The sequence below is a fragment of the Mycobacterium sp. ZZG genome, from assembly GCF_054786995.1.
Map to the genome: position 1 here is coordinate 1 of NZ_JBTBFV010000038.1, position 51,587 is coordinate 51,587.

The 51,587-nt window shown below is 67.4% G+C and carries 55 protein-coding genes and 4 tRNA genes; 23 read left to right on the forward strand and 36 right to left on the reverse strand.

Going from position 1 to position 51,587, the window contains the following annotated elements; translation table 11 throughout:
• Positions 1–147 precede the first annotated feature (147 nt).
• On the forward strand, positions 148–297 hold the full coding sequence (locus ACXMYJ_RS19515; RefSeq protein WP_260755342.1) for a hypothetical protein: 150 nt from the start codon (positions 148–150) through the stop codon (positions 295–297).
• 17 nt (positions 298–314) lie between these two features.
• Here ACXMYJ_RS19515 and ACXMYJ_RS19520 read toward each other — a convergent pair whose 3' ends face one another.
• A complete protein-coding gene (locus tag ACXMYJ_RS19520; RefSeq protein WP_460358569.1) occupies positions 315–1,877 on the reverse strand; it encodes a phytoene desaturase family protein in 1,563 nt (520 codons plus the stop codon).
• Between the two features lie 123 nt (positions 1,878–2,000).
• Positions 2,001–2,606: a TetR/AcrR family transcriptional regulator gene (locus ACXMYJ_RS19525; protein ID WP_460358571.1), complete on the reverse strand. Its 606-nt coding sequence runs from the start codon at positions 2,604–2,606 to the stop codon at positions 2,001–2,003.
• Positions 2,607–2,683: 77 nt separating this feature from the next.
• On the opposite strand from ACXMYJ_RS19525, the gene ACXMYJ_RS19530 reads away from it, so the two are divergent.
• On the forward strand, positions 2,684–3,478 hold the full coding sequence (locus ACXMYJ_RS19530) for an MBL fold metallo-hydrolase (RefSeq protein WP_260755345.1): 795 nt from the start codon (positions 2,684–2,686) through the stop codon (positions 3,476–3,478).
• A 25-nt stretch (positions 3,479–3,503) separates the two neighbouring features.
• Here the strand turns inward: ACXMYJ_RS19530 and ACXMYJ_RS19535 are convergent, their stop codons facing one another.
• The 5 genes from ACXMYJ_RS19535 to ACXMYJ_RS19555 form a co-directional block, all read right to left on the reverse strand.
• Positions 3,504–4,076: a TetR/AcrR family transcriptional regulator gene (locus tag ACXMYJ_RS19535; RefSeq protein WP_260755346.1), complete on the reverse strand. Its 573-nt coding sequence runs from the start codon at positions 4,074–4,076 to the stop codon at positions 3,504–3,506.
• Between the two features lies 1 nt (position 4,077).
• Positions 4,078–4,635: a chorismate mutase gene (locus ACXMYJ_RS19540; RefSeq protein ID WP_460358574.1), complete on the reverse strand. Its 558-nt coding sequence runs from the start codon at positions 4,633–4,635 to the stop codon at positions 4,078–4,080.
• 46 nt (positions 4,636–4,681) lie between these two features.
• Positions 4,682–4,758, reverse strand: a tRNA-Phe gene (locus ACXMYJ_RS19545).
• 40 nt (positions 4,759–4,798) lie between these two features.
• Positions 4,799–4,875, reverse strand: a tRNA-Asp gene (locus ACXMYJ_RS19550).
• A gap of 38 nt (positions 4,876–4,913) precedes the next feature.
• Positions 4,914–4,986 (reverse strand) — tRNA-Glu (locus ACXMYJ_RS19555).
• Positions 4,987–5,109: 123 nt separating this feature from the next.
• On the opposite strand from ACXMYJ_RS19555, the gene ACXMYJ_RS19560 reads away from it, so the two are divergent.
• Positions 5,110–5,182 (forward strand) — tRNA-Lys (locus tag ACXMYJ_RS19560).
• Positions 5,183–5,227: 45 nt separating this feature from the next.
• Here ACXMYJ_RS19560 and ACXMYJ_RS19565 read toward each other — a convergent pair.
• The 3 genes from ACXMYJ_RS19565 to ACXMYJ_RS19575 form a co-directional block, all read right to left on the reverse strand.
• Positions 5,228–5,929, reverse strand: a complete 702-nt coding sequence (locus ACXMYJ_RS19565; RefSeq protein ID WP_396884650.1) for a hypothetical protein — start codon at positions 5,927–5,929, stop codon at positions 5,228–5,230.
• A 123-nt stretch (positions 5,930–6,052) separates the two neighbouring features.
• The gene (locus ACXMYJ_RS19570) at positions 6,053–6,949 is read right to left on the reverse strand and encodes a serine/threonine-protein kinase (protein ID WP_260755349.1); all 897 of its coding nucleotides are present in this window, start codon (positions 6,947–6,949) and stop codon (positions 6,053–6,055) included.
• Between the two features lie 155 nt (positions 6,950–7,104).
• Positions 7,105–8,172, reverse strand: a complete 1,068-nt coding sequence (locus ACXMYJ_RS19575) for an oxygenase MpaB family protein (RefSeq protein ID WP_460358576.1) — start codon at positions 8,170–8,172, stop codon at positions 7,105–7,107.
• A gap of 77 nt (positions 8,173–8,249) precedes the next feature.
• Here ACXMYJ_RS19575 and ACXMYJ_RS19580 point away from each other — a divergent pair, with 77 nt between their 5' ends.
• The 5 genes from ACXMYJ_RS19580 to phoU all read left to right on the forward strand — a co-directional run bounded on the left by ACXMYJ_RS19580 (position 8,250) and on the right by phoU (position 14,118).
• Positions 8,250–8,831 (forward strand): TetR/AcrR family transcriptional regulator, encoded by a 582-nt coding sequence (locus ACXMYJ_RS19580; protein ID WP_260755351.1) that lies wholly within the window; start codon positions 8,250–8,252, stop codon positions 8,829–8,831.
• 106 nt (positions 8,832–8,937) lie between these two features.
• Positions 8,938–9,945, forward strand: a complete 1,008-nt coding sequence (locus ACXMYJ_RS19585; protein ID WP_260755352.1) for an acyl-ACP desaturase — start codon at positions 8,938–8,940, stop codon at positions 9,943–9,945.
• A 32-nt stretch (positions 9,946–9,977) separates the two neighbouring features.
• Positions 9,978–11,144 (forward strand): tRNA dihydrouridine synthase DusB, encoded by a 1,167-nt coding sequence (gene dusB / locus ACXMYJ_RS19590; protein WP_396885328.1) that lies wholly within the window; start codon positions 9,978–9,980, stop codon positions 11,142–11,144.
• Between the two features lie 221 nt (positions 11,145–11,365).
• Entirely contained in the window at positions 11,366–13,363 is a 1,998-nt protein-coding gene (locus ACXMYJ_RS19595) for an LCP family protein (RefSeq protein ID WP_460358579.1), read from the forward strand.
• An 86-nt stretch (positions 13,364–13,449) separates the two neighbouring features.
• Positions 13,450–14,118, forward strand: a complete 669-nt coding sequence (phoU, locus tag ACXMYJ_RS19600; protein WP_260755355.1) for a phosphate signaling complex protein PhoU — start codon at positions 13,450–13,452, stop codon at positions 14,116–14,118.
• 92 nt (positions 14,119–14,210) lie between these two features.
• On the opposite strand, the gene pstB is transcribed toward phoU, so the two are convergent.
• The 6 genes from pstB to ACXMYJ_RS19630 all read right to left on the reverse strand — a co-directional run bounded on the left by pstB (position 14,211) and on the right by ACXMYJ_RS19630 (position 20,014).
• Positions 14,211–14,987, reverse strand: a complete 777-nt coding sequence (gene pstB / locus ACXMYJ_RS19605) for a phosphate ABC transporter ATP-binding protein PstB (RefSeq protein ID WP_260755356.1) — start codon at positions 14,985–14,987, stop codon at positions 14,211–14,213.
• A 23-nt stretch (positions 14,988–15,010) separates the two neighbouring features.
• Complete coding sequence (gene pstA, locus ACXMYJ_RS19610; RefSeq protein WP_260755357.1) at positions 15,011–15,928, reverse strand: phosphate ABC transporter permease PstA; 918 nt, start codon at positions 15,926–15,928, stop codon at positions 15,011–15,013.
• Entirely contained in the window at positions 15,925–16,983 is a 1,059-nt protein-coding gene (gene pstC, locus ACXMYJ_RS19615) for a phosphate ABC transporter permease subunit PstC (RefSeq protein WP_260755358.1), read from the reverse strand. The genes pstA and pstC overlap by 4 nt, the downstream gene beginning before the upstream one ends.
• Before the next feature lie 48 nt (positions 16,984–17,031).
• On the reverse strand, positions 17,032–18,171 hold the full coding sequence (gene pstS, locus ACXMYJ_RS19620; protein WP_260755359.1) for a phosphate ABC transporter substrate-binding protein PstS: 1,140 nt from the start codon (positions 18,169–18,171) through the stop codon (positions 17,032–17,034).
• A gap of 128 nt (positions 18,172–18,299) precedes the next feature.
• Positions 18,300–19,181, reverse strand: coding sequence for a mycothiol synthase (gene mshD / locus ACXMYJ_RS19625; RefSeq protein WP_460358583.1), 882 nt, complete (start codon positions 19,179–19,181; stop codon positions 18,300–18,302).
• Positions 19,182–19,216: 35 nt separating this feature from the next.
• Positions 19,217–20,014 carry a winged helix-turn-helix transcriptional regulator gene (locus tag ACXMYJ_RS19630; RefSeq protein WP_460358585.1) on the reverse strand — a complete coding sequence of 266 codons (798 nt, stop codon included), beginning with the start codon at positions 20,012–20,014 and terminating at the stop codon, positions 19,217–19,219.
• 180 nt (positions 20,015–20,194) lie between these two features.
• On the opposite strand from ACXMYJ_RS19630, the gene lmeA reads away from it, so the two are divergent.
• The 8 genes from lmeA (at position 20,195) to ACXMYJ_RS19670 (ending at position 24,634) form a co-directional block, all read left to right on the forward strand.
• Positions 20,195–20,989, forward strand: coding sequence for a mannan chain length control protein LmeA (gene lmeA / locus ACXMYJ_RS19635; RefSeq protein ID WP_260755361.1), 795 nt, complete (start codon positions 20,195–20,197; stop codon positions 20,987–20,989).
• Complete coding sequence (locus ACXMYJ_RS19640) at positions 20,986–21,417, forward strand: thioredoxin family protein (protein ID WP_260755362.1); 432 nt, start codon at positions 20,986–20,988, stop codon at positions 21,415–21,417. Before lmeA ends, ACXMYJ_RS19640 begins: the two co-directional genes overlap by 4 nt.
• Before the next feature lie 29 nt (positions 21,418–21,446).
• The gene (locus ACXMYJ_RS19645) at positions 21,447–21,539 is read left to right on the forward strand and encodes an Ms5788A family Cys-rich leader peptide (protein WP_396884651.1); all 93 of its coding nucleotides are present in this window, start codon (positions 21,447–21,449) and stop codon (positions 21,537–21,539) included.
• A gap of 91 nt (positions 21,540–21,630) precedes the next feature.
• Complete coding sequence (locus ACXMYJ_RS19650) at positions 21,631–22,110, forward strand: DUF4395 domain-containing protein (protein WP_443187431.1); 480 nt, start codon at positions 21,631–21,633, stop codon at positions 22,108–22,110.
• A gap of 20 nt (positions 22,111–22,130) precedes the next feature.
• Positions 22,131–22,964, forward strand: a complete 834-nt coding sequence (locus tag ACXMYJ_RS19655) for a sulfurtransferase (RefSeq protein WP_260755364.1) — start codon at positions 22,131–22,133, stop codon at positions 22,962–22,964.
• Position 22,965: 1 nt separating this feature from the next.
• Positions 22,966–23,268, forward strand: a complete 303-nt coding sequence (locus ACXMYJ_RS19660; RefSeq protein ID WP_460358589.1) for a DUF1416 domain-containing protein — start codon at positions 22,966–22,968, stop codon at positions 23,266–23,268.
• Between the two features lie 235 nt (positions 23,269–23,503).
• The gene (locus tag ACXMYJ_RS19665; protein WP_460358591.1) at positions 23,504–23,824 is read left to right on the forward strand and encodes a DUF732 domain-containing protein; all 321 of its coding nucleotides are present in this window, start codon (positions 23,504–23,506) and stop codon (positions 23,822–23,824) included.
• Between the two features lie 180 nt (positions 23,825–24,004).
• The gene (locus ACXMYJ_RS19670; RefSeq protein WP_260755367.1) at positions 24,005–24,634 is read left to right on the forward strand and encodes a heme-binding beta-barrel domain-containing protein; all 630 of its coding nucleotides are present in this window, start codon (positions 24,005–24,007) and stop codon (positions 24,632–24,634) included.
• Positions 24,635–24,896: 262 nt separating this feature from the next.
• On the opposite strand, the gene ACXMYJ_RS19675 is transcribed toward ACXMYJ_RS19670, so the two are convergent.
• The gene (locus ACXMYJ_RS19675) at positions 24,897–25,757 is read right to left on the reverse strand and encodes an ABC transporter substrate-binding protein (RefSeq protein ID WP_460358593.1); all 861 of its coding nucleotides are present in this window, start codon (positions 25,755–25,757) and stop codon (positions 24,897–24,899) included.
• 273 nt (positions 25,758–26,030) lie between these two features.
• Positions 26,031–26,912: an aminodeoxychorismate lyase gene (locus ACXMYJ_RS19680; protein WP_260755370.1), complete on the reverse strand. Its 882-nt coding sequence runs from the start codon at positions 26,910–26,912 to the stop codon at positions 26,031–26,033.
• A gap of 51 nt (positions 26,913–26,963) precedes the next feature.
• Between ACXMYJ_RS19680 and ygfZ the strand changes: the two genes are divergently transcribed.
• Both ygfZ and ACXMYJ_RS19690 read left to right on the forward strand, forming a co-directional pair.
• Positions 26,964–28,064, forward strand: coding sequence for a CAF17-like 4Fe-4S cluster assembly/insertion protein YgfZ (gene ygfZ, locus ACXMYJ_RS19685; protein WP_460358595.1), 1,101 nt, complete (start codon positions 26,964–26,966; stop codon positions 28,062–28,064).
• Positions 28,065–28,290: 226 nt separating this feature from the next.
• Positions 28,291–28,476: a DUF3073 domain-containing protein gene (locus ACXMYJ_RS19690; protein ID WP_260755372.1), complete on the forward strand. Its 186-nt coding sequence runs from the start codon at positions 28,291–28,293 to the stop codon at positions 28,474–28,476.
• 27 nt (positions 28,477–28,503) lie between these two features.
• Here ACXMYJ_RS19690 and purM read toward each other — a convergent pair whose 3' ends face one another.
• Positions 28,504–29,577, reverse strand: a complete 1,074-nt coding sequence (gene purM, locus ACXMYJ_RS19695; protein WP_260755373.1) for a phosphoribosylformylglycinamidine cyclo-ligase — start codon at positions 29,575–29,577, stop codon at positions 28,504–28,506.
• 123 nt (positions 29,578–29,700) lie between these two features.
• On the opposite strand from purM, the gene ACXMYJ_RS19700 reads away from it, so the two are divergent.
• Positions 29,701–30,681, forward strand: a complete 981-nt coding sequence (locus ACXMYJ_RS19700; protein ID WP_260755374.1) for an NAD(P)H-binding protein — start codon at positions 29,701–29,703, stop codon at positions 30,679–30,681.
• Positions 30,682–30,736: 55 nt separating this feature from the next.
• Here the strand turns inward: ACXMYJ_RS19700 and purF are convergent, their stop codons facing one another.
• The 7 genes from purF to ACXMYJ_RS19735 all read right to left on the reverse strand — a co-directional run bounded on the left by purF (position 30,737) and on the right by ACXMYJ_RS19735 (position 39,179).
• Positions 30,737–32,272, reverse strand: a complete 1,536-nt coding sequence (gene purF, locus ACXMYJ_RS19705) for an amidophosphoribosyltransferase (protein ID WP_443187436.1) — start codon at positions 32,270–32,272, stop codon at positions 30,737–30,739.
• 123 nt (positions 32,273–32,395) lie between these two features.
• Positions 32,396–32,788: a sterol carrier family protein gene (locus ACXMYJ_RS19710; protein ID WP_460358599.1), complete on the reverse strand. Its 393-nt coding sequence runs from the start codon at positions 32,786–32,788 to the stop codon at positions 32,396–32,398.
• A gap of 58 nt (positions 32,789–32,846) precedes the next feature.
• Positions 32,847–33,470 carry an Rv0804 family intramembrane glutamic endopeptidase gene (locus ACXMYJ_RS19715; RefSeq protein ID WP_443187438.1) on the reverse strand — a complete coding sequence of 208 codons (624 nt, stop codon included), beginning with the start codon at positions 33,468–33,470 and terminating at the stop codon, positions 32,847–32,849.
• Complete coding sequence (locus ACXMYJ_RS19720) at positions 33,470–35,191, reverse strand: alpha/beta hydrolase (RefSeq protein ID WP_460358601.1); 1,722 nt, start codon at positions 35,189–35,191, stop codon at positions 33,470–33,472. The genes ACXMYJ_RS19715 and ACXMYJ_RS19720 overlap by 1 nt, the downstream gene beginning before the upstream one ends.
• Before the next feature lie 16 nt (positions 35,192–35,207).
• Positions 35,208–37,508: a phosphoribosylformylglycinamidine synthase subunit PurL gene (gene purL / locus ACXMYJ_RS19725; RefSeq protein ID WP_260757817.1), complete on the reverse strand. Its 2,301-nt coding sequence runs from the start codon at positions 37,506–37,508 to the stop codon at positions 35,208–35,210.
• A 52-nt stretch (positions 37,509–37,560) separates the two neighbouring features.
• Complete coding sequence (locus ACXMYJ_RS19730; RefSeq protein ID WP_260755378.1) at positions 37,561–37,902, reverse strand: VOC family protein; 342 nt, start codon at positions 37,900–37,902, stop codon at positions 37,561–37,563.
• A 14-nt stretch (positions 37,903–37,916) separates the two neighbouring features.
• Positions 37,917–39,179 carry a M18 family aminopeptidase gene (locus tag ACXMYJ_RS19735; RefSeq protein ID WP_260755379.1) on the reverse strand — a complete coding sequence of 421 codons (1,263 nt, stop codon included), beginning with the start codon at positions 39,177–39,179 and terminating at the stop codon, positions 37,917–37,919.
• Positions 39,180–39,229: 50 nt separating this feature from the next.
• Between ACXMYJ_RS19735 and ACXMYJ_RS19740 the strand changes: the two genes are divergently transcribed.
• Both ACXMYJ_RS19740 and ACXMYJ_RS19745 read left to right on the forward strand, forming a co-directional pair.
• Positions 39,230–40,255 carry a Dyp-type peroxidase gene (locus tag ACXMYJ_RS19740; RefSeq protein WP_260755380.1) on the forward strand — a complete coding sequence of 342 codons (1,026 nt, stop codon included), beginning with the start codon at positions 39,230–39,232 and terminating at the stop codon, positions 40,253–40,255.
• A complete protein-coding gene (locus ACXMYJ_RS19745) occupies positions 40,252–41,052 on the forward strand; it encodes a family 1 encapsulin nanocompartment shell protein (protein WP_260755381.1) in 801 nt (266 codons plus the stop codon). The genes ACXMYJ_RS19740 and ACXMYJ_RS19745 overlap by 4 nt, the downstream gene beginning before the upstream one ends.
• Before the next feature lie 126 nt (positions 41,053–41,178).
• Here the strand turns inward: ACXMYJ_RS19745 and purQ are convergent, their stop codons facing one another.
• From purQ to ACXMYJ_RS19760, 3 genes are read right to left on the reverse strand one after another with little or no spacing between them, the layout of a single operon-like run.
• Positions 41,179–41,853 (reverse strand): phosphoribosylformylglycinamidine synthase subunit PurQ, encoded by a 675-nt coding sequence (gene purQ / locus ACXMYJ_RS19750; protein ID WP_260755382.1) that lies wholly within the window; start codon positions 41,851–41,853, stop codon positions 41,179–41,181.
• The gene (gene purS, locus ACXMYJ_RS19755) at positions 41,850–42,092 is read right to left on the reverse strand and encodes a phosphoribosylformylglycinamidine synthase subunit PurS (RefSeq protein WP_260755383.1); all 243 of its coding nucleotides are present in this window, start codon (positions 42,090–42,092) and stop codon (positions 41,850–41,852) included. The genes purQ and purS overlap by 4 nt, the downstream gene beginning before the upstream one ends.
• A 35-nt stretch (positions 42,093–42,127) precedes the next feature.
• A complete protein-coding gene (locus ACXMYJ_RS19760; protein ID WP_396885331.1) occupies positions 42,128–42,799 on the reverse strand; it encodes an ATPase in 672 nt (223 codons plus the stop codon).
• Between the two features lie 38 nt (positions 42,800–42,837).
• Between ACXMYJ_RS19760 and ACXMYJ_RS19765 the strand changes: the two genes are divergently transcribed.
• Positions 42,838–43,491, forward strand: a complete 654-nt coding sequence (locus ACXMYJ_RS19765; RefSeq protein ID WP_260755385.1) for an MBL fold metallo-hydrolase — start codon at positions 42,838–42,840, stop codon at positions 43,489–43,491.
• Between the two features lie 81 nt (positions 43,492–43,572).
• On the opposite strand, the gene ACXMYJ_RS19770 is transcribed toward ACXMYJ_RS19765, so the two are convergent.
• The 6 genes from ACXMYJ_RS19770 to ACXMYJ_RS19795 all read right to left on the reverse strand — a co-directional run bounded on the left by ACXMYJ_RS19770 (position 43,573) and on the right by ACXMYJ_RS19795 (position 50,121).
• Positions 43,573–45,216 carry an FAD-binding dehydrogenase gene (locus tag ACXMYJ_RS19770; RefSeq protein ID WP_260755386.1) on the reverse strand — a complete coding sequence of 548 codons (1,644 nt, stop codon included), beginning with the start codon at positions 45,214–45,216 and terminating at the stop codon, positions 43,573–43,575.
• A gap of 27 nt (positions 45,217–45,243) precedes the next feature.
• Positions 45,244–45,948 carry a DUF2334 domain-containing protein gene (locus tag ACXMYJ_RS19775; RefSeq protein ID WP_260755387.1) on the reverse strand — a complete coding sequence of 235 codons (705 nt, stop codon included), beginning with the start codon at positions 45,946–45,948 and terminating at the stop codon, positions 45,244–45,246.
• 67 nt (positions 45,949–46,015) lie between these two features.
• A complete protein-coding gene (locus ACXMYJ_RS19780; RefSeq protein WP_260755388.1) occupies positions 46,016–46,513 on the reverse strand; it encodes a glutathione peroxidase in 498 nt (165 codons plus the stop codon).
• Positions 46,514–46,523: 10 nt separating this feature from the next.
• Positions 46,524–47,105, reverse strand: coding sequence for a TetR/AcrR family transcriptional regulator (locus ACXMYJ_RS19785; protein WP_460358606.1), 582 nt, complete (start codon positions 47,103–47,105; stop codon positions 46,524–46,526).
• On the reverse strand, positions 47,102–49,219 hold the full coding sequence (locus ACXMYJ_RS19790) for a S9 family peptidase (RefSeq protein ID WP_460358608.1): 2,118 nt from the start codon (positions 49,217–49,219) through the stop codon (positions 47,102–47,104). The genes ACXMYJ_RS19785 and ACXMYJ_RS19790 overlap by 4 nt, the downstream gene beginning before the upstream one ends.
• A complete protein-coding gene (locus tag ACXMYJ_RS19795; RefSeq protein WP_260755391.1) occupies positions 49,216–50,121 on the reverse strand; it encodes a phosphoribosylaminoimidazolesuccinocarboxamide synthase in 906 nt (301 codons plus the stop codon). The genes ACXMYJ_RS19790 and ACXMYJ_RS19795 overlap by 4 nt, the downstream gene beginning before the upstream one ends.
• 54 nt (positions 50,122–50,175) lie before the next feature.
• Between ACXMYJ_RS19795 and ACXMYJ_RS19800 the strand changes: the two genes are divergently transcribed.
• Entirely contained in the window at positions 50,176–50,808 is a 633-nt protein-coding gene (locus tag ACXMYJ_RS19800; protein WP_260755392.1) for a hypothetical protein, read from the forward strand.
• A 66-nt stretch (positions 50,809–50,874) separates the two neighbouring features.
• Here the strand turns inward: ACXMYJ_RS19800 and ACXMYJ_RS19805 are convergent, their stop codons facing one another.
• Positions 50,875–51,447, reverse strand: coding sequence for a DUF1707 SHOCT-like domain-containing protein (locus ACXMYJ_RS19805; RefSeq protein WP_260755393.1), 573 nt, complete (start codon positions 51,445–51,447; stop codon positions 50,875–50,877).
• Between the last annotated feature and the right edge of the window lie 140 nt (positions 51,448–51,587).

A 51,587-nucleotide genomic window follows, 5' to 3' on the forward strand; every position in this document is an offset into this window, starting at 1 on the left:
AGTTGCATCTACGAGATGCCCTTCGTAGTGGCTGAATTGGATCCTGAACAAATCTCATTCTCCCACCACGACAGGGCATTTCGCTGTTTCAACCCACCCAGGCCGCCACCTAATCGGTGTATCCAGGCTTAGGGGTAACCCAGCGCCGTGACGAAAGACAAGCCGAACACCGCCCAGACCGAAGCCGGTTCCGAGCAGGCCGACGATGATGTGATCAGCGATCCTTCGAAGGGCGACGAGGATCGCGTGGACTGGGCCGACGAGGGTGGCGCCACCGAGAGTGGTCCCGCGACCTGACATCACGTCGGACCGGATCAGTGCAGGTCGGCGATCACCTGCTGGGCGGCGTTGTAGCCTGGAATGAACGTGATTCCGGGACCGCCGTGGCACCCGGCACTGGCCAGGTACAGTCCCTCAACCGGAACAGGCTGGTCGACATAGCCTTTCGGGCCCGGACGGTTAGGCCCCATCTGCTCGGGGTGGATCAGCCCGTGGCAGTAGTCACCGCCGGGAGCATTGAACATCGTGCCCATGTGCCTGGGGGTGAACGTGGTGTGGCGCAGGATCAGACTCTCGAAATCCGGTGCCAGCCTGGTGATCTTGTCGATCACCCGCTTCCCCATCTCAGTTTTCATCTGTCCGTAGCTCGCGCGTTCCTCGGTCAGCGGAAACCACAGTGAGAACGCCGACACGGCGTGCTTGCCCGGCGGGGCCAGGCTCGGGTCGTTGGCAGACGGTATCTGCAAGGCGATGGCCGGATCGGCGGGCACCTCTCCCGCGCGGGCACCCTCCCACTGCTTGTGCAGTTCCTCCGGTGTCACGAAAATACCGATGGCGGACTGATATCCGGGTTCGTTCAGCATTGTGTAGGGCTCAGCGAACGTGGGCGCCGCATCGAGCGCGAAGTGCATCTGCAGATAGCTGCCGCGGTGGTCGATATGCGAGAAGCGGTCCCGCAGCTGCGAGGGAACCGCTGTCGGCGTGACCAGCGTGTTGACCGTGACGTCCGGAGCGAGGGCCGACACCACCGCCGGAGCGGCCACGGTCGACCCGTCCGTCAGCCTGACACCGGTGACCGCGCCTGCGTCGGCGGTGATTTCGGCGACCTTGGTGCGCAGCCGGAGTTCACCGCCCGCTGCGGCGAACATCTGCTGAAGATGGTCCGTGACCGCGCCCATGCCGCCGCGGAACTTCTTGATCAGTGTGGCGCTCTCGTCGGGGACGGCCAGCCCGAAGGCCAGTGCGGCCGCGCTCCCCGGCGTGGCGGGTCCGCGGTAGGTGGTGTTCACAGCGAGGAAGGCCAGCATTCCCCGCAGCGCACCGTGCTTCTCGCGGTCAGGCAGGTGCCGGTCGAGCACCTCGGTGACCGATCCGAACAACATGTCGCTGATCGCCTGCCGCTCGAATTCGCTGGTGGCGCAGGCGAACATCTCATCGAGTGATCTGGGCGGCCGCGCCGCGTCGAACCGCCCCAGCGCCCGGGTGGGCGCCTGGCACCACGCCATCAGCCCGGCCATGCCGTTGACCGCCTCGGCGCCGTGCACGTCGTTGAGGTGGGTCAGTAGTTTCACCGGATCGGTGTAGTAGACGAGCGGATCGTCGCCGACGCCGCGCAACTGCACCGACATCACGTCGAGGTCGACGGTAGGCAGGTCACCCAGTCCGAGCGCCTCGCTCACCACCGCCGAGGTCGGTACTTGCACAGAGCCTGCGATCTCGAACCGGAAGCCGTCGAAGAGTTCGACGGTCGAGGCCATGCCGCCCGCATAGAGCTTGGCCTCCACACACAGCGTGCGCAGACCCGCCTGCTGCAGCAGCGCCGCCGCGGTCAGCCCGTTATGTCCGGCACCGACGACGATCGCGTCGAAGTCCGCCATCGGCTGAGGCTGTCACGCCGGTCAATGTTTTGTCAATATTGACAAAACATGTCGGCCGCCGAAATCGCACTCCAAGCGCATGAACGCGACGATGCGCCGCGTGGAATGCGATTTCGGCGCTGATCAGACCCGGTCTCCGATACCGGAGCGCAGCAACTCAAGCGCCTGCCGGCACAGACGGTCCAATTCGGGGAGCGAGCGGTCCTCCCCCAGCATCCACACCTCCATGGCGCCGAAGACCGCCGCGGCGATGCACCGTGCGGTGACGGTGATGCGCATCCGCTCATCGCTGCCGGCACGCGCCGCGCAGGTCGAGATCATGTGCTCCTCCACGGCTTCGGCGAAGTCCGCCTCGACCTGCCGGATATGCCGGACGATGCGTCCGGCGTCGAGTTCCTGCGCACGCATCGCCGCAATCTTGGTGACCGCCCAGTCGTCATAGGGCGACGCCATGATCGCCGATTGCACCGATTCGAAGATCGATTCCTCGGGCGAGCGGGCGGCGAGCGCCGCCCGGAACCAGTGCAGGCCCGCGTCGTAGTCGGCGAACAGTAGGTCGTGCTTGGAGGCGAAGTGCCGGTAGAAGGTTCGCAGGGACACCCCGGCGTCGGCGGCGATTTGCTCGGCCGAGGTGTCCTCGACGCCCTGCGCCAGGAAGCGCACCACCGCCGCTTGCCGCAGCGCCTCCCGAGTGCGTTCGCTGCGCGCCGTTTGAGCAGGCCGGACCATGTGCGTAAGGTACCGCAGCGGCCACATCGCTTGACGGTGCTGCGCACGTACCTTTGACTTGTTACTCGGGGGTACATGTGAAAGTTCATCACCTCAATTGCGGGACACTTCATCCGCCGGGCGTCGGCATGATGGTGTGTCATGTGCTGCTGGTCGAGTCCGACGCGGGACTGGTGCTGGTGGATACGGGGTTCGGCACCCGCGACTGTGCCGACCCGGGCCGTTTCGGGCGCATCAGGCGCCACTTGATCCGACCCCGATTCGATCCCGACGAGACCGCGATCCGTCAGATCGAGAAGCTCGGCTTCCACCGCTCCGATGTCCGTCACATCGTGGTGACCCACTTCGACGCCGACCACATCGGCGGTTTGGCCGATTTTCCCGACGCCCAGGTGCATGTCACCTCCGAGGAGGCCTTCGCCGCGATGCGGTCGCGTTCGATCCAGAACCGGATCCGCTTCCGGCCTCCGCAGTGGGCGCACGGACCCCACATCGTCGAACACCATGTCGACGGTGAGGCATGGCGCGGTTTCGCGGCCGCCAAAGAACTCACCGAGATCGGGCCGGGTTTCGTGCTCGTCTCGCTGCCGGGCCACACGGAGGGGCACGCGTGTGTCGCCGTCGACGCCGGACACCGCTGGGTTCTGCACGGCGGCGACTCCTTCTATCACCCCGGCACCATCGCCGATGCGCTGCCGATGCCGAGGTTGACCGCACTGTTGGAAAAGCTCGTCGCGGCCGACCGTGAGAAGGTCAGGCAGAACCATGACCGGCTCGCCGAGCTGTATCGCGCGGGGCACCCCGACCTGATGATGTTGTGCTCGCATGACACCACGCTCTTCGAGGAGGCCAAGGCCACCGCGCTGGTCTGAGCGGGACGCCAAGAGGGCGGACGCCTCAGTGGCCGGGCGGGCTCAGCAGTGCGATCGACGCGTCGACCGCCTCGTCGGTGACGTCACCCATGCTTCCGCCCTCTTCGACGGTGATGGCCGTGAGCTCGCGCAGTCCTCCGAGCAGCATGATGATGCGGCGGCGCGACACGGGGCCGACGCCGGCGGCCCGGAACTCGTCGGTGGCGCCGAGCGCCCCGACCATGTCGATGAAGTGTTCCATCGCGTCCCGCTGCAGGCCCCGGGCGGCGGCGCCAAGGGAAGGCACGTCGCGGATCCAGCTCAGCATCAGCGCCGAGCGCGCTTCACCCGACGAGATCCACGCTTCGATCGCCTGCCGGACCTGCTTCTGCCAGGGTGCGCTGGGGTCGACGGCCTCGGAGATCTGCCTGATCTGCTCGGCGTTGGCGTCCGACAGCAGGGCGACGAAACACGCCTCTCTGCTGTCGAAATGCTCGTAGAAGGTGCGCCGCGAGGTCTTGGCCCGCCGCACGATGTCGGCCACCGTCGTCCTGGCATAGCCGTCCTCGGCGATCGAGGCCTCCAGGGCGTCGAGCAGCCGCTGCCGAAAGTCGGTCATGTCAGCGGCAGTAGCTGCGCGTCGCGTGATCCAACGCCTGCCGGTAGAGCGGATCGAGCCCGCGCTGTGTGGCGACCACCGTTTTGGCCTGGTCGAGTTCGGCCCGGCAGGCCGGCCCGTGCAGCTTGCCCCACTCGTCGGCCATCAGCGTCACCATCTCGCGGTTCAGCGCATCGATGATCCCGCGCGACGAGGCAAGATCCGGAGCATCGACGGGAGCCGCGGCCCGGTCGAACTTCCATTGCGCCAGCCTGGTGTACTCGATCGCCACGGTGGCGTCGATCTGGTCGCGGAAGACAGCCGACACGTACGCCGGATCCAGTTGCAGTGCCGCCGTTTCCGCCGACACCGCCTCGAGCACCTGCTGTTCGCGGACGGGATCCTCGATCAGCCCGCCGGTGTGGAACTTATTGGCCGCCACCGGTTCGGCAACCTGAAGACGGCGGGTGGCCGCGTCGACGAGATCGACCAGAGTGCTGTCCGGTTGGGCCGCGGCGAGCGGCGCGAACAACGACATCAGCATCGCCGCTGCGGCGACCAGAACGGAGAGGCGGATCATCGGGAACATCATCCATGGACGGAAGGCCCGAAGCCAAGCCGGGTTATGGTGGCCAGGGCCGGGATCGAACCGGCGACCTTCCGCTTTTCAGGCGGACGCTCGTACCAACTGAGCTACCTGGCCGGACGGCACCAGCCACTCTGTTGTGAGTGCCTCGCCGTGATGGCGACCCTGACGGGACTCGAACCCGCGACCTCCGCCGTGACAGGGCGGCGCGCTAACCAACTGCGCCACAGGGCCTTACTCTGTGCGACTCCCACTCACGTGGTCGCTGCGCGTACCCCCTACGGGATTCGAACCCGCGCTACCGCCTTGAAAGGGCGGCGTCCTAGGCCGCTAGACGAAGGGGGCCAGCCGAATCTCTCCGGGGTACTCACAACACTCGTTCGTTGGGAGCTTCGATAGCTTAGGGTACGGACACCCGAATCCTCAAATGAGCAGCGTGCAGTATTCTTTCCGGGGTTACACACTCACGCCCCTATAGCTCAGTTGGTAGAGCTACGGACTTTTAATCCGCAGGTCCCAGGTTCGAGCCCTGGTGGGGGCACAAAGCAGGAATCAAGTCTTCGCGCTGGCGGATCCGACGGCGGCGTCAGCGAAGGTAGACCTCGTCACCGTCGGGGTAACCCCCGCCGGTGGTGGTCACGTGCACGTGGTCGTAGTGGCCGTACCCGCCGGCCCGCGCGCCGCCCGGCGTGTAATACACGCCCCGCCAGATCGCGTCCTGGATGCCGAAGCGCTCCGCGTTCTCCAGGACGTAGGCGACAATCTGGTTGCCCAGCGCGATGCCGGCCTCGGACATCGGGTTCGGGATCATCACGTCCAGCGCCAGACCGTTGGGATGCCAGCGCAGCGCGTCCTGGCGGACACCGCCGATGTTGTTGATCTCCGGGAAGACCGCGCTGATGCTGCGGGCGGTCAGGATGGTGCGCACTTGCAGCCCGCGCTCGGGCGCCACCCCGGCGGGCAGGGTGCGACTGACCACCCGCCAGCGCGATGCGGACACCAACGATGCCTGCTCGGGGTCAGGGGCGGCTCCCCTGTCGATCAGCCGTTCGGGTGCCTGTCCGGTCGCGGGCGCGGCAACGACCTCCAGGCAGCACGGCGGAGACTGCTCGGTGACGGCGGCGGGCGCCGGGGACGCCACCCGCTGTTCCTCGGCGGGAAGAGGGACCGGTCCGGTGTCGCCCTTGACCGCGAAGAAAACCGCTGCCGGGGCGAGCGCGGACACCACGTACACCGAGGGGTTGCGCCGCTTCTTGGCGATGGAGTGCCGACCCACGCCCTGCAACATAACGAAAATTGCCGCAATGTACAGCATCGATCATGAAATCTGAACTCGACTCGCGGATTGTTACATGACCGGGATCAGCCGGTTAGCGGTCGTATATGCGCTGGTCAGCCAGCTATTTTCGGCTCACACCACGACGAGCAGCGCCGCGAGAACAAGAACGACGGTCAACGCCACCGCGGCGAGCACTCCGCCGGCGCGTTGCGGTGGCTCGTACGGGGGGTCCATGCTGGTCAACATCTGCTCAGCGGTGGAGAACCGCCATCGCGGATCGCGGGCGATCGCCCGCTCGATGGTCGTCGCCAATGCCGGGTCCACGTCAGGACGCAACGCGCTCAACGGGGTCAGGCGACCGACGGCGATCGCCTCGGCCAACGCCGCCAGGTTGTCCTGCGGGTAGGCACGTCGGCCTGTCAACGCCTCGTACGCGACCAAACCGAGTCCATAGAGGTCGTCGCTGGGTGTCGCCGGCCGGCCGGCGATGCGATCGGCCGGGAGGTAGGCCATCGTCCCGAAGACCCGGTTGGTCAGTGTCTGCGGGGTGTGCGCGCTCTTGGCCACCCCGAAGTCGGCGATCTTCACACCGCCCTGCTGGGTGAACAGGATGTTGGCCGGTTTGATGTCGCGGTGCAGTACTCCGCGGGTGTGCGCCGCGCTCAGCGCCGAGAGCACGTCGCGCATGATCGCGCGCACATGTTCGGCGGGCAGTGGCCCGTGTCGGGCCACGACATCGGCCAGGCTCTGACCCGGAAGCCGTTCCAGCACGATGTAATGCCTGCCGTCGTGGACTCCGGTGTCGTGCACGGCCACCACGTGCGGATGGTTCAGCGCGGCCGCGGCGCAGGCCTCGGTGGCGAACCGCTGCCGGGTGTCAGGCTGAGTGCTGACCGCCGGATGGAGCAATTTGACCGCGACCGGGCGTCCGAGCCGCTTGTCCCAGGCGTCCCGGACCTCGGCCATCCCGCCGCGACCCAGCACGCCTCGTAATTCGTAGCGACCGCCTATGAGTTCCGGCGCCTGCATGCCTTCAAAGCTAGCCCTTCTTCGGCGAGCGCAAACCTGACACGCAGGCACCGTGGCACCGCCGAGGCGACATGGCGTGGCCGTTCGCGAGAGCGCCACCACGGTAGCGCCGGCGGGCTCAGGGCTACCGTGGTGGCGCTCTCGCGAAACGCCGGTCAGACCGTCGGGCAGTAGAAGTGCGGGTCGTCCCGGTATGCGAGCGGCGGCAGGTTGCGTGCCGGGGTCTCCACCAGCGGGGAATCGGCAGGGAGCCGGCCGGTGGCCCGGTCCCACGCCGAACGCTTACGCGGATGCATCAGCCACCGCTTGGGCAGCACCTTGGTCGCGATGGTCACCACATCGCAGAACCGCCTGTGCAGGAACTCTTGGCGCGGCGACCAGGTGTAGCCCATCAGCTCGCGCACCGGCGGGTCGTACAGCGCGACGGTCATGAAGGTCAGGAAGCGTTGCAAGACCGCCAGATTCAACTTCCACAACGGATCCGGAACCCATTCCAGCGACGGGTGTTTGGGCATCGTGGACAGATCCATGACCTCGCGCGCGGCCCAGTTGTTCTCCAGCACGTCGGTGCACATGTGGTCCCAGTACTCTTCGAACTCCTCCCAGGTCTTGGGCACCACTCGCATGCTCATCCCGTACATCCGGTACCAGGTGATGTGCTCGTCGAACAGTTGGCGCTTGTCGGCCTCGCTGATCCCGCCGCCGAACTTCTCGGCGGCCAGCAGGGTGGACTTGAAGAACGTCGCGTGCGCCCAGTAGAAGACTTCCGGATTCAGCGCGCTGTAGCGGCGCCCCTGATCGTCGACGCCCTTGATCCCGATGTGGTAGTCGCGGACCTGGGCTCCGGTCCGGGGCGCACGGTCGCCGTCGAACACCACGCCGCCGATCGGATAGATCGACCGCAGCAGCCGTGGGATGCGTTCCATGAAGAAGATCGAGTGTTCCTTGACCGCCGCACCGAGCTGGGGATGCATGTTCTGCATCGACCCGGCCCAGGTGCCCTGGAACAGTCCAGTCCACTGCCCGAAGTACCTCCACGTCAGCGAGTCGGGACCCAGCGGCGCCGGCACGTCGTCATAGCCACCGGCGACAGGGCAGCCCGCCGCCACGACGTCGGCGTGCGGCACCGGTTCGCCGCCGACCGGACAGCCGGGCGCTGCGACCTCGGGCTCCGCCGCGGATCCGCTGGTGACGGGGCGTGCCGCAGACGTATCTTGAGTCACTGGTGCTCTTCCTGCCGGAGTGGTGCCGCACGACATTCTGACTACATGCGTTGTCAGTAGCGAAGCTTAGGAGGGCTGTGGCGTCGGGTCAACGACGCGGTAGGTGGTCGGGCGTTCCGCTGCAGGATCGCCAGGCGCTCCGACGCGACGAACTGGTCGCCGCCGGCATCGGGCTCCTCGGCAGCCCCGCCGGACCGCACCTGACCGTGCGCGCGGTGTGCAAGGCGGCCGGCCTGACCGAGCGCTACTTCTACGAGAGCTTCACCGACCGGGACGAGTACGTCGCAGCGGTGTACGACGACGTGTGCACCGCGGCCATGTCGGCGCTGATGAAGGCCGAGGGTATGCGCGATGCCGTCGAGCGGTTCGTGGCACTGATGATCGACGATCCCGCACGCGGCCGGGTACTCCTGCTCGCCCCCGAAGCGGAACCCGTCCTCGCGCGCTCGGGGGCGCGGTGGATGCCCAATTTCATCGAATTGTTGCAGCGCAACCTCACCCAGATCAGCGACCCCACCACCCAGGCGATGGTTGCCACGGGGCTGATCGGGGCACTCACTGCATTGTTCACGGCCTACCTGGACGGTCGACTGGAGGTAACCCGCGAGCAGTTCATCGACCACTGTGCTGAGCTACTGCTCAGCAGGGCCGTGACCTAAAAGTGGCCTCTACCTGGATGTGAGCGGCGGCGCGGCGGCTTGAATGTCACTGACTTACACAGATATATTGACTGCAACCATCAGGTACAGATAACTGGGAGGTGTCGTGTCGAAAGACCTGACCGACCTGCAACTGTTGACCGAACTCGAGCCCGTCGTGGAGCCCCTGGTCAACCGCCACATGCGGATGAAGAAGGACTGGAACCCGCACGACTTCATCCCGTGGTCCGACGGCAAGAACTATTACGCCCTCGGCGGCCAGGACTGGGATCCCGAGCAGTCGAAGCTCTCCGAGGTCGCTCGTGTCGCAATGCTGGTCAACCTCCTGACCGAGGACAACCTGCCCGCCTATCACCGCGAGATCGCGATGAACTTCACCATGGACGGCCCGTGGGGCTTCTGGGTGAACCGGTGGACCGCGGAGGAGAACCGGCACGGCATCGCGCTGCGTGACTACCTCGTCGTCACCCGCAACGTCGACCCCGTGGAACTGGAGATGCTGCGCCTGGAGCAGATGACCCGCGGCTTCAGCCCGGGCCAGAACCAGCAGGTGGAGGCAGACCTGTTCGCCGAGAGCCTGTTCGACTCCGTCATCTACGTGACGTTCCAGGAACTGGCCACCCGCGTGTCGCACCGCAACACCGGCAAGGCGTGCAACGACCCGATCGCCGACCAGCTGCTGCAGCGGGTCTCAGCCGACGAGAACCTGCACATGATCTTCTACCGCGACGTGTCCGAAGCGGGCTTCGAGATCGCACCCGATCAGGCGATGAAGTCGTTGCACAAGGTGCTACGCAACTTCAAGATGCCCGGGTACACCATCCCCGACTTCCGCCGCCGTGCGGTGACCATCGCCTCGGGCGGTGTGTACGACCCGCGAATTCACCTCGACGACATCGTGATGCCGGTGCTGAAGAAGTGGCGCATCTTCGAGCGCGAGGACTTCAACGGCGAGAGCGCACGGATGCGCGACGACCTCGGTCTGCTTGTCGAGGAGCTGCAGGACGCGGTCGACAAGTTCGAGGTCGCCAAGCAGCGCCGCGAAGAGCGGCTGGCCCAGATGGCCAAGAAGAAGGCGGCCAAAGATCAGCTGGTGGGATCATCAGCCTCGTAACGGACGCCCCCCGATCGGCCCGGTCCCCGGACATTTCCCCCAGTCGCTTCGCTCCTGCCCCCGGGGTGCGGATCGGGCCGTTCGACCTTCGCAGCCCCGTCGTCCTCGCACCGATGGCGGGGGTGACCAACGTCGCGTTCCGCACGTTGTGCCGGGAACTGGAGCTCGCCCGCGCCGGCACCGTGAGCGGGTTGTACGTCTGCGAGATGGTCACTGCGCGCGCCCTGGTGGAACGTCACCCGGTGACCATGCACATGACGACCTTCGCCCCGGAGGAGTCGCCGCGCTCGCTGCAGCTGTACACCGTCGATCCGGCCAACACCTACGCCGCGGCCAAGATGATCGTCGAGGAGAATCTCGCCGACCACATCGACATGAATTTCGGCTGCCCGGTGCCGAAGGTGACCCGACGGGGCGGCGGCGCCGCACTCCCGTACAAGCGCCGGCTGTTCGGCCAGATCGTGGCCGCCGCTGTCCGAGCCACGGAGGGCACCGACATTCCCGTCACCGTGAAGTTCCGAATCGGGATCGACGAGGACCATCACACGCACCTCGACGCCGGCCGGATCGCGGCTGAAGAGGGTGCGGCAGCCGTCGCCCTACATGCGCGCACCGCGGCTCAACGGTATTCGGGCAGCGCCGACTGGCAGCAGATCGCGGCACTGAAGGCGCACGTCACGACGATTCCGGTGCTGGGAAACGGTGATATCTTCGACGCTCGTGACGCGCTGGCGATGATGGACGCGACAGGCTGCGACGGGGTGGTGATCGGCCGCGGCTGCCTGGGTCGGCCGTGGTTGTTCGCCGAGCTGTCCGCCACGTTCACCGGCGCGGCACCAGCGACCCCGCCCACCCTCGGCGAGGTCGCGCAGATCATCCGTCGGCACGGCGAGCTGCTCGCAGCTCATTTCGGGGAGGACAAGGGAATGCGGGACATCCGCAAGCACGTCGCGTGGTACCTGCACGGTTTCCCCGCCGGAGCCGACCTTCGCAGGTCGCTTGCCCTTGTGAAGACGATTTCCGAGCTGGACGAGCTGCTCGATCAGCTCGATCCGGATGTCCCGTTCCCGCCGGCGGCCAACGGGCCACGGGGCCGTCAGGGGTCCGCCGCGTCGGTCACCCTGCCCGAGGGTTGGCTCAACGACCCGGACGACTGCACGGTGCCCGCAGGTGCCGATGTGATGCATTCGGGCGGCTGATCGACGGACCGAGACACTTCTGAAACAGTTCTGACACCCGGGTTCGGCTGGATGTCTCTCAGGATGTCTCAGTACGATGAGTGATCAAACTGCCTGTCTCCAGTGGCGGAGCCGGGCGTGGTGCTCTAGACAGTGAACAGGCACTCGGCAGTCTGCGGGCCGATGCGCAACGACGCGCACGGTCCCTACGACGCTGTGAACGCTGGAAGGCCGGTAGGACCATGAGCGACGGCGACACCGAGGATGCCGCTGCCACTCACGGCCGCCCCCGTTCTGGCGCCGACGGAACGGGCGAACGGTCCGATGGTGACTGGCTTACCCGATCCCGGCAGCCGAAGCCAGGCGCCGCGCCGTGGGAGCGCGCGATCGACACCCCGCCGGCCGCCGACGGCGCCGCCGCCGAACCCGGGCCGTCCGACGACACGTCCGCCCCGATCACCGTCGCAGACCTGATCGCCAAACTCCACGGGGACGGCGCGACCGCTCCCCCGCCCAGGCGCCGCCGAGCCCGACCGGCGCACGACGCCGAGCCCGAGCCCTACCCTGACACCGACGAGCTGGACACCGCGATCCTGCCGGCCGTGGACCTGACCCGCGCCGACCTTCCCAACCTGACCACTGCGCGGGCCCCGGCGCACGTGCCGGCGAAGCCGCGGCTGCGGCCGTCGCACCGGCTGACCGTTGCCGGCCGGGTCGCCGCCGCGCTGGTCGCGGTGCTCGCGCTGGTGTTGACCGGCGGCGCGTGGCAGTGGCAGTCGGCCAAGAACAATCTGCTCAACAGGGTTTCGGCGCTGGATCCGGATTCCCGCGACATCGTCGATCCCAACGCCCAGTTCGGTGACGAGAACTTCCTCATCGTCGGCACCGACAGCCGCATCGGCGAGAACAGCGACATGGGCGCGGGCACTACCGAGGATGCGGCCGGTGCCCGCTCCGACACGGTGATGCTGGTGAACATCCCGGCGAACCGGAAACGCGTTGTGGCCGTGTCGTTCCCGCGTGACCTCGAGATCGAACCGATGAAGTGCGAACCGTGGAATCCGGAGACGCGTGAGTACGGGCCGATCACGGACGAAGAGTCCCCGATGTACGGCATGGAGGAGGTCTACACCGAGTACAAGCTGAACTCGGCCTTCGCCGTCGGTGGCCCGAGGTGTCTGGTCAAGGTGATTCAGAAGCTGTCCGGCCTGCACGTGAACCGCTTCATGGCAGTCGACTTCGCCGGGTTCTCCAAGATGGTCGACGCGCTCGGCGGTGTCGAGGTGTGCAGCACCACGCCGATCGAGGACTACGAACTGGGCACCGTGCTGGCCAACGCCGGACGTCAGACCGTCGACGGCCACACCGCGCTGAACTATGTGCGCGCCCGCCAGGTGACCACTGAGACCAACGGCGACTACGGCCGCATCAAACGGCAGCAGCTGTTCCTGTCGTCGCTGCTGCGTTCGCTCATCTCCAAGGAGACGTTCTTCTCGTTGTCGAAGCTGAACAACGTGGTCAACATGTTCATCGGTGACAGCTACGTCGACAACCTCGACACCAAGGATCTGGTGGACCTCGGCCAGTCGGTGCAGGGCGTGACGGCCGGCCGGATCACGTTCGTGACGGTGCCGACGGTCGGCTACGCCGACGAATGGGGCAACGAGATCCCCCGCACCGACGACATGCGGGCGCTGTTCGACGCGATCATCAACGACGACCCGCTGCCTGAGGAGCGCAACGCCGACAACACCCCGGTGGCCGACGCTCCCGACACCCTCGCGAACTCCGCGACGCAGCCGGGTCAGCCCGACGGTGGCGAAGTCGTCGATACCATTGCCACCGAACCGCAGAGTGTCACCGTGCAGGTGTCCAACTCCACGAGTTCCGCCGGTCTCGGCGCCGACACGGCCGGCGCGCTGCAGGCCTACGGCTTCAACGTGACGACCCCTGACGACTATCCGGGACCCTTGGCCCGCACCACGGTGTTCTTCTCCCCCGGCAACGAGGAGGCGGCGGCCACCGTCGCGTCGGCGTTCGGCAACGCCACCGTGCAACGGGTCACCGGTATGGGCGATACGGTCCAGGTGGTGCTGGGCACCGACTTCGATGCGGTCACTGCCCCGTCGCCCAGCGGATCCGCGGTGCAGGTTCGGCTGATCCGCGGGACGAAATCGCCGGCCACCGCGCTGCCCGAGGATCTGACCGTCACCAACGCCGCGGACACCAGCTGCGAGTAGCCGACCCTGGTTTAGGCAGGTGGCATTCACCTTTCGTTCACCGTCGGCTCGTGACGACAGACAAACGACCCCGGTAGGGTTGACACATGCGTACCGCGTACCACGAGCAGTTGGAAGCCCTGTCCAGCAGGCTCGGCGACATGTGTGGGCTTGCCGGCGACGCGATGGAGCGCGCCACCCAGGCGCTCCTGCAGGCTGATCTCGCCCTGGCCGAACAGGTGATCACCGACCACGACCAGATCGCCGCGCTCAGCGCCCGCGCCGAAGAAGAAGCCTTCGTAATCCTCGCGCTGCAGGCCCCCGTTGCCGGCGATCTGCGGGCCATCGTCAGCTCCATCCAGATCGTGGCCGACGTCGACCGGATGGGGGCGCTGGCGTTGCATGTCGCAAAGATCGCCCGCCGTCGACACCCCCAGCACGCGCTGCCCGAAGAGGTCAACGGATACTTCGCCGAGATGGGCCGCGTTGCCGTCGAGCTGGGCCACAGCGCCCAGGAGGTGCTGCGCACCCGGGATCCGGAGAAGGCGGCCCGGATCCGCGAAGAGGACGACGCGATGGATGACCTGCACCGGCACCTGTTCACGGTCCTGATGGACCGCGAGTGGAAGCACGGTGTGGCCGCTGCGGTGGACGTGACCCTGCTGGGCCGGTTCTACGAACGGTTCGCCGACCACGCCGTCGAGGTGGCCCGTCGGGTGATCTTCCAGGTCACCGGTCACACGCCCGAAGAAGCGGAGATCTCCACTCCCCGCTGACGGCCCGCGGGCCACCGCCTGCGCACCAAGACAGAGAAATCGCCCCACCCGAAAGGGACTGGGGCGATTTCTTCGTGCGCGCGGCGAAACGGTCAGCCGAACCGCCCGGAGATGTAGTCCTCGGTGGCCTTCTGGGCGGGGTTGGAGAAGATCTTCCCGGTGTCGTCGATCTCGATCAGCCTGCCCGGCTTGCCGGTGGCTTCGAGATTGAAGAACGCGGTCTGGTCACTGACCCGCGCGGCCTGCTGCATGTTGTGCGTGACGATCACGATGGTGAAGTCCTGCTTCAACTCCGAGATCAGATCCTCGATCGCCAGCGTCGAGATCGGATCGAGTGCCGAACACGGCTCGTCCATCAACAGCACGTCGGGCTGCACCGCGATCGCGCGGGCGATGCACAGCCGCTGCTGCTGCCCGCCGGACAGCCCGCCGCCGGGCTTGTCGAGCCGGTCCTTGACCTCCGTCCACAGGTTGGCACCTTTGAGGGACCGCTCCGCCACCTCGTCGAGAGTCTTCTTGTTTCGGACCCCCTGCAGCTTCAGCCCGGCCACCACGTTGTCGCGAATCGACATGGTGGGAAAGGGGTTCGGCCGCTGGAACACCATGCCGATGGTCTTGCGGACACCGACCGGATCGACACCGGCGCCGTAGATGTCGTCACCGTCGAGCAGCACCGAACCCTCGACGCGAGCACCAGGGATAACCTCGTGCATGCGGTTGAGCGTGCGCAGCACGGTCGACTTGCCGCAGCCGGACGGGCCGATGAACGCGGTCACGCTGCGCGGCTCGACAGACAGCGAGACTCCTGCCACCGCGTGGAACGCGCCGTAATAGATGTTGACGTCCTTGAGATCCAAACGTTTGGCCATGTGGATCAGTCTCCTAAACCTGCTCAGACCTTTTTAGGGGCGAAGAACTTTGCGATGAATCGGGCACCGACATTGAGTACGGCAATCAGCACGACAAGGGTCAGGGCGGCGCCCCACAAACGATCGGTCGGTATCGGATTCGCTCCGGCGCCCGCCGACGTTTGGTCGTACATCATGCCCGGAAGCGAGCCCTGGAACCCGCCGAACATGTCGAAATTGATCGCCTGCGAGTACCCCACCAGGATGAGCAGCGGCGCGGTCTCTCCCATAACGCGTGCCAGGGCGAGTAGGACGCCGGTGACGATGCCGGACAGTGCGGTCGGAATCACGATGGCAGAGATGGTCTTCCACTTGGGAACACCGAGGGCGTAGCTTGCCTCTCGCAGATCCATCGGGACGATTCGCAGCATCTCCTCGGTGGATCGCACGATCACCGGAATCATCAGCAGGACCAAGGCAAGTGACACCGCGAAGCCCGACCGCTCGAAGCCCATCGTGGCCACCCACAGCGCATAGATGAACAGGGCGGCCACGATCGACGGGACACCGGTGAGGATGTCCACCATGAAGGTGGTGACCTTGCCCAGCCGGGTACCGCCGCCGTACTCGACCAGATAGATGCCAACGAACACGCCGACGGGGATCGAGATGATCGCACACACCAAGCCCTGCAGCAGGGTACCGACGATGGCGTGATAGGCGCCGCCGCCGGCGGCAAAAGCGGTCATCCCCGACTGCGAGTTGAACCACCATGTACTGGAGGTGACAACGCCGATGCCCTTGGCGAGCACGGTGTAGAGGACCCACACCAACGGCACGATCGCAATCACCACCGATGCGGTGACCAACACGGTGGCGAGATTGTTGGTGAACTTGCGACGCGTGCCGACACCTTGGAACGTCGTCGGCTTGACAGGCTGATCCAGCGCGGCCGATGTCATGAGGCGGACCGGTCCTTTCCGGCAACTGCGGCACGGGCCAGCGAGTTCACCACGAACGTCAGGATGAACAGCACCAGGCCCGCGGCGATGTAGGCGCCCGCCTTGTACTGGTCGTTGAATTCTGAAGCAGCCGAGGCGATCAGGCTGGCGAACGTATAGCCGCCGTCGAATAGCGACCAGCTGAACGCCGCCTGGGTACCGCGCAGGATGATCAGCAATGCGATGGTCTCGCCCAAGGCGCGGCCCAGACCGAGCATCGCGCCGCTGATGTACCCGGACATCCCGAACGGCAGCACGGTGGTGCGCACCACCTCCCACCGGGTCGCGCCCAGAGCCAGCGCAGCTTCGATCTGGCCGCGAGGGGTCTGGACGAACACCTCGCGGGTCACCGCGGTGATGATCGGCAGGATCATCACTGCCAGCACGATGCCGGCTGTGAAGATCGTGCCGCCGCCGGCCACCGATGCGCTACCCGTGGCGAACAGGAAGAGCCAACTGAGATTCTCGTTGAGCCACAACGCGAACGGCCGAAGCACAGGAGCGAGCACGTACAGGCCCCACACGCCGTAGATGATCGACGGCACCGCGGCGAGCAGATCCACCATGTAGGCCAGTGGCCCCACCACTCGCCGTGGCGCGTACTGCGTCAGATAGATGGCGATTCCCAGTGCGATGGGCATCGCCAGTACCAGCGCGAACACCGACACGAACACCGTCACCTGCAGCAGGTCGAGGATGCCAAAGCTCATCGCCGATGTGTCGGAGGTGTTCCAGGTGCCGCCGTAGAGGAAGAAATTCTCCTCGTTACGGGCGAGCGCCGGGATGGCCCGCCACAGCAGGAAGATGCCGATCGCGGCGATGATCGCCACGATGAGAGCACCCGAGCCCTCGGACAGCCCACGGAAGATGCGGTCCCCCAGCCGCTCTTTGGCATGCCGCGATGGGTCGGTCGAGATCGGCGTGGGCTCAGGGAAAGGAGTGGCCAAGGCCTCTCCCGACCCTGCGTCCAATGGGTTAGGCGTTGTCAATGCGGTTCCATCGAGCTTGTCGGTCATTCGGTCAAACCCATCCTCGCCGCTGCGTGGCGGTTGCGCTAATGAAACCTAGTCAGCCGGGCCGATGGCTTCGACCGCGGTCAACAACCGCTCCTTGAAGCGATCCGGAAGCGGCACGTAACCGGCTTCCGGCAGGCCCTGCTGACCCTGGTTCGCTGCGACGGTCATGAACGAGCGCACCGCGGCTGCAGTCTCGGCGTCGTAGCCCTGAGAGCAGACGATGTTGTAGGTGGCCAGCACCAGCGGGTAGGCGCCAGGCTCTGTGGTGCCGTAGAGCGACTGGAGATCGAGCACCAGGTTGTTGCCCTCGCCGGCGAACGTTGCGGCGTCGATGGCCTTGCCGGCTGTTTCGTTGGTCAGCTCCACCGGACCGCTGCCGTTGTCGATTTGGGCGTAGGGAATCCCGGCCTGATCGGCGAAACCCTTCTCGACGTAGCCGATGCCGCCCGGAGTGGCCTGCACCGCCTGCGCCACGCCGGCGGACTTCTGCGCGCCTTCACCGGCGCCGCCCTGGAACTCGCTGCCGTCACCCTTGGTCCACGTCTGGGGTGCCGCAGCGGCAAGGTACTTCTGGAAGTTGTCGGTGGTGCCCGAGGAGTCCGAGCGGTAGATCGGCGTGACCGCCTGGTCGGGCAGAGTCTTACCCTCGTTGAGGGCGGCGATCGCCGGGTCGTTCCAGTTGGTGATCTGACCCTGGAAGATGCGTGCCAGCACGTCGGCGTTCAGCACCAGGCCATCGACGCCTTCGATGTTGTAGGCCATCGCGACCGGACCGAAAACCAGCGGCAGGTTCCACACCTCGTTACCGCCACACCGCTGGGCAGCCTGCTGTGCCTGCTCGTCCTTGATCGGCGAATCAGTTCCACCGAAGTCCACGTTGCCCGCGACGAACTGCTCTCGACCCGCGCCGGAACCCGTCGGGTTGTAGGACAGATTCTTGCCCGAGCAAACCTGACCCCAGGCCTGGTTGAAGACCGCGATGGCGTTCTGCTGGGCGGTCGAGCCCTCGGCGGTGAGCGAGTTCTTCCCACCACACTCGGCGGATCCGGCAGCTGCTGTTCCGGTGTCGCCGGTGGTGCCCGAGGTGCCCGCATTGTTGTCGCTGCCGCACCCGGCGAGGGCCATCGCGGCAATCGCTGCGAACGAGACGGTCGTACCGAACGACTTGCCGATGATGTTGAGCTTCACTGATCCCACTTTCTTTCCACTGACCCGATCACTTGCCCAGACGGCTGCAAACTCATCGGCAACGTATGCGCCCGGGGTGGACGGATCAGGGATGGCGGGTTAACGAGAAGTGAACAGGTTCAGCGACTTCACAGGTCGGCATGCGCGGCGTTGGCGTAGGCCACATCCGAGTTGGCCACGTCGAAACCGAGCCGACGATAGGTCTTCACCGCGGCGGTGTTGTCCGCTTCGACGTAGAGCATGACGTCGGCCTGCCCCTCGTCGGACAGGAGACGCTCGGCGAGGTGGTGGAGTCCGATCAGTGTCAACGCGCCGCCGAGCCCCCGCCCCTGCGCGTCGGAGGCCACCCCGACCACATAAACCTCGCCCAGAGTCTCGGAATGCGTTTTGGTCCAATGGAATCCGAGCAACCGGCCGTCGGCCTCGTCGAACGCCAGGAAAAAACCGGTCGGGTCGAACCACGGCTCGTTGCGGCGTTCGGCGATGTCCGCCTCGGTCCAGCCCCCCTGCTCCGGGTGCCAGGAGAACGCCGAGTTGTTCACGCGCAGCACTTCGGCGTCGTCGCGCGGGCCACCGTAGGTGGCGAAACGCACACCATCGGCGGCAGCCGTCGGCGGAAGGTCGCGCAGAGAGCGACGCATCTGGAGAAGCTCCCGGACCGGCACCAGTTTCAGCGCCGCAGCGGTGGCCCGTGCCGGGGCGAGGTTGCCGTGGGCCCAGATGCGAGTCTCGGGTCCGCCGGCGGCCAGGGCGGTACGGATCAGCTCCGATCCGATTCCCCGGCGACGCGCCTCGGGCGCGACCACGAGCTCTGCCATCGGTGGGGCGGCGCCGTCGGCAGGTGCGAGGTTGAGGTAGCCGCGCATCCGGCCGTCCGCGGTGGCCACCAGGTGGCGGGTGCGCTGCTGGCCGAGTTCACGCAGCACCTGGTCACCGACGGGTGCCACGCCGTCGAGGACGGTCGCCTCGGAGATCAGGTCACGGACGTTCTGCTGGTCGGCACCAGACATCTCGTCCTGCCAGCCGACCGAAACCGGCGGCGATGTCACTGACTGCGCAGCGCGTCGCCGAGCGCCTCCGGTACCCCGTCCGGATCCAACGAGCCGACGTCGTGGTAGGCATCCTCGTCATCGAGCTCCTCGGCGAGGTCCGCGCCGGCGGCCGCCGGGCGGCCACGGGCCGGACGGACCGCCTTGTAGCCCACGTTGCGCACCGTGCCGATGAGCGACTCGTATTCGGGGCCGAGTTTCGCGCGTAGGCGTCGCACGTGGACGTCCACGGTGCGGGTGCCACCGAAGAAGTCGTAACCCCACACCTCCTGCAGCAGTTGCGCACGGGTGAAGACGCGGCCGGCGTGCTGAGCGAGGTACTTGAGTAGTTCGAACTCTTTATAGGTCAGATCGAGTGGACGCCCGCGCAGCCGCGCGGTGTAGGTGCCTTCGTCGATGACGAGCTCCCCGAGGCTGATCTTGCCGACGTTCTCCTGGTTGGCCATGCCGCCGCGGCGACCCACCAGAAGCCGCAGCCGAGCGTCGATCTCCGCGGGCCCGGTGCTGGGCAGCAGGATCTCGTCGAGGCCCCATTCGACGTTGACGGCGACCAGGCCGCCTTCGTTGACCACCGCCACCACCGGCACCGATGTTCCCGTGGTGCCCAGGAGGCGGCACAAACCGCGCGCGGCGGCCAGATCTGTGCGCGCGTCGACAATCGCCACGTCCGCGGTCCCGGCCTCGAGCAGGGACGACACCTCAGTGGGCGCGGTCCGCACATTATGGGCCAGCAGGGACAACGAGGGCAGAACCGATTCCGGGTGCGGGTCGACCGTCAGTAGCAAAAGATCCAACTGACCCCTCCAGCTGCTGTGGAGTTTTTTCTCCCGGACAACGATGTCGCGTGGTGACTTTCCAGATTCATGCCTGACACACGGCCGTTACCCGGCCGATAGACACCTAACGATAGCGTGCTACCTGCCCGTAAGCCGCGCTGAACCTCGCTTCGCGACGGCGTCGGCAACAATGTCGGGGTGCGCAAGCTCCTCACAGGTGTCCTCGCGACCCTCGTCACCGTTCTGGTCGGGGTGGTCGGCGCCGACTTCGGAGCCGCGATCTACGCCGAATATCGCCTGGCCAGAAGCGTCCGTGCCTCCGCCGACCTGAATTGGGACCCGTCGGTGGCGATCCTGGGTTTCCCGTTCATTCCGCAGGCGCAGCGCCGGCACTACGAGGAGGTGGAGATCAAGGCGAGTGGCGTTGATCACGGCGTGGTCGGCAAGGCCTCGCTGGAGGCAACCATGCACTCCGTCGGTCTCGACGACTCGTGGCTGGTGCAGCCCGGCGCCGCACTCACCGTCGGGAAACTCGAGAGCCGGATCATCATCGACTCCACCCATATGGGCCGCTATATGGGGATACCGGACCTGCTGATCGAGGCGCCCACCAGGGAGACCGAGGACTCCACCGGCGGTACCACGGAGTCGGGAATTTCGAGCAACCGCGGGGTGGTGTTCACCGGAACCCCCAGCAAGGCGGGTTTCGACGAGCGGGTCAGCATCGCGGTCGATCTGACGGTCGCCGGAGCGGACTCCACGACGTTGGTGGTAACCGCGACCGGCGTGCTCACCGAACCCGGCACCGCCGATCAGGCTGTTCCCGACGAACAGCTTCCCGCGGTGCTTGCCGCGTTCTCCACCTCACTGCCCGGCCAAAAGTTGCCGTTCGGAGTGGCACCCACGACGCAGGGCGCGCGCGGCTCCGACATCATCATCGAGGGCATCACCGAGGGAATCACCGTGAACCTCGACCAGTTCCGGCTGTCATGAGTTCGTCGTGGATCGCCGTCATCGCGGTGCTGATCGCCGCATTCGGGCTGGCCTTCGTGATCGGCAGGCTGTTGACTCTGCGGTCCGGATTGATCAAGGGCGCCGCGGAGTGGCCCGCTCTCCAGGAGAGCGACATCGAGGACCTGGGCCTGTCACGGACCGGTCCGACCGTCCTGCATTTCAGCGCGGTGTGGTGCGGTCCGTGCGCGGGGGTGCGGCGTGTGGTCGACCAGGTGTGCGCGGACCTGCCTCAGGTCACGCACGTGGAGATCGATCTGGACGCGAATCCAGAGGCGGGGCGCAAGCTTTCGGTGATGTCGCTGCCCACGACGTTCATCTTCGACGCGGAGGGTCGGCAGCGGTATCGCACCTCCGGCGTACCGACGGCCGCTGACCTGCGGTCGGCGCTTGAACCGCTGTTGGCCTGATCACCCCCTTGTTGGGTAAGCTGTCAGCCGTGTCCGCCCGCCTCGAGCTTTCGCTCACCAAGCGCCGCGCAGTCGATCTGTGCCGCATCGCGGGTTGTTGCTGTTGTTGTTGCAGCTGCTGAGTCGCCGCGCCTACTTTTTCCGCGCCGCACTCTGCGACCGGCCTGATCGGGCCCGCCGCACCCAGCCACACCAGACAACAGGAGCACATCTATGTCGAATGTCACACACGCAGGCGCGTCCGCGCCCGTCGCCGTGCGGGACGTCGTGGACGTCCGGGGGCCGCGATTCGCCGCCTGGGTCACCACGGCGGTCCTCGTCGCGGCGCTCCTCGCGTCGACCCAGAGTCTGGTCGCGGCAGCCCTGATCCTCGGTGTGCAAGCCGTCGTCTTCGGGATCGGCGCCACCCTGGGTCCGCGCCGGCACCCCTATGGCCGGGTCTTCGCTGCGCTGATCGCTCCGCGTCTGTCGCCGACCACGGAGCGTGAGCCGGTCGCACCGGTGAAGTTCGCGCAAGGGGTCGGGTTCGTCTTCGCGGTTGTGGGCACCGTAGGTTTCGCCGTCGGTCTCACACCGGTTGGCCTGGTGGCCACGGGCTTTGCGCTTGTGGCGGCACTTCTCAACGCAGCCTTCGGGATCTGTCTCGGCTGCCAGCTCTATCCGCTCTTCACACGCTTGACCCCCACCCGATAGCAATCGAAAGGATCCACCACATGGCACGCTCCGATGTCTTGGTCTCAGTCGACTGGGCCGAGAGCAATCTCGACGCGCCGAAGACCGTGTTCGTCGAGGTCGACGAGGACACCAGCGCCTACGACACCGGCCACATCCCGGGTGCCGTCCGGCTCGACTGGAAGACCGATCTGCAGGATCCGGTCAAGCGCGACTTCGTCGACACCGCGCAGTTCTCCAAGCTTCTCTCCGAACGCGGCATCGCCAACGACGACACCGTGATCCTCTACGGCGGCAACAACAACTGGTTCGCCGCGTATGCGTACTGGTACTTCAAGCTGTACGGGCACCAGGACGTCAAGCTGCTCGACGGCGGACGCAAGAAGTGGGAGCTCGACGCCCGGCCGCTGTCGAAGGACACCGTCGAGCGTCCGCAGACCAGCTACACCGCCAAGGACCCCGACAACAGCATCCGCGCGTTCCGCGACGAGGTGATCGCCGCGATCGGGTCCAAGAACCTGGTCGACGTGCGTTCCCCTGACGAGTTCTCCGGCAAGATCCTGGCCCCGGCACACTTGCCGCAGGAGCAGAGCCAGCGGGCCGGCCACATTCCGACGGCCATCAACGTGCCGTGGAGTAAGGCCGCCAATGAGGACGGCACCTTCAAGTCCGACGAGGAACTGGCCAAGCTGTACGCCGAGGCCGGTCTGGACGGCGAGAAGGAGACCATCGCCTACTGCCGCATCGGTGAGCGCTCGTCGCACACCTGGTTCGTGCTGCAGGAGCTGCTGGGACACAAGAACGTCAAGAACTACGACGGTAGTTGGACGGAATACGGCTCCCTGGTGGGTGCCCCGATCGAGTTGGGAAGTTGATATGTGCTCTGCGCCTAAGCAAGGACTGACGTTGCCGGCCGGCGTCGATCTGGAGAAGGAAACGGTCATCACCGGCCGGGTCGTCGACGGTTCGGGCCAGGCTGTCGGTGGCGCCTTCGTGCGCCTGCTGGACAGCTCGGACGAGTTCACCGCCGAGGTCGTCGCGTCGGCCACCGGTGATTTCCGGTTCTTCGCCGCCCCGGGTACCTGGACCCTGCGCGCGCTGTCGCCCGCGGGCAACGGCGATGCCAACATCGCGCCGTCCGGCGCGGGAATCCACGAGGTCGACGTCAAGGTCGCCTGACGGAGTCAGGCAATCCGGCCACGCCTGACGGAGTCAGGCAGACACCCCGGTGGGGCGCCCTGAGGTGCCCGACCGGGGTAGTCGCGCTTCGCGGCCCGGTGAGGCGGCATCGTGCGGATCGCGGCTGTGAAAACGCTGCAAGATTTGCTGTTGTCGGTGAAAATATGGTCATCCCTCGCGCCGACGGGCGCGGGTCCACCTCGCGGCTCGCCGCGGCTACCTCCTAGGACCGACAATGAAGATCACGATCACCTGTGCCGCCTCGGCGGCGCTCGCCGCAGTTGCTCTGATCGGTGCTCCTGCGGCCTTCGCCGATCCGGAGGGCGACTTCCTCACGGTGATCGGCAACGGCGGTATCACCTGGCCTTCGGACAAGACCCAGCAGGTGATCGAGACCGGTTACGCGGTCTGCCAGGACTGGGACAACGGCGCATCCTTCGAGCAGGAAGTCGCCGATCTGACCAGTGTCACCGACTGGTCCGACTACCAAGCCGGCTACTTCATCGGCGCCGCTACCGGTGCGTTCTGCCCTGAATACGAGTGGAAGGTCAGCTGACCCTCCGATCCGCACCGGCCGGCGAGAGATGATTTCTCCCGGCGGTTAAACTTTTCGGCGTGGTGCTCTTCTTCGAACTCCTTCTCGTCGCGGCCGTTGTGGTGATTACGTGGTTCGCGCTGTACGCGGTGTACCGCCTCGTCACCGACGAGTCGTGACACCGACCGGGCGGACGACGAAATGACTTCCGGCGACGAGGCTGTCGCCGCTGCCGCCGAACGGGCCAGGGTGACCGCCGCCCGCAACATCCCGGCGTTCGGTGATCTTCCGTTGCCCGCTGACACTGCCAACCTCCGGGAGGGTGCCGACCTCGACGATTCCCTGCTGGCCCTGCTGCCGTTGGTCGGGGTGTGGCGCGGTGAGGGGGAAGGTCGTGGTGCGCACGGCGACTACCGCTTCGGCCAGCAGATTGTGGTCTCTCACGACGGCGGCGACTACCTCAACTGGGAAGCTCGCTCGTGGCGATTGACCCAGGACGGTGAGTACGAGCGGCCAGGTCTGCGTGAGACCGGGTTCTGGCGCTTCGTCACCGATCCCGCCGATCCCGAGGAGTCGCAGGCCATCGAGCTGCTGCTGGCGCACTCGGCTGGCTACATCGAGTTGTTCTACGGCCGTCCGCTGAATCAGTCGTCCTGGGAGCTGGTCACCGACGCGCTGGCACGCAGCAAGTCCGGCATGCTCGTGGGCGGCGCCAAGCGCCTCTACGGGATCATCGAGGGCGGCGACCTGGCGTACGTGGAGGAGCGCGTCGACGCCGACGGCGGCCTGGTTCCCCATCTGTCCGCGCGGCTGTCGAGGTTTATCGGCTAGTGCGACGCGTCATGGCCGTTACGGTGATCACGGCCGCGGGTGCGGTGCTGGCCGCGTGCGCGGCGCCTGCGGATTCTCCTGCGCCGTCGACGCCGAGCTCCGCGGTGCCGAGCGTGGGTCATGGTTCGTTCGCGTACTGCCTGAGCCAGCACGGGGTGCCGGCCCCTCCAGGGCCGACGTCCGAACCGCCCCCCGGGATCGACCGAGCCACCTGGGAGGTGGCGATGGCGGAGTGCTCGCAACTAGCACCCGGTCCCGCCGGCTAGTTCAATACGGGCGCACGACCTGCCCCGGCCAGCCACCGATGATCCAGCCGGTCGAGTGTGCCGTCTTCGCGGAGTTCATCGACGGCCCATGACACGCACCGCGTCAGCGGACTGCCATGCGCAAGGACGACCCCGAATTGCTCGATGTCGTTGCCCGGGTTGTGCAGTTGACCGACGAGAACACCGCCCGGGAGTTCGTATGCCAACGCGAATCCCGTTGGTAGATCGACGACTAACGCGTCGATCTCCCCTTCCACCAGTGCCATCTTGGCCGCGGCGGTGGTGCGGTAGGCCTGCACCGCGACGGGGTGGCCCAACTCGGTCGCGGCGGTGTGGCCGGTGCTGCCGACCTCGGCGCCGAGCCGCAGCGGACGGAGGCCGTCGAGGGTGGTAACGCCCGCGGCCGGGGAACTGCGCACCGTCACGACCGCCTGGGTGACGTTGAAATACGGCGTCGAGAAATCCACCGCGGCCCGGCGCTGCTCGGTGATGGAGAACTGGGAGAGGTTCACGTCGAACGCCTTGGCGCCCGGCGCCAAGGCGGCGTTGAACGGGACCCGCACCCAGCGCACGTCGTCGGGGGTGTAGTGGAGTTTCCCGGCGATCGCGTAGGGGAGGGCGGCTTCGAAGCCCTCCCCGTTGGCCGGGTCGTCGCCCATGTACCAAGGCGGGTAGACGGGCTGGTCGGCGCCGAAGGTGAGGATCCCCGGATACAGGGTGGACAGCGCATCCTTGGTGCATTTGCGCGCGTCCAGAGTCGGTGCGGTGACGGCGACCGGAGGCGCACATGCCGGGACGGTAAGCGCGACGAGCGTCAGAGCCACCGTCCTGCGGCCGACGAAGGGGGCCCGGAACATAGCCGAATCATTGCAGATCTTGAATTTTCTGCAGGTACCGACATGGAGCGGCCCCCGAGCCGTTGTTCCTGGGTCGGACAAGACCTAGGGGCTCGGGGGCCGGGTGACTGCGGGGAATTCGCCAGCGCGCACAGGTGCGTGAAGCGCTTCCCGGCGCTGCTAGCTCGCAGCCACCTCACATGTCCATATGTCACTCAATTTGTCGGACCACCTCCTTCCCTGTGTACAGGCGACCGTACTCGGGGTTGGCGTGGGCGACAACCGATTTAGCGCTCAGCGATCGCTGAGTATGGCGGCGTCGACCAACGCCGATATCTGGTCGGCGAGCGGAGCCGCGGGCAGGAACTCACCGTCGAGGGTGTGCACCCGTGCCGCCAGCGTGATGCTGGAGACCAGCCAGACTCCTTGGGCGGCAACAAGATCAGCGGGGCGAAGGGCCTGGTAATCGCAGTCGTAGCCCTTGTTGCGGGCGACGTCGAACAGCGCCTGCTGGGTGGTGCCGCGCAGGATCGGATACCACGGGGGCGGGGTGAGCAGGCAGGTTTTGCCGTCCGGTGACGTCGTCGCGATGACGACAGTCGAACGTGGCCCCTCCAAGACGTGCCCGTCGGTGCTGACGAAGATCACGTCACCGGCCCCGTGCCGCTCAGCGTGCCGCAGCGCCGCCATGTTCACCGCATAGGACAGTGTCTTGGCGCCGGCCAGCAGCCACGGCATCTCGTCGATGCCCTCGGCCGGCAGGCTGCGTTGCAGTGTCATCGCCGCCACGCCGTCACGACGCACCTTGGCGACCCGCGCCGGCACCGGGCCGATCGTGGCGTAGGCCGTGGGGACGGATCCGTGTTCGCGGCCCCGGCTGTACACCAGCCGCAGCACTCCCTCCTCGGCGGTCCCTGCGAGCCAGGTCTCCACGGCGATGCCCACCGCGGTCCGCCATTGCGCGGCGTCGGGTTCGGGCAAGTCGAGCAGTCGCGCGGAGTGCGCCAGCCGGTTCAGGTGGGCGTCGAGCAGGCACGGGCCGCCCTCGCGCACCAGCAACGTCTCGAAGATGCCGTCGCCGCGCACCGCGGCGAGGTCGTCGGCGTGCAGCAGCGGAGCCTGCGCATCGTGCAGCTGCCCGTCGAGGGTGACGACGACGCCCGGATGGTCAGCCATGGCGCATCAGCGTAGCCGCGCTCCGCTACCGGTGACTCGTACAGTTGGGTCATGTCCGCCGTTCCCGCTCCCGACACAGGACCCGACGCCGGCGCCGTCTGGCACTACGGCGACCCGCTCGGCGAACAGCGCGCCGCCGCTGACGGCGCCATCGTGATCGACCGGTCGCATCGCGCGGTGATGACGCTCACCGGGTCCGAACGGAAGTCTTGGCTGCACACCATCTCCAGCCAGCACGTCGGTGAACTGCCCGACGGCGCGGTGACCGAGAACCTGAGCCTCGACGGGCAGGGGCGTGTGGAAGATCACTGGGTGCAGACTCAGCTCGCCGGGCGCACCGTGATCGACACCGAACCGTGGCGCGGCGAACCGTTGCGCGTCTTCCTGCACAAGATGATCTTCTGGGCCGACGTGGTCATCGAGCCGGCTGATCTCGGGGTGTTGTCGCTGATCGGCCCCGCTCTCACCGATCCCGCCGTGCTGGCGGTGCTCGGGCTGACGGAACTGCCCGCCGAGGCCACCGCGGTCGAGTTCCCGGGCGGCGGCTTCGTCCGGCGACTGCCGAGTGCGACGGTCGAGGTCGACGTCGTGGTGCCGCGTAGCGAGCTGCCCGCGTGGCGCGACAAGCTGGTCGCCGCCGGGATCCGTCCAGCCGGTGTGTGGGCCTACGAGGCTCATCGGGTGGCCGCCCGACGTCCGCGTCTCGGCGTCGACACAGATGAGCGCACGATCCCGCATGAAGTGGGCTGGATCGGGGGTCCCGGCGTCGGTGCCGTGCACCTCGACAAGGGCTGTTACCGGGGCCAAGAGACCGTGGCCCGGGTTCACAACCTGGGCAAACCGCCCCGGATGCTCGTCGTGCTCCATCTCGACGGCTCCGTCGACCGGCCCTCCACCGGAGACCCGCTGCTGGCCGGCGGCCGCGCCGTGGGCCGCCTGGGCACCGTGGTCGACCACGTCGACGAGGGTGTGATCGCGCTGGCCCTGCTCAAACGCGGCCTGCCGGCCGACACCCCGCTGACCACCGGAGGGGACGTCCAGGTCACGGCGACCATCGACCCGGACTCCGTGCCGTCCGGTGACGCGGTGGGTGCGGGTCGGCTGGCGGTGGAACGGTTGCGCGCCGGCGGACGCGAGGAGCCATCAAGGTGAAGCGGACGCGAGGAGCCGTCAAGGTGAAGCGGACGCGAGGAGCCATCAAGGTGAAGCGGACGCGAGGAGCCGTCAAGGCCTGACACGCGCGAATGACGGCGCTCACTCAGGGCCTGCCAGCGCCACGGCGTGAAGCACGGTAAGCTGACCGCAGGACAATAGACACACTCAGATCGGAGCCGCCTAGTAATTGGGCCGCTCCGTTATTGCGCGAGGGGGTTCCCCCATGGGCCGCGGCCGGGCAAAGGCAAAGCAGACCAAGGTTGCACGTGAACTGAAATACAGCTCACCCCAAACCGATTTCGAGCGGCTTCAGCGCGAGCTGTCGAACGCTCCCGACAACGACCGCCTCAACGGCAGCGACACGCTGTCCGATGACGGCTGGGCCGACGAGGACGACTGGCGACGCTGAGTCCGCCGGTCCCCTGTTCGGGGAGCGTCAGAACCTGGGGTGCTGGCCCACGAGCGTAGCTCGCGGCCCCTCCTTGCCGCCCTTCTTGATGGTTCCGAGGGTCCAGCAGTCCAGGTGACGAGCAGTCAGGACGGCCAGCGCGCGATCGGTGTCCTCCGGCGCGACGACAGCCACCATCCCGACGCCCATGTTGAAGGTTTTCTCCATTTCGGCCCGCTCGATGCGGCCGCGCTGGGCGATCATCCCGAACACCGGTGCCGGCGTCCAAGTACCCCGGTCGAGTTCGGCCATCAACCCGTGCGGGATGACACGCTCGAGGTTGCCGGCCAGTCCGCCGCCGGTGACGTGGCAGAACGTCCGCACCTGGGTCTCGGCGGCGAGCGCGAGGCAGTCCTTGGCGTAGATCCGGGTGGGTTCGAGCAGTTCCTCGCCGAGCGTGCGGCCGAACTCCTCGACGTGGCCGGCGAGGTTCATGTGATCGATCTCCAGGAGCACGTGCCGGGCCAACGAGTAGCCGTTGGAGTGCAGACCTGTGGAGGCCATCGCGATGACCACGTCGCCCGGCCTGACCCGGTCGGGCCCGAGGACGTCGTCGGCCTCGACGACGCCGATGCCGGTCGCGGAGATGTCGTAGTGATCGGGGGCCATCAGCCCGGGGTGCTCTGCGGTCTCGCCGCCGAGCAGCGCACATCCGGCGAGCACACAGCCGTCAGCGATGCCGGACACCAGCTCGGCGACCCGCTCGGGCACCGTTCGCCCGACGGCGATGTAGTCCTGCAGAAACAGTGGCTCCGCACCGCACACGACGAGATCGTCGACCACCATCGCGACGAGGTCGATGCCCACCGTGTCGTGCTTGTCCATCGCCTGGGCGACGGCCAGTTTGGTGCCGACTCCGTCGGTCGACGAGGCCAGCACCGGCTCACGGTAGCCGCCGCGTAGGGCGAACATTCCGGCGAAGCCGCCCAGGCCACCTCGCACCTCGGGCCTGGTGGCCTTCTTGGCGAGAGGCTTGAAGAGTTCGACGGCGCGGTCACCGGCTTCGATGTCCACACCTGCCGACGCATAGGAAATGCCGTGTTGTTCGGCGCGCTCGGTCATCGGATGCAAGGCTACCCGCGTGGACCCGGCAAATCGCTGCCAGTCTCGGTTGGAGGGGCTCCGTGGTGCCCGGAAAGTGTGATCTTGGGTTTGCCGCGGACCGGAAGCGGTCATCCCGGCGCCATGCCTGCTGAGCATGTCCGCTGCCTCGTCACGGGGGCGACCGGTTACATCGGTGGCCTTCTGATCCCGCGGCTCCTCGACCGCGGCCACACCGTGCGCGCCATGGCGCGCACGCCCGGGAAGCTGGATCGCGCCGAGTGGCGCGACCGTGCCGAGGTGGTACGCGGGGATCTGACCGACCCGGGCTCACTGGCCGAGGCGTTCGAGGACACCGACGTCGTCTACTACCTGGTGCACTCGATGGGAACGTCCAAGGACTTCGTTGCCGAGGAGGCCCAGTCGGCTCGTAACGTCGTGGACGCGGCGAAGAAGGCCGGGGTCCGGCGGGTGGTGTACCTGAGCGGGCTGCACCCCGAGGGCGTCGACCTGTCGCGACATCTGGCGTCTCGCACCGAGGTCGGTGACATCCTGATCGACTCTGGCGTCGAGACCGTGGTGCTGCAGGCAGGCATCGTGATCGGGTCGGGCTCGGCATCGTTTGAGATGATCCGCCATCTCACCGACCGGCTGCCGGTGATGACGACGCCGAAGTGGGTGCACAACAAGATCCAGCCCATCTCGATCGACGACGCCCTGTACTACCTGGTGGAAGCCGCGACCGCGGCGGTACCGAAGTCACGCACGTGGGACATCGGCGGGCCGGATGTGCTCGAGTACGGCGACGCCATGCAGGTGTATGCCGATATCGCAGGCCTGCACCCCCGACGGTTCGTGGTGCTGCCATGGCTGACGCCGACCCTGGCCAGCCGCTGGGTGGGGCTGGTGACTCCCATTCCGTCGGGCCTGGCACGGCCGCTGGTCGAATCGTTGGAGTGCGACGCGGTGATGCACGACCACGACATCGATTCGGTGATCCCGCCGCCGCCGGGAGGGCTGACCGGATACCGCGACGCGGTCGGGACCGCACTGGAACAGGACGGCACCGCCGCCAAGGGCGGCAGGCGGCACCTGTTGAGGTTCAGTCCCGCGGCGGGGCAGTAACGGTCAGGGACGCCACGACGCCGGAGGCGTCAAGGACGCCACGACGCCGGAGGCGTCAAGGACGCCGAAGCGCCGAGGCGTTGTCGTTGTCGGCCGACTGCAGCGGGATTCCGTTACGCGCGGCGGTGGCGAGCATGTGCTCGATGACGTTCTTACCGAGCGCGGTCTCGCCGGGCAGCTCGATCGGGTAGTTGCCGTCGAAGCACGCCGAACACAGCCGTGACGCGGGCTGCTCGGTGGCGGCGATCATGCCCTGCTGGGAGATGTAGGCCAGCGAGTCGGCCCCGATCGCGTGACGCACCGCTTCGAGCATCTCGTCTTCGTCGGCTTCGGCGTTGGAGGCGTTGGCGATCAGCTCTGCGGGGGTGGCGAAGTCGATGCCGTAGAAGCACGGCCATTTCACCGGCGGTGACGCGATCCGGACGTGCACCTCGAGCGCTCCGGCCTCGCGCAGCATCCGGATCAGCGCGCGCTGGGTATTGCCGCGCACTATCGAGTCGTCGACGACGATCAGCCGCTTGCCGCGAATCACTTCTTTGAGCGGGTTGAGCTTGAGCCGGATGCCGAGCTGCCGGATGGTCTGCGAAGGCTGGATGAAGGTGCGGCCCACGTAAGCGTTCTTCATCAGGCCCTGGCCGAACGGGATTCCGGATTCCTGGGCGTACCCGACCGCGGCCGGGGTGCCCGATTCAGGGACGCCGATCACCAGGTCGGCGTCGACCGGCTTCTCCCGGGCCAACCGACGGCCGATGTCGACGCGGGTGGCGTGCACCGAGCGGCCGCCGATCGTGCTGTCGGGACGGGCGAGGTAGACGTACTCGAACACACACCCTTTCGGGGAGGGCGGGGCGAACCGACTGGAGCGCACCCCGTCGGCGTCGATCGCGAGCAGTTCGCCGGGTTCGATGTCACGGACGAACGACGCGCCGACGATGTCGAGGGCTGCGGTCTCGGAGGCCACGACCCAGCCACGGTCGAGCCGGCCGAGAGACAAGGGCCGCACCCCGTACGGGTCGCGCGCGGCATAGAGGGTGTTCTCGTCCATGAAGGTCAGGCAGAACGCCCCGCGAACGGTCGGCAGAAGTTCCAGCGCGGCCTGTTCGAGGGAGGAGTCCGCCGCGCCGTGGGCGAGCAGCGCGCCCAGGATGTCGGAATCGGTGGTGGCGGTGGCGGCGCCGCGGTTGCTCATCAGCCCTTCGTCGCGGGCCCGGGCCGCCAGTTCGGCGGTGTTGACCAGGTTGCCGTTATGCCCGAGCGCGACCCCGGTGCCCGCCGCGGTGTTACGGAACACCGGCTGGGCGTTCTCCCATGTGGTGGAGCCGGTGGTGGAGTAGCGGCAGTGGCCGATCGCGACGTGACCTTGCATCGCTGCGAGCGTTTGCTCGTCGAAGACCTGGCTGACCAGCCCGAGGTCCTTGAACACCAGCACCTGCGAGCCGTCGGCGACCGCGATACCCGCGGCCTCCTGGCCTCTATGCTGCAGCGCATACAGGCCGTAGTAAGTGAGCTTTGCCACTTCCTCGCCGGGGGCCCAGACCCCGAATACTCCGCACTCTTCCTTCGGCTCGTTTTCAAGCGTCTCGGCGGTCACAATCAGGCTGCTCCCTGGGGGCTGGGGGTGACGTCGGCCAGTCTACGGGGCGCGCAGGCAAATCGCGGAATCCGGCGACGATGTGTACAGGGAACAACGGGGATTCGCGGTTCGGGCATTCCATCAGCCGGCAATCGTCACCAACGGCAGCGCCGCGGCGATCTCGGCGGCGCGCGATCCGGACATCTGCAGCGCGCCCGCCGCGGCGGCATCCTCCACCGACAGCAAGCCGGTCGCGAGCAGCAGCCACGTCCGTGCATCGGTCTCGACGACGTTGGGCGGATTGCCACGAGTGTGTGTCGGACCTGCGATGCACTGCACGGCGACGAACGGCGGAACCCGGACTTCGACGGCTGATCCGGGTGCGACAGCGGCCAGTGTCCGCGCGGTGGTGCGCACCGCGTCGGCGAGCTGGGCGCGGTCCGGGGCGGGCGAGTTCTCGTCGCGCAGCCATCCATGGACCGCGGCCACCGCGGCGCGGGTCGTCTCGGGATCGACGCTGCGTCGGGCGGCCATACCCAAGCGTCTCAAAGCCGTGCCGCCCGCGGACGGCCGCCTGCGTTCAGCCTCGTGGTCAGCTCCGCGTGGATCGCCGTTGGACGGCGAGCGCCGCGACAGCCCCGGCTTCGTTGACGGCCAGGTGCGCCAACATCGGGGCGACCACACTGCCGGACTTCGCGTAGAGCCACGAGAAGACCCATCCGGCGGCGCCGGTGACCAGCACCGTGCCGAGCAGCGGCTCCTTCGCGGCACGGGCGTCGGGGATATGGGACAGTCCGAAAACCACGGCGGCGAACACCTGTCCGCCGACCCTGCCGTAGGCCTGCTCAGCGGCCGCGCCCAACGCTGCCCGGAACGCGACCTCCTCGGACCACACCGTGCCGAACGGGATGCGCATCAGCAGCCAGGGCGCGGCCGGCGCGGGCAGTTCCCGACCGGCCATGCCCGCCCGCACCGCGGGCGACACCGTCGACGCCGCGACCGTCAGCGCCACCGGCACCGCGGCCGCACTCCCCCACCGTAAGCCCTCCCGCAGTGCGGGCGGCCGCAACCCCAGTGGGGCCTTGCCCAGCATGGCGACGGCTACCCCGAAGGCCGCCTGGGGCAAGGGATTCCAGCGCGGGGGGATCCGTGGCGCTACCGCGCTCCAGACGAGCAGGACCCCGGCGGCGGCCGCGGCGCGCACACCGCTCCGCACTAGGCGTCCCCGGTCTCGGACTCGGACTCCTTCAGCGCGGGCCGGATCCGGTCGGTGTCCGCCGAGGTCCAGCCGGGCGGCGGCGCGACGGCCGCCCAGCCGTCGAGGATGTAGTCCCCATAGTTGTGTCCGTGACCGGCCGGCGCCGAGGCGGCATTGGTCATGTCGGCGGCCACCTGCCAGAACGTGATGATCGGATACCACCGCATGGAGGCGGTGCGGTCCCGGCCCGGCGGTTCCGAGAGCCAGTCCGGACGGGTGAACAGCAACTCGTCCGACCACCAGACGACGGGGTCGGACGAGTGTTGCAGGAACAGCACGCGGGTGCCCTCCCACGGCGGCGCCGCATCGGCGGCGATCCGCGCGGCATCGTTGCCCTGTGAGAACCGCACCGTGCGCCCGTTGTCGTACCGCGGCTCCACTTCGGGTGTGCCGGGGTCGCGACGGACGGTGATGCCACGCCACAGCGGGCTGGCGTTGGGCGGACCGACCCACAGCACCGACGAGAATCCCATCCGCGAGATGTCGGGCAGCCAGCCGAACGCGCCCTGCCCTGCCATCGAGCCCAGGCTCTCGCCGTAGAGCAGCAGCCGGGGGCGCCGGTCGGGGGGCAGTTCGGCCCAACGCTGCTGGACGGCGTCGATCATCAGCCGTCCCGCGTGCATCGACTTCTGCTGATCGCCGACGAAAGAGATCCAGCTGGGCAGATAGGAATACTGGGATCCGACGATCGCGGTGTTGCCGTTGTACATCATCTCCAGCGACTCCGCCGCGATCGGATTGATCCAGCCCGTCCCGGTCGTCGGCGCGAGGACGAGTACCTCACGGTCGAACGCTCCCGTGCGTTCGAGTTCGCTGAGCAGCACGGCCATCCGCGCTTCATCGGTGTCGGCGGTCTGCAGACCGACGTAGACCCGCACCGGTTCCCGCGCCGGCCTGCCGTTGATGCGGGACAGCTCGTCGGCGTCCGCTCCGCCGCCGACGAAACTGCGGCCTTGGTAACCAAGGGTGTCCCATGCGGCGAAAGATCCGGGGCTACCGGACCTTTCGGGGCGTTCCGGCTGAGTCACCCCGTCGGCGGTGGTGGAGTTCTGCGGCTGGAAGATCCGGTTGGCGCCGGCCAGGAACCCGCGCAGCAGCACGCCGTTGACGAGGGTGATCACCAACACCACCACGACCGCGGTGCCGATGAACAACGCGATCTCGTCGGACAGTCGCCAGCGCCGGATGAGATACCGGGCCATGGACTTGATGAGGTCGAGCAGCACCCGGGCCACCGCCACACAGACACCGCCGATCACCGCGGCCAGCAGAAGGGTGCGCAGATAGCTCGACGTCGCCGGCCCTTCCAGTCCCATCAGCGCCGACACCTGGCGTTGCCACGCCGCCGCGGGGATGACCATCAGCACGCAGGCACCGAAGGAAACGGCGACGGTCAGGATCTTCAGCGTCGAGGACACCCGGCGCGGCGGCGGCCACCACGGACGGTTGGCCAGCACGAAGCGTCGGATCATCTTCGCGACGAACACGCCGATGCCGTAGCCGATCGCGGCGTTCAGGCCACCGATCAGCCCCTGGAACAACCAGTCCCGGGGCAACAACGACGGCGTCAGCGACAGGCAGAAGAACAATGCTCCGAACGCGACGCCGGTGAAGTCCAGGCGTAGCACTCGCCACGCCCACAGATACGCGGGGTGTTTCTCGGTATCTGCGTCCGTCACCCGAAATCTGGGCCCGTCACCCGAACAGCCCGGGCAGCACGCCCTCCGACGTGCGCCGCAACTCGCCGAGCGTCACCGTGAACTGGCCCTGCACCTCGACGGCCGGTTCGCTGCCCTCGGGACCCTGATCGACCACGCCGACGCGGGTGGCGGGCAGCCCGCGGGCCTCGCACATGGCCGTGAACCGGCTCTCCTCGGTGCGGGGCACGGCGACCAGCGCCCGGCCCGCCGATTCGGAGAACAAGAAGACGAACGGCGCCGTACCTTCTAGCCAGCCTTCGGGAAGCACGATGCGGCAACCGGTTTCGCCGGCCAGCGCCGCTTCGACCACAGCTTGGATCAAGCCGCCTTCGGACAGGTCGTGCGCCGCGGAGATCAGACCGTCGCGCGAGCCCGCGGTGAGCACCTCGGCGAGCAGACGTTCACGGTCCAGATCCACCTTCGGCGGCACCCCGCCCAGGTGGCCCGCGGTCACCTCGGCCCAGATCGATCCGTCGAATTCGTCGTGGGTGTCGCCGAGCAGGATCAGCGTCTCCCCCGGTTCGTTGCCGAACCCGGTGGGGATGCGGCGCTTGACGTCGTCGATGACACCGAGCACACCGACGACCGGGGTGGGCAGGATCGCGGTGCTGCCGGTCTGGTTGTAGAAGCTGACGTTGCCGCCGGTCACCGGAATACCAAGGACGGCAGCGCCGTCGGCGAGTCCACGGACAGCCTGGGAGAACTGCCACATCACGCCGGGATCTTCGGGGGAACCGAAGTTCAAGCAGTTGGTCACCGCGACCGGGGTGGCGCCGGTGACTGCGACGTTGCGGTAGGCCTCGGCGAGTGCGAGCTGCGCGCCGGCGTAGGGGTCGAGCGCGGTGTAGCGACCGGACGCGTCGGTGGAGATCGCGATGCCCCGGCCGGTCTGTTCGTCGACGCGCAGCACGCCGCCGTCGGCGTGTTCGGCGAGCACGGTGTTGCCGCGCACGTAGCGGTCGTACTGCTCGGTGATGAACGCGCGACTGCACAGGTGCGGGCTTCCCACCAGCTGCAGCAGCGTGTCCCGCAGTTCGTCTCCGGTCACCGGCCGTTTCAGCGACGCCGAGGTGTCGGCGACGAGCGCGTCCTGGCTCTCGGGCCGCTGCACCGGGCGCTCATAGACCGGGCCCTCGTGGGCGACGGTGCGCGGGGGCACGTCGACGACGGTCTGGCCGTGCCAGGTGATCTCCAGCCGTCCGCTGTCGGTGACCTCACCGATCACGGTGGCGAGCACGTCCCACTTGCGGCACACCGCCATGAACGCGTCGACGTTCTCGGGCGTGACCACCGCGCACATGCGCTCCTGCGACTCGCTGGACAGGATCTCCGCCGGGGTCATGTTCGCCGCGCGCAGCGGCACCCGGTCCAGCTCGACCTTCATGCCGCCATCGCCTGCGGACGCGAGTTCGGAAGTGGCGCAGGACAATCCGGCACCGCCGAGGTCCTGGATGCCGACCACCAGGTCGTCGGCGTAGAGCTCCAGGCAGCACTCGATGAGCACCTTCTCGGTGAACGGATCACCGACCTGCACACTCGGCAGCTTCTTCCTGCCGGCACTGCCCGACTCGTCGCCCCCGAAGGTCTCCGACGCCAGCACCGACACGCCGCCGATGCCGTCGAGGCCGGTGCGGGCGCCGAAGAGGATGATCTTGTTGCCGGCGCCGGACGCGAACGCCAGTTTGAGGTCCTCCTTGCGGAGCACGCCGACGCACAGCGCGTTGACCAGTGGGTTGCCGGCGTAGCTGGCGTCGAAGATCGTCTCGCCGCCGATGTTCGGCAGCCCCAGCGAGTTTCCGTAGCCGCCGACACCACGCACCACGCCGTCCAGGACGCGACGGGTGTCGGGAGCGTCAGCCGCGCCGAAGCGCAGCTGGTCCATGACCGCGACCGGGCGGGCGCCCATCGCCATGATGTCGCGCACGATGCCGCCGACGCCGGTCGCCGCGCCCTGATACGGCTCGATGTAGGACGGGTGGTTGTGCGACTCCACCTTGAAGGTGGCCGCCCAGCCGTCACCGATGTCGACGACGCCGGCATTCTCTCCGATGCCGGCCAGCATGGTCTCGCGCATCTTCTCCGTGGTGGTCTCCCCGAAGTAGCGCAGGTGCACCTTGGAGGACTTGTACGAGCAGTGCTCGCTCCACATCACCGAGTACATCGCCAGCTCGGCATCGGTGGGACGGCGACCGAGAATCTGACGGATCCGCTCGTACTCGTCGTCCTTGAGCCCGAGTTCCCGGAAGGGCTGGGGCTGGTCGGGAGTGGCGGCGGCCCGCTCGACGGTATCTACCACTTGGGTCAACCCAGACGTCACCGCGCCAGTCTAGCCAGCACCGTCATGCGACTCAGGCCACACAGAACGCGTTGCCCTCCGGGTCGGCCAACACCACCCACTCGAAATCAGGTCCGAAGTTGTTCCGCCCGGTCTCGGTGGCGCCGAGTGCGACGAGCCGGGCCACCTCGGCTTCACGGTCCTGGGCGTGAAAATCCAGGTGCACCTTGTTCTTGCCCGGCGTCGGGTCCGGCACCCGCTGAAAGCCCAGGTTGGCCTCACCGTCACGGACCACCATCACGAATTCGCCTGGAGCGACGGCGTTCACCTTGCCTCCGGCGGCCCTGGACCACCAGTCGGCGAGGGTGTCGGGATCCGTGCAGTCGAACGTCACCATCTCAGTTTTCAGTGGCATGGCTCGACGGTAGTTCAGCCCGGTGACAGAAACGCCTGAAGTGCCGCGGAATAGTCGGCGACATCATCAGCGCCCATCACCTCGCGCGCCGAATGCATCGCCAGCTGCGCCGCGCCGACGTCGACGGTCGGGATCCCGGTGTTGGCCGCGGTCATCGGCCCGATGGTGGATCCACAGGGCAGGTCGGCGCGGTGTTCGTATCGCTGCAGGTTCACCCCGGCCTGCGCGCAGGCCAGCGCGAAGGCCGCGGCGGTCCGGCCATCGGTGGCGTAACGCAGGTTGGGCTGCACCTTCAGCACCGGGCCCGCGTTCACCTCGATCAGGTGCCCGGGCTCGTGGCGGTCCGGGTAGTTGGGGTGGGTGGCGTGGGCCATGTCACCCGACGCCACCATCGAGGTGGGCAACCGCCGCAGGAACTCCTCGCGGCCCCCACCTGCGGCCAGTGTGATGCGCTCCAGCACGGTCAGCAGCAGCTCCGACTGGGCGCCGTGGTCGGACTGTGAACCGACCTCCTCGTGGTCGAAGAGCACCAGCACGGGCACGACGCCGGCGTCGCGGCCGGCTCCCAGGAACGCCTCCAGCCCGGCGTAGCAGGTGGCTTGGTTGTCCAGGCGCGGCGCGCTGACGAGGTCGGCCGCGGCCCCGGTCAGCCGGGACGGGGTGAGGTCGTGGGTCATCAGGTCGAAGCCCAGCACGTCGTCACCGGCGACGCCTGTGTGGTCGGCGACGTAGTCGAGGAACGATCGCGCACCGGTTCCCGTCCCCCATACGGCGTTGACGTGCCGCTGCGGATTGAGCTCGACGCCCTTACGGTCCTCGGACAGGTGGATGGCCAGCTGCGGCACCCGAAGAATGGGCTCATCGATCCGGACCAGGGTGTGCCGGACCGCGTTGCCGTCGCGGACCGACAACCGCCCGCTGATGCCGAGGTCGCGGTCGAGCCAGGAGTTCAGCCAGGCGCCGCCGTAGGGCTGCAGCGCGACCACCTGCCAGCCCGAGACGTACCGATCGGGGTGCTGTTTGACCCGCAGGTTGGGGCTGTCGGTGTGGGCGCCGACGATTCGAAACGGCAGGGCGGTGTCGTCTTCGGGAGACCGCCACGCGATCAGTGATCCGGCGCGCACCGTGAAGTGGTCACCGGCGCCGGGCCACGGGTCGCTTTCTGCGAGCTCGGTGAAGCCGGCAGCGAGCAACCGGTCCGCAGCCGTGCGGCAGGCATGGAACGGCGACGGTGCCGCGTCGATGAACTCACAGAGACCCTGGGGACTGGCTGGCATCTTTCCATCTTCGTCGACCACGCCAGCCGATCTTGATTTAGGGTGGAACCGTGCCCCCTCCCCTGCCGCAGCCGGTGCTGGCGCCGCTGACGCCGGCGGCGATCTTTCTGGTGGCCACCATCGACGAGGGCGGCGAGGAGGCGGTGCACGACGCGCTGGGCGACATCGCCGGGCTGGTGCGCGCGATCGGATTCCGCGACCCGGCCAAGCGGCTGTCGGTGGTGACGTCGATCGGATCGGACGCCTGGGACCGGTTGTTCAGTGGCCCCCGGCCTGCCGAGCTGCATCCGTTCATCGCGCTCGACGGCGGCGTGCACCGCGCCCCGTCCACACCGGGCGATCTGCTGTTCCACATCCGCGCCGAGACGATGGACGTCTGCTTCGAGCTGGCGACCAAACTGGTCCCGGCGATGGGTGCGATCTCCGTCGTCGACGAGACCCACGGGTTCCGCTTCTTCGACAACCGGGACCTGCTCGGGTTCGTCGACGGCACCGAGAACCCCGACGGACCGCTGGCCGACAGCGCCACCCAGATCGGAGACGAGGACCCTGACTTCGCGGGCGGCTGCTACGTCCACGTGCAGAAGTACCTGCACCTGATGGACGCGTGGAACGCGCTGCCGACCGAGGAGCAGGAGCGGGTGATCGGCCGAACCAAACTCGACGACATCGAACTCGATGACGCGGTCAAACCGGCCAATTCCCATGTGGCGCTGAATGTGATCGAGGACGAAGAAGGCAACGAACTCAAGATCGTGCGGCACAACATGCCGTTCGGAGAGGTCGGAACCGGCGAGTTCGGCACGTACTTCATCGGTTACTCGCGCACCGCCGCGGTCACCGAACGGATGCTGCGCAACATGTTTCTCGGCGACCCGCCGGGCAACACCGACCGGGTGCTGGATTTCTCGCGGGCCGTCACGGGCTCGATGTTCTTCACGCCGATCACCGATTTCCTCAACAACGCTCCGCCACTCCCTGATTCGGCTACGGACTCCGCGCAGCCCTCCAGTGTGCCGCCGGCCGGCTACGCGGGATCACTCGCGATCGGCAGCCTGAAAGGACAAACGCAATGAACAACCTCTACCGGGACCTGGCTCCGATCACCGACGCGGCGTGGGCGCAGATCGAGGAGGAGGCCACGCGCACCTTCAAGCGGAACATCGCGGGCCGTCGCGTGGTCGACGTCAGTGAGCCGGGCGGACCGGTGACAGCCGCGGTGAGCACCGGCCACCTGCTCGACGTCGCACCGCCGGGCGACGGTGTGATCGCCCACCTGCGCGACGCCCGACCGCTGGTACGGCTCCGAGTCCCGTTCACCATCAGGCGGATCGACATCGACGACGTCGAGCGGGGCTCACAGGACTCCGACTGGGATCCGGTCAAGGAGGCCGCCAAAAAGCTGGCGTTCGCCGAGGACCGGGCGATCTTCGAGGGTTACGAGGCTGCGCACATCAACGGCATCCGCAGGTCGAGTTCGTGCCCGAATCTGGTGCTGCCGGACGACCCGCGCGACATTCCCGATGTCATCAGCCAGGCACTGTCGGAACTGCGGTTGGCCGGCGTGGATGGACCGTACAGCGTGCTGCTGTCGGCCGACGTCTATACCAAGGTGAGCGAGACGACCGCGCACGGATATCCGGTGCGTGAGCATCTGAACCGGCTCGTCGACGGCGACATCATCTGGGCTCCCGCCATCGACGGCGCGATCGTGTTGTCCACTCGCGGCGGCGATTTCGATCTGCAGCTGGGCACCGACGTGTGCATCGGCTACCTGTCGCATGATGCCGAAACGGTACAGCTGTACCTGCAGGAAACCTTCACGTTCCTGTGCTACACCGCCGAGGCCTCGGTCGCGCTGAGCGCCGGCTAACCCTGTCCCCCCTCCCTCCCTCCTCTCGCGACCGTGCGTGTCTGCGGGCGAAACGCCTGTAATTCAGGCTATTTCACGCACGCTCGCGCGGGTGAGTCAACGCACTGCGTCTCCCATGGCAAGGGGTCAGGACACCAAAACTGCGTCCAGTGCCGAGTAGAAAATCCCCAGACCGTCGTCGGACGGGCCGGTCAACGCCTCGGTGGCGTGCTCGGGATGCGGCATCAGGCCGACGACGCGTCCGTTGGCCGAGCTGATGCCGGCGATCCCGCGCATCGAGCCGTTGAGGTTCTCGCGGTAGCGGAACACCACCCGGCCCTCGCCCTCCAGTTCGTCGAGCACGTTCTCACCGGCGACGTAGCGTCCCTCACCGGACTTCAGCGGCACGAGAAGGTCGGCGCCCAGTTCATAGCGGCTGGTCCACGCGGTGGTGTTGGACGCCACCTCCAGCCAGGTGTCACGGCAGATGAAGTGCAGTCCGGCGTTGCGGGTCAGCGCTCCCGGCAACAGACCGGCTTCGCACAGCACCTGGAAGCCGTTACAGATCCCGAGCACGGGCATGCCACGACCGGCGGCCGCGATGACCTCACCCATGACCGGCGCGAACTTGGCGATGGCGCCGGCTCGCAGATAGTCGCCGTAGGAGAAGCCGCCGGGGACGACGACAGCGTCGACGCCCTTGAGGTCGGCGTCGGCGTGCCACAGGCTGACCGGCTCGCCACCCGCCAGCCGGACCGCCCTGGCGGCGTCGATGTCATCGAGCGTGCCGGGGAATGTGATGACCCCCACTTTGGCGGTCATGCCTGGTCTTCCCGGCTCACGGTCCAGTCTTCGATCACGGTGTTGGCGAGCAGCGATTCGGCGATCTCAGCCAGCTTGGCGTCATCGATCTCGCCATCGACCTCCAGCTCGAATCGCTTGCCCTGCCGCACATCTGAGATCCCGTCGAACCCGAGCCGGCCCAGCGCGCCGACGATTGCCTGGCCCTGCGGATCCAGGATCTCGGTCTTCGGCATGACGTTCACCACCACTTTTGCCACGGCGACACTCTACCTGCGGCGACACCGGCCCCGCTTCACCGGCACGAGCCCACGTAGGCGGCGCAGAGTGGAACCGCCATCGCGTCGAGCACCTGCGTGTCCGATGCCACGCCTCGCCACTCGACCGCGGTGGGCAGCGTCGTCCACAGCGTCAGCTCGACCAGGGAGCTGTTGGCCGGGTCGACGAGGAAATAGGTGTGCATCACGCGACGGCCGACGTCGCTGATCACGCCGACCAAGTCCATGGCGTCGCTGGTGGTCAGCGATGGTGACACCTGGGGTGCGGTCAGGTGGCACGACGCCAACGCCATGCGGGCCCACTCCAGTGTCTGCAGGGCCGTCCGGCCACCGGTGACGACGTCGCCGCGCCAGTGCAACACCTGCGCGTGCAAGTTCCACTGCCCCGCTGGGTTGGTCACACGGGCCCGCGCGGCCACGGCGTAGTCGCGGGGATCGGACTCACGCACCGGGCTGGCACACCACGACTCGAACTCGAACCGAGGGGCAGCCACCGTCACCGCTAGACCTGCCAGCCCAGGCCAGCGGTACATCGGGTACAGCGGCACCGAGCTCGACTCGATCCACGCCGCATCGGGGATCGCATCGCAGATCGGCGGGCACACCCCCGGCACCGCCCGTCCCTGTCCCGGTGTCAGGACCATTCCGGACACCGCGACCGCCAGTGCCAATACCACGCGTGCGTACACCACCACCCCAACCTGCCCCTGAGCGCCACAATATAGGGATGCAGCTCACACACTTCGGCCATTCATGCCTTCTCGCCAGCTTCGAGACCGACTCGGGCGAACAAACCACGGTGCTCTTCGATCCGGGGAACTTCTCGCACGGCTTCGAGGGCATCACCGGACTCGACGCGATCCTGATCACCCACCAGCACCCTGACCACGCCGACACCGAACGGTTGCCCGCGCTGATCGAGGCCAACCCGCAGGCCGCGCTGTACGCCGACCCGCAGACGGCCGCCCAGCTCGGCGGGTCCTGGCAGGCGGTCAACGCCGGCGACGAGCTGTCGATCGGTCATCTGACGGTGCGTGGCGCCGGCGGCCGACACGCGGTGATCCACCCGGAAATCCCGGTCATCGACAACATCTCGTATCTCGTCGGTGACGGTGACCATCCCGCGAAGTTGATGCATCCCGGAGACGCGCTGTTCGTCCCCGGTGAGCCGGTGGATGTGCTGGCGACCCCGGCGGCGGCCCCGTGGCTGAAGATCTCCGAGGCCGTCGACTATCTGCGCGCGGTCGCACCGGCCCGCGCCGTGCCGATCCACCAGGCGATCATCGACCCCATCGGCCGCCCGATCTTCTACGGCCGGCTCTCCGAGATGACCGACACCGACTTCCAGGTGCTCGATCAGGAGAACGCCACAGACTTCTAGTACTGCGAGCAGACACAAACTCGCACGATTCGCGGGCGTGTCGCGCGACTTTCCGTCTGCTCGCGAACGGGAGGCGCGAGCCTATCCGACCGACAGCGCGGCGTGGCGGCCCGCGGCACGACCGGAGAACACGCACCCGCCGAGGAAGGTGCCCTCCAGCGAGCGGTAGCCGTGCACGCCACCACCGCCGAACCCGGCTGCCTCCCCCGCGGCATACAGTCCGGGCAGCACCGAGCCGTCACCTCGCAACGCGCGCGCTTCCAAGTCGGTGTGCAACCCGCCCAACGACTTTCGCGTCAGGATGTGCAGCTTGACCGCGATCATCGGGCCCGCCTTCGGGTCGGTCAGCCGGTGCGGAGCCACGACCCGACTGATCCGGTCGGGCAGGTAGGCGCGGGCGGCGCGGATCGCGGTGATCTGTCCGTCCTTGGTGAACCGGTTGCTCACCTCCCGATCGCGGGCGGTGACCTCGGCCTCGACCACGTCGAAGTCCAGCGGTATGACGTCGGAAACCGCGTTCATCCTGGTCACCAGTTCCCGTAACGAGGTCGCGGTGACGAAGTCGACGCCCTTGTCGACGAACGCATGCACCGGTGCGGGGCCCTTGCGCCCGCGTTCGAGCACCTCGCGGATACTGCGGTTGGTCAGATCGGGATTCTGCTCCTGGCCCGATAAGCCGAACTCCTTGGCGATGATGCGGGAGTTCAACACGAACCACGTGTAGTCCTGACCGGTCTGCGCGATGTACTCCAGCGTGCCCAGTGTGTCGAATCCCGGATAGAGCGGCACCGGAAGCCGTTTGCCATTGGCATCGAGCCACAGCGACGACGGCCCTGGCAGTATCCGGATGCCGTGCCGCGGCCAGATCGGGTCGTAGTTGGTGATGCCTTCCGTGTAGTGCCACATCCGGTCGCTGTTGATGACGCTGGCGCCGGCGGTCGCCGAGATCTCCAGCATGCGCCCGTCGACGTGCGCGGGCACCCCGCTGAGCAGCTGCTCGGGCACCCGCCCCATCCGCTTGGGCCAGTACTTGCGAACCAGTTCGTGGTTGCCGCCGATCCCGCCACTGGCCACGATCACCGCGTGGGCCCGGAATTCGAAGTCACCGACCACGTTTCGCGAGGATTCTGCGCCGCGCACCGCCGACGAGGGCTCCAGCACGGCTCCGCGCACCCCCACCACCGCTCCGGATTCGACGATCAACTCGTCCACCCGGTGCCGGTGGGCGAACCGCAGCCCGGGGGCGCCGACCAGGCGGCGCGCGAAGATGTCGACGAGCGCGGGTCCGGTGCCCCAGGTGATGTGGAACCGCGGGACCGAGTTGCCGTGACCGTTGGCGCCGTAACCGCCGCGCTCGGCCCAACCGACCAGTGCGAAGGTCTGCAGGCCGCGGTCACGCAGCCAGCTGCGTTTCTCACCGGCGGCGAAGTCGACGTAGGCGTGGGCCCATTGCCGGGGCCAGTGGTCTTCGGGCCGGTCGAACCCGGCCGAGCCGAGCCAGTCCTGCAGGGCGAGCTCGTGGCTGTCCCGGATCCCCATCCGCCGCTGCTCGGGGCTGTCGACGAAGAACAGCCCACCAAAGGACCAATACGCCTGGCCGCCGATGTTGGCCGCATTCTCCTGATCGACGATCAGCACGCTCCGCCCGCGCTCGACCAGTTCGCAGGCCGCGACCAAACCGGCCAGCCCGGCGCCCACCACGATGACATCAGCAGCGTCAGCCATGGACGCCAATCTAGCCAGAAAAGCGGGTCAAGCGGCGTCGGTCAGCGCAGGTTGGAGTCCCCACCGGTAAACCACGGGCACACACGAGTGCATCATCGCCAGATCGACGGCGTCGAGCATCGCCTGCTTCGGGCCTGGCCGACGCAGGTGCCGGGCCGCCACCGCCAGTCGCACGATCCCGTCCCGGCGGGCCGTACGCTCGGCGGCCAGCACCAGGGTGCGGCACCACCACGGCTCGGCGAGGAACCCTTCTCCGATGCCGAGCACCCGGGCCCGCGCGGTGCCTCCGCCCACCAGGTCGGTGATACCCGCCAGTCCAGCCAGCAGACGAAACCCGTTGCGGGGCAGCGCAGTCAACGCACCCTGGGAGACATTCCAGCCGGGCGCGGCGAACAGCCTGGTCCGGAGATCCAGATGTTCCATGATGCGGTCGGCGGCCATCAACCGCAGGTTCGCCTCGTGGGCCGGCGACGTCGCGAACTCGCCTCGGCGCTGCTTGGTGGCGGCCTCGTCGAAGCCGTGCAGCACGACGGCGTCACCGTGCGCACGCCGGTCGATGAGCCAGTCCACGGTGGTGGCGTCGCGGTCGAGTCGGTAACCGCCTTTGAGGCGCGGCGCGACGAGGAACGACACCGGTACACCGCGGTCTGCGAGCGAATCGCGGAACTCTGCGACGTCGCCCAGCGTGCGTTCGCTGATCCCCGAGATCGACACGATCAGTTGTCCTGCCACACGGGCAGTGTCGCAATGTCAGGTGTCTCGCAGGTGGACGACACTGCGCAGGCAGGTGTCGTCTCGGCTATCGGGGCAAGACATCCTCGATCGCCGAGATCACCTCGGGAGCGTCGGGCGCGGTGCGCGGGCGGAAGCGTCTGACCACTGCGCCGCCGGGCGCGAGCAGGAACTTCTCGAAGTTCCACTGCACGTCTCCGGCCTCACCGGCGTCGTCGGCGGCCTGGGTCAGCATCGCATACAGCGGATGCCGTCCGGATCCGTTGACCTCTGTCTTCTCCAGCAGCGGAAACGTCACACCGTAGGTGGAGGAGCAGAACGTCTGGATCTCCTCGGCGGTGCCCGGTTCCTGACCCATGAACTGGTTACACGGAACACCGATCACGGTCAGTCCACGGTCTGCGTAGTCCTTCGCGAGCTGTTCGAGCGCGGTGTATTGCGGCGTCAGTCCACATTTGGAGGCGACGTTGACCACCAGCGCGGCGCCGACGGCCAATTCGCCGAGAGTGGTGGACCGGCCGTCCAGTGTGGTGAGCGGGATGTCGGTGATCGCAGCGTCAGTCATGGCGCCGACGCTACTCGTCGGCGGTCTGTGAGGGCCGGTTCGGGGTGAACAGCATCCGCGCCACGCGCTCGGCCGTGGCGACCGGGTCGGCGTCGGTGTCGATGGCCTGATTGAGCCACAGCATCGCGAAACCGTGCACCAGCGACCACGCCGCGAGCGCCGCGGCCTGCGGATCCTCGGTGGCGCGCGGGTCGTCGAGCGTTCCTACCCCCGACGCCAATTCGGCGCCGGCGGCGGCCTGGGCCGCGATCAGCTCCGTGTTGTCCGGGTCGATCAGCGAGCGGTCGAACATCACGGCGAAGTGACCCGGGTTCTCCACGGCGAAACGCACGTAGGCCAGTGCGGCGTCCAGGAATTCAGGTCGTGCACCGGCCAGTGCGGCCGCCAGCATCCGCCAGCCCTGCGCGGCGAGCGCAGTGAACAGGCCGCGCCGGTCGGTGAAGTGATGCGCCGGCGCGGCATGGGAAACCCCTGCGGTGCGGGCCAATTCGCGCAGCGACACGCCGTCGGCACCGCGTTCGGCGACGAGGACGGCGGCTTGGGCGAGGATGACGGCCTTCAGGTCGCCGTGGTGGTAGGAGCCCCGGGTCATCTCTCGCCGGCGACGTCCAGCATCCACGCATACTGGAACGCGGTCTCCTTCCACCGCTCGTAGCGTCCGCTGATGCCGCCGTGCCCGGCGTTCATCTCGGTCTTGAGTAACACCCGGGGCGCGTCGCGGGCCGGGTCGGTCTGCGCATGACGCAGCGCGGCAACCCATTTCGCCGGCTCCACGTAGTAAACCCGGGTGTCGTTGAGTGACGTCATCGCCAGTATCGCGGGGTAATTCCTGGACTCGACGTTCTCGTACGGCGAGTAGGACTTCATGTAGTGATACACCTCGGGGTCCTCCAGCGGATTGCCCCACTCGTCCCATTCCGTCACCGTCAACGGCAGCGACGGGTCCAGGATGGTGGTCAGCGGGTCCACGAACGGGACCGCGGCCAGGATTCCGGCGAACATCTCCGGCGCCATGTTGGCAACCGCGCCCATCAGCAGACCGCCCGCGCTGCCTCCGTAGGCCACCAGGTTCTCCGGCCTGGTGACGTCGGTGCCGACGAGATGGCTTGCCACCGTGATGAAGTCGGTGAAGGTGTTGCACTTTTCCAGCAGCTTCCCGTGCTCGTACCACGGCCGCCCCAACTCGCCGCCGCCGCGGACATGGGCGACCGCGAAGATCATGCCGCGGTCGAGCAGCGACAGCCGCGCGATCGAGAACCGCGGATCCTCGCAGGACTCGTAGGCGCCGTATCCGTACAGCAGCACCGGCGCCGGGTATCTCAGGCCGGCCCGGTGGATGATCGAGATCGGCACTCGCGCACCGTCGTGCGCCACCGCCCAGTCGCGGCGCTCGACGTAGTCCTCTGGGCGATAGTCGCCCAGCACAGGCTGCTCACGCAGCAGCGTGCGTTCGCCGGTGCCCAGGTCGAGGTCGTAGATCCGCACGGGGGTCACGAAGGAGGTCGCGCCGATCCGCAGTTTGGGCGCGCTCCAGTTCGGGTTGGCCGACAGCCCCACCGACATCAGTTCGGAGTCGAACCTGATGTCTTGCGCCTCACCGTATCCGGTGTCGGTGAGGGGCCACAGCTGGATCCGGGGCAGCGCGTCCTTGCGATAGCTGACCACGAGGTGGCCGGCGAACGCGTCGACCGCGTCCAACCGGACGTCACGGCGGTGCCCGATCAACGTGCGGACGTCGGTAGGGTCGGCCACGGGCGCCTCGACGAGGGTGAAATTCTCGGCGCCGTCGTTGTGCAGGATCAGGAAGCGGTCCTCACCGCCGATGACGGCGTGGTCGAGGGAGTACTCGACGGATTCCCGGCGCGGCCACACGACGGTGAACTCGGCCTGCGGGTCGGCGGCGTCGGCGTAACGCAGCTCCGAGGTGATCGCGCTTCCTGCGGCGATGATCACATACTTGTCGCTGCGCGTGCGCCCCACCGCGACCCAGAACCGTTCGTCCGGTTCGTGGTAGACGCGTTCATCGGACTGCCCGGCACCCAGCCGGTGCCGCCACACGGTGTCCGGCCGCCACGCGTCGTCGACGGTCACGTAGTAGACGGTGTTGTTGTCGGCTGCCCAGGTGGCGCCGGCCCCGACACCGGCGATCTCGTCGTCATAGCGCTGCCCGGTGCGTAAGTCCTTGAACCGCAGCGTGTATCGCTCGTCGCCCTTGACGTCGACCGAGTACGCCAGGATGTTTCCGTCCACGCTGACGGTCACGGCGCCCAGCGAGAAGAAATCGTGACCCTCGGCCTCGACGTTCTCGTCGAGCAGCACCTGTTCGCCGGGGATCTCGGTGTTCTCGTCGAACACCGGAGGCGTCCAGTCGTCGGGGTCGGTGACGGGACAACGGCATTGCACCCCGTACTGCTTGCCCTGGAAGCTGCGGCCGTAGTACCACCAGTCGCCGCGACGCGTCGGCACCGACAGATCGGTCTCTTTCGTTCGGGCTTTGATCTCGTCGAAGATCGTCTGCCGCAGCGGCGCCAGATCCTCGGTGACATGCTCGGTGTAGGCGTTCTCGGCTTCCAGGTAGTCGATCACATCCTGATTGGACTTGTCGCGCAGCCATTCGTACGGGTCGAGGAACACGTCGCCGTGGTGTTCGCGGCGGGTGTAGACCCGCTTGGCGATGGGCGGGCCGACCGTGGGTTCGAGCTTCACGCGGCAGCCCCCATCCATCGGTCGAAACGGAGGCCCGAGATGCGCTCGTAGGCCTCGATATAGCGCGCTCGGGTGGCGTCGACGATGTCGGGCGGCAGCGGCGGCGGGGCCTGCTCACCGTGCCGGTCCCACCCGGATTCGGGACCTGTCAGCCAGTTACGGACGAACTGCTTGTCGAAGCTGTCCTGCACCTGTCCCTCGGTGTAGCCGTCGGCGCGCCAGTAGCGTGACGAGTCCGGTGTGAACACCTCGTCGGCGAGCTTGAGCTCACCCTGGGCGTCCACGCCGAACTCGAACTTGGTGTCGGCGACGATGATGCCCTTGGTCAACGCATGCGCGGCGCCCTGGCTGTAGGTCCGCAGCGTGCGTTCACGCAGTTGCTCGGCACGCTCGGCGCCGACCAGCTCGACGACGTCGTCGAAGCTGATGTTCACGTCATGCTCGCCGAGTTCGGCCTTCGTGGCCGGCGTGAACAGCGGTTCGTCGAACCTGCTGGCCTCCACCAGCCCCGACGGCAGCGCGATACCGCAGACGGTGCCGGTCTGCTGGTAGTCGATCAGTCCGGACCCCGTCAGGTAGCCGCGGGCCACGGCTTCCACCGGCAGCATCTCCAGTTGCTCGACCACCAGCGCCCGGCCCAGCACCTCTCCGGGGATGCGTTCGTCGTCGGGCGGACCGGCCAGATGGTTGGGCACCTCGGCCGTGCGGCTGAGGTAGTCGAAGAAGAACACGCTCATCGCGGTCAGCACGCGCCCCTTGTCCGGGATCTCGGAGGTGAGGATGTGGTCGTAGGCCGAGATCCGGTCGGTCGCGACGAACAGCAGGTGCCCGTCGTCGATGCGGTACAGCTCACGGACCTTGCCGCTGGCCAGGTGTTGGTAGTCGGACAGAGCGGGACGCATCGGCCCAGCCTATCGGGCCGCCGGAGCCGCTCTGTGTGTGCTGTGATCGAGCACATGAGCTCTCGGTGGATCCCCTACGCCACGACCCCCGGCCGATTGTTGTGGCAACTGGTCAGCGACGTCGTCGTCCTCGCCTGGACCGCGATCTGGGTTTGGGTGGGCGCCGCGGTCCATTCGGCGGTGTCGACACTCGCCGAGTTCGGCTATCAGGTGGAGAGCGGCGCCAACGGCGTGGCCGGCAATTTGGACAATGCCGGCAACAGCGCCGACGACGTGCCGCTGATCGGCGGCGCGCTGGCCGGGCCGTTGCGAGGCGCCGGGGACGCCGCGCGCGAGATCGCCGGTGCGGGGCAGTCGCTGGGAGTGACGGCCGGCTGGCTGGCGTGGCTGCTGGCGTTCGCGGTCGCCGCGCCGCCGATCCTGGCGTTGATGATGCCGTGGTTGTTTCTGCGGCTGCGTTTCTTCCGCCGCAAATGGACCGCCGTCACGCTGTCGTCCACCTGGGCCGGGGAGCAGCTGCTGGCGTTGCGGGCGCTGGCCAACCGCCCGCTGCCCAAGCTCGCCGCGATCAGCACCGACCCGGTGGGCGCATGGCGTGAGCAGGACCGGGTCGCGATCCGCGGGCTGGCCGCACTCGAACTGCGCGCCTCCGGTATCCGCGCGGCCAATCTGAAGCGCGCCGAGTAACCGCCGAAATCGCATTCCACGCGGTCCGCGCCGCCGATCCGCGACGTGGAATGCGATTTCGGCGGTTTACCTCAGCAGGCGTTTGAGCGAGGTTCCGAACGGGTGTCGCGCGGTCAGCGACCCGAACCGCACCCGGCCGGCGACGACGACGTGCAAGCGGCCCGACGGCGGGCTGGTCGTCACCTTCACCGACGTGGACGACGCGACGTTGGCGACCCGGTTCAGGTCGGCGGTGGCGCCGTCGGGCAGGATCAGCTCGGTGGAGCTGAAGTAGTCGTCGATGTCGATGTGCACGACCGGGCTCTGCAGCACTGCCGACGTGAAATCCAAAGTGGTCGAACACATCCGGGTGACCAGCTGCAGGCGCGCGGGTGCGGTCCACGGACCCTTGCGTGAGATGCCCGACATCCAGCTCCGCAGCACCTCCGGCGGGGCGGGCGCCGGCTGACGGCGGACGTGGGGCAGATCGGCGATCACGGTGTCGAGTTCGCGGCGGGTCCGGGCCGCCAGCACGACGTCCACCCGCTGGGTGTACTCGTCGAGGGTCAGCATGCCCTGCCCCACGGCGTGCTCGAGAATCTGTGTCACTGCTGCTCGATCGGCATCCGAAGCCCTGATGTCCGGTTGTCGAGGGTCCATGTGGTTCGAGCTTAGCCTCGATCCGCCGATGAATTGGCTGGTCATCGGGTGTCGGAATGAGGAAAGTGCCCTTTGAACTGTGATGATGAGTGTTCCTACGCACTTATCGGCACAACTTCGAAAGGCACTTCCGGTGCAAG

Coding starts and splice junctions, on each gene's coding strand:
- ACXMYJ_RS19520 (WP_460358569.1), bottom strand. CDS start 1,877: ATGGCGGACTTCGACGCGATCGTCGTCGGTGCCGGACATAACGGGCTG.
- ACXMYJ_RS19525 (WP_460358571.1), bottom strand. CDS start 2,606: ATGGTCCGGCCTGCTCAAACGGCGCGCAGCGAACGCACTCGGGAGGCG.
- ACXMYJ_RS19535 (WP_260755346.1), bottom strand. CDS start 4,076: ATGACCGACTTTCGGCAGCGGCTGCTCGACGCCCTGGAGGCCTCGATC.
- ACXMYJ_RS19540 (WP_460358574.1), bottom strand. CDS start 4,635: ATGATCCGCCTCTCCGTTCTGGTCGCCGCAGCGGCGATGCTGATGTCG.
- ACXMYJ_RS19565 (WP_396884650.1), bottom strand. CDS start 5,929: ATGTTGCAGGGCGTGGGTCGGCACTCCATCGCCAAGAAGCGGCGCAAC.
- ACXMYJ_RS19570 (WP_260755349.1), bottom strand. CDS start 6,949: ATGCAGGCGCCGGAACTCATAGGCGGTCGCTACGAATTACGAGGCGTG.
- ACXMYJ_RS19595 (WP_460358579.1), top strand. CDS start 11,366: ATGAGCGACGGCGACACCGAGGATGCCGCTGCCACTCACGGCCGCCCC.
- phoU (WP_260755355.1), top strand. CDS start 13,450: ATGCGTACCGCGTACCACGAGCAGTTGGAAGCCCTGTCCAGCAGGCTC.
- pstB (WP_260755356.1), bottom strand. CDS start 14,987: ATGGCCAAACGTTTGGATCTCAAGGACGTCAACATCTATTACGGCGCG.
- pstA (WP_260755357.1), bottom strand. CDS start 15,928: ATGACATCGGCCGCGCTGGATCAGCCTGTCAAGCCGACGACGTTCCAA.
- pstC (WP_260755358.1), bottom strand. CDS start 16,983: ATGACCGACAAGCTCGATGGAACCGCATTGACAACGCCTAACCCATTG.
- mshD (WP_460358583.1), bottom strand. CDS start 19,181: ATGTCTGGTGCCGACCAGCAGAACGTCCGTGACCTGATCTCCGAGGCG.
- ACXMYJ_RS19640 (WP_260755362.1), top strand. CDS start 20,986: ATGAGTTCGTCGTGGATCGCCGTCATCGCGGTGCTGATCGCCGCATTC.
- ACXMYJ_RS19650 (WP_443187431.1), top strand. CDS start 21,631: ATGTCGAATGTCACACACGCAGGCGCGTCCGCGCCCGTCGCCGTGCGG.
- ACXMYJ_RS19655 (WP_260755364.1), top strand. CDS start 22,131: ATGGCACGCTCCGATGTCTTGGTCTCAGTCGACTGGGCCGAGAGCAAT.
- ACXMYJ_RS19660 (WP_460358589.1), top strand. CDS start 22,966: ATGTGCTCTGCGCCTAAGCAAGGACTGACGTTGCCGGCCGGCGTCGAT.
- ACXMYJ_RS19665 (WP_460358591.1), top strand. CDS start 23,504: ATGAAGATCACGATCACCTGTGCCGCCTCGGCGGCGCTCGCCGCAGTT.
- ACXMYJ_RS19670 (WP_260755367.1), top strand. CDS start 24,005: ATGACTTCCGGCGACGAGGCTGTCGCCGCTGCCGCCGAACGGGCCAGG.
- ACXMYJ_RS19675 (WP_460358593.1), bottom strand. CDS start 25,757: ATGTTCCGGGCCCCCTTCGTCGGCCGCAGGACGGTGGCTCTGACGCTC.
- ACXMYJ_RS19680 (WP_260755370.1), bottom strand. CDS start 26,912: ATGGCTGACCATCCGGGCGTCGTCGTCACCCTCGACGGGCAGCTGCAC.
- ygfZ (WP_460358595.1), top strand. CDS start 26,964: ATGTCCGCCGTTCCCGCTCCCGACACAGGACCCGACGCCGGCGCCGTC.
- ACXMYJ_RS19690 (WP_260755372.1), top strand. CDS start 28,291: ATGGGCCGCGGCCGGGCAAAGGCAAAGCAGACCAAGGTTGCACGTGAA.
- purM (WP_260755373.1), bottom strand. CDS start 29,577: ATGACCGAGCGCGCCGAACAACACGGCATTTCCTATGCGTCGGCAGGT.
- ACXMYJ_RS19700 (WP_260755374.1), top strand. CDS start 29,701: ATGCCTGCTGAGCATGTCCGCTGCCTCGTCACGGGGGCGACCGGTTAC.
- ACXMYJ_RS19710 (WP_460358599.1), bottom strand. CDS start 32,788: ATGGCCGCCCGACGCAGCGTCGATCCCGAGACGACCCGCGCCGCGGTG.
- ACXMYJ_RS19730 (WP_260755378.1), bottom strand. CDS start 37,902: ATGCCACTGAAAACTGAGATGGTGACGTTCGACTGCACGGATCCCGAC.
- ACXMYJ_RS19735 (WP_260755379.1), bottom strand. CDS start 39,179: ATGCCAGCCAGTCCCCAGGGTCTCTGTGAGTTCATCGACGCGGCACCG.
- ACXMYJ_RS19745 (WP_260755381.1), top strand. CDS start 40,252: ATGAACAACCTCTACCGGGACCTGGCTCCGATCACCGACGCGGCGTGG.
- purQ (WP_260755382.1), bottom strand. CDS start 41,853: ATGACCGCCAAAGTGGGGGTCATCACATTCCCCGGCACGCTCGATGAC.
- ACXMYJ_RS19765 (WP_260755385.1), top strand. CDS start 42,838: ATGCAGCTCACACACTTCGGCCATTCATGCCTTCTCGCCAGCTTCGAG.
- ACXMYJ_RS19770 (WP_260755386.1), bottom strand. CDS start 45,216: ATGGCTGACGCTGCTGATGTCATCGTGGTGGGCGCCGGGCTGGCCGGT.
- ACXMYJ_RS19780 (WP_260755388.1), bottom strand. CDS start 46,513: ATGACTGACGCTGCGATCACCGACATCCCGCTCACCACACTGGACGGC.
- ACXMYJ_RS19785 (WP_460358606.1), bottom strand. CDS start 47,105: ATGACCCGGGGCTCCTACCACCACGGCGACCTGAAGGCCGTCATCCTC.
- ACXMYJ_RS19795 (WP_260755391.1), bottom strand. CDS start 50,121: ATGCGTCCCGCTCTGTCCGACTACCAACACCTGGCCAGCGGCAAGGTC.
- ACXMYJ_RS19800 (WP_260755392.1), top strand. CDS start 50,176: ATGAGCTCTCGGTGGATCCCCTACGCCACGACCCCCGGCCGATTGTTG.
- ACXMYJ_RS19805 (WP_260755393.1), bottom strand. CDS start 51,447: ATGGACCCTCGACAACCGGACATCAGGGCTTCGGATGCCGATCGAGCA.